The following is a 54813-nucleotide window of genomic DNA, read 5'->3' as shown; positions in this document are numbered from 1 at the left end:
GCTTTTTTGGCCTGCAACTAGGGTGGTAACGCGATAATCAAAATCGTCCCTTATTTGAAGGGGCGATTTTTTTATGTTTTCAACCTTCACGCCAGTAATGAACTTAAAGGAGAGTATGTAGGATATGGGTATTTTACAAGATCTTGAATTTCGCGGTCTAATTAATCAGCAAACAGATGCTGAGGGACTTGAGCAATTATTAGAAAAAGAAAGCGTTAAATTATACTGTGGTTTCGATCCGACAGCGGATAGCTTACACATCGGTCATATGTTACCAGTATTAATGTTACGTCGTTTCCAATTAGCTGGTCACCAACCAATCGCCCTTGTTGGCGGTGGTACTGGTATGATCGGTGACCCAAGTGGTAAAAAAGCAGAGCGTACATTAAATACGAAAGATACAGTTGCTTACTACACAGAAAGCATTAAAAACCAACTTTCAAACTTCTTAGAGTTCGAAAACGTGGACAACCCAGCAACAATGGCTAATAACTATGATTGGCTTGGTAACTTAGATGTAATTTCATTCTTACGCGATATCGGTAAAAACTTCGGTTTAAACTATATGTTAGCAAAAGATACAGTAGCATCTCGTTTAGATACTGGTATTTCATTCACTGAGTTTAGTTATATGATTTTACAATCATACGACTTCTTAAACTTATACCAAAACCATAATTGCCGCTTGCAAATCGGTGGTAGTGACCAATGGGGTAACATTACAGCTGGTCTTGAATTAATCCGTAAATCAGAAGAAGATGCGAAAGCATTCGGTTTAACAATTCCACTAGTTACTAAATCAGACGGTACGAAGTTTGGTAAAACAGAAGGCGGCGCAATTTGGTTAGACCCAGAGAAAACAACTCCTTACGAGTTCTACCAATTTTGGATCAACACAGATGACCGCGACGTTGTTAAATACTTAAAATACTTCACATTCTTATCTCATGAAGAAATTCTTGAGCTTGAGAAGCAAGTAGCTGAAGCACCAGAAAAACGCGCAGCACAAAAAGCATTAGGTTCTGAAATGACAAAACTTGTTCACGGCGAAGAAGCATTAGAGCAAGCGATTAAAATTTCAGCTGCATTATTCAGCGGTTCTGTAGCAGAACTGACTGCAAGCGAAATCGAGCAAGGATTCAAGGACGTACCATCTGTAGAACGTACTGCAGAAGATACAGTATTAATCGACTTACTAGTAGAAAGCAAAATCTCTCCATCAAAACGCCAAGCACGTGAAGATGTAACGAACGGCGCAATCTACGTAAACGGTGAGCGTACACAAGCATTAGACTACGTTGTAACAGAAAACGATCGCATCGAAGGTAAATTCACAATCATTCGCCGCGGTAAAAAGAAATACTTCTTAATTCGCTACTAATCAGAAACGAATATAAAACAAATAGTACTCCGAATTGTAGGATGAAAAGTCTATGATTCGGGGTTTTTTATGTATGAATTTAGATTGCCTTACGAGTTCTTGTAAATAGAATATGAAGAATTAATACGATCATATAAAGTAAGCTAATGAGCATAACAATAAATGCAGTTGGATAAAATTTTGCCGCATATATAAAGAAATCGATTTGATAAATATCTTGGTAATTTGAAACGCTGCCTTTAAAGTAATTCGTAAACTTAGCACTATATTTCCATTCATCAGGATCATCTATTAAATTACTCCCCTGATACCAACTCATAAGTGCTGAAGTAATAAACAACATAAATGAACTTCCGAGTTGAACCATTTGGTTTATTGTCAAAAAGAATCCACCTCCTATTTTATGGTTATTATAGCGTGCATTCATATTTCTGTAACCTTTTTGTTGTAATCTCCTTTTCGAGTTCATACGGAAATCACATGTAAGCGGTATGATAAATGTATAACAACTAGAAAGGAGTGGTAAAACAAAATGTCACTAGAAGCGCTCATTATTTTTTCTTTGCTAAACGCGGGTCAGCTTGCAGAGAATTCGAAGGTGGATGTACATAAAGAGCAGAAAGATGCTTATGTATATGTTCAGAAAGAGGAAAATAAATAATTTTATTTTATATATAAAAATGAAGACTGTTTGAAGTAACTGTTTAGTTGCTTTAAACAGTCTTTTTTAGCTAGAAAAATAAATCTGTCATAGATCAAAGAGAAAATGTTGTTATTATATGCGTAGTTTTAACTGTAATTATTAGATGTAAATTTAAAAATTCTCTTTTAAAAATAAAAAGAAGGTGTTTAATTATTTTCCGTAAATAGAAAAGGGCAGCAAAAATTTATTTATGGAAAGGGAGTAATTACATGAGAAATTTATTAGTAGGATTTAACATGATTATGTGGACAGGAGCATTTGTTATTGGAGTGGTACTAGTTTTGTGGTGGTATGGACGTTGTCAGAAAGCAGGTGTTAAATTTCGAGAATATATGGATGTCATGGGAAGCATGTTGACTTGTTGTGGTGGAATACTTACTGTAATCATTTCAGTAGTGGAAAACAAAACTGTTGTGTTGATTTATGTCGGTTTGATTGGAATTGTTGTGGGTGGAATTAATGTGGTTAAGAAAGTAATGGATCTGTACGATAGAGTATCAACCGTAAAAACGGAACAGGAAGAGAAAAGAGGAGGAATCGGGGGAACAAGAAAGACAAGAAGAGTGTAAATGTGAATCGGAAAATACCTATAGTGGTATTTAGATGTTAAGCTACTATAATAGTAGTGATTTTTGAGAGAAAAGGAAAATGTATGGATTCTAATAGAGAAAAAGAAATGTGAAAGAAGTATATAGGCATATATACTTCTTTTGGTGATGATAACCGTAGAAATTTAAAGTTGAAAAAGAACGTATGTTCTTATATAATGGAATTAAAATTAAAACTTGTAAAATAATATGAAGATTTTTTAGTTACAATCAGAATTGAAGATGGATATATAACTGAGTTAAAAAAGAACAGTTATGAATGCTTTATTCCAGATTCATTTTTAAAAAATCTATCTAGTGTTGAAACTCTACCTCCAAGATTAAATCGATATAAGAATTTAGGATTTGTTCGATTTAGAAATGAAATTAAAGACTCGTTAAAGCATGGAAAAATAGTAACAAATAATAATGATGTGTTATGGAAAGATTACAATATCACGTTGAAGATTGATCAAAATATAACCCTTGCAGATGTAGTTAATTAAAATATATAATATGAATAGACACTAGCAATGCTTTAGCCGTACCCCATTAGAGGTACGGCTTTTTTGTTTTAGTTATTCGTGTTACATAATAAAAGCCACAGCTCGTAAGAGTGTGACTTAAATGTTTTTATTCTGCTAAATTGTCCCCTTCTTCATGGGGCTTATGTATATATTGGAAACCGTATCCAGCTTTCATAACTATTTCCTCAGTCTTTTCAAAAAACTCTTCACCGTACTCAGTACAACGATATTTTCCGTGTATGCTAATAACAAATTGTCGTCCCTTAGCATCAGGATACATTTCATATATCGCTCCACTTTCAATAACTCCTAAGTAAGCATAAATCTTCTCTATCAATAAAGATACGTGTTCTTCTTCGTCTGACCAATCCTCTTCATCAGCAATAATAAGATGAACATATCCTGTTTCTTTTTCAACGGCTAATAAGTCTATTTGTTCTAATTCTCTTAAAGACATATATACCAACTCCTTCTCTATTGTTTACGTACTATTTCTATTTTAGTAGGTGGTATTTCCGTACCTCCAGTTAATGGCGGTTTGCCTTTTCCTTTCACAACGGCCCCAAATTCTTCAATTTCAGGAAAAGCGGCTTTTTGATTTTTGGTTAAAGGGGCGGTCAATGAAGCTTTTGCTTCGTATAAATCAATTTTCCCTTTCACTTTATCAATTGCCGCCAAATCAACTCTAGTTTTTATACCACTAGGCGTTTCTAAAGTTAGTTGCTTCACCACTGTTTCATAGTTCCCCGCGCTTTCTAAGTTTGATTTCAATTCTGTTTCAAACTTGTCTCCTGACGTTCTATTAATAGCGGCTTGTTTCTGTCTTTTAGCTTTCAATAGTGCCTCAGCTTCTTGCATTTCTTTTTTAGCTGTTTCAGCTTTATCTAAGGCTTTTGCAACTTTAGGTATTTTCCCTAACTTCCCTACTTGAAGCATACTTCCTACAACCATGACACCAGCAATTGATCTATCAAACCAGCCTACTTTTTCACCCGTGGAAGGGTCAATACCGTCAACTGCACGGGTAGCATCGTACGCTCCTGAAAGTTCCCCTACTATGTCCATTCTCATTTTAGCATTAATGCGGTCTTCCATTGCTTTTTGTTCTTCTTCATCAGCTTTACGGAATTTTTTAGCCACTTTTTCAAGTTCATCAGCAATTTTATCAAATTCCATTAAGATGGTGAATATTTTTGGTTTAGCTTCGTTAAAATTTTGGTAGAAATGCTCACTAGTTGCTCCACTCCACATTGAAGCTATATATTCAGTTTGAGTGTATAAATCTTGATGTAATTGATCTAAGTAGTTTCGTGAATTTCTCACAGTTTTTGCCACCTGTTCTAATTCTTCAGGTGTCACCTTTATTTGCGCCATGTCATTCCTTCTTTTTCCGATATTTCACAAGAAAATTATACCATATTGATATTTTTCTGCTAAAGGGATTTTCGGATGGTTAATTACATATAAACTCAATATCAAAGTAAAACTTGTTTATTAAATTGTTTAAGTAACTTATTATTTTGTAAAGGTATTAACATACCTCAAAAGCGAACTTATCTATACTCCAACTGAAAGGGCGATTAAATGATAATTAGAGAAGGTATTGAAGTCACTAAAATAACTTTAGATGGTTATGAATTACCGATTCCAGAAGGATATTCTGAGTTCTTACTTCGTGCTGGATGCTGGTGAGTTGGTGAAAAAGTAGAAAAAATCAATCCTGAGGAAATTCTAGCAGATTATGATAGAAAGGTTTTTCTGGAAGATGGTAAGTTGTATACAATACTCACTTACAAAGGGGATAAAAAGAAAAGAGATAGAAATCCATGAATGAAAGGGATGATCTTATGGAAAGGAAAGAACGTACTATATACGATAACTCACCAAGTAAAAAGTGAACGCATAGGGGGAATATTTGTTCACTTTTATTTCATTCTTTACGTTAAATATAATTCATAATCCCCATCAATACTGCTTGGATCTCCGAATGTTTCCTCGTATAGATTACCCGCTTTTGTAAACCTATTTTTTAATGCAAAGTGGTAACCTTCTTCGGTTATAACTTCTTGTAATACTAAACGCTTGAAGCCCTTTTCTTTTGCGAATGTTTTAAACCATTCAAGAATAATGCTTCCTTTTCCTTGATTACTTGGTGTAATGCTTATAGCGACAATTGCTAAATATGGTTTTGGGAAATACTCACTTCTAAGGTTAATTGTGACCATAGATTTTTTGGATGAAATATGTAAAGTATATTTAGAAAAACCTTCAAACAATTCTATTTCGTCTTGTACTAGTTCTTCTAATAACAATTTTAAGGTTTGAAAGTCATGTATATGAAGAGGAATTTTGATGAAGTTTTCTTTCAAAATAAGTAGCTCCTTTTAGCATCTGCTTTTTTTGTACTTACCCATTTCTATACACACGCCAGCTTTTTTTGTGGCCCCAAACTGGCCCCAATTACATTCTTTTTTATGCCTTATCTTGCATTGTTAAATAAAATAAAAAAAGCCCAGGCCCCTTGATAAACAAGGTTCCTAAGACTTTTAATACGACTCTTTGCAGAGTACCGAGATTAACGAGAGTAGAACTCTACGATTAATGCTTCGTTGATTTCAGCTGCTAACTCAGAACGCTCAGCGTGACGAGTGTAAGTAGCTTCTAATTTATCAGCATCGAAAGTTAAGTATTCTGGTACGAAGTTGTTAACTTCGATCGCTTCTTTAACAACAACAAGGTTGTTAGATTTTTCGCGAACGCTGATTGTTTGACCAGGTTTTACACGGTAAGATGGGATATCTACGCGAGCTCCATCAACCATGATGTGACCGTGGTTTACTAATTGGCGAGCTGCGCGACGAGTGCGAGCTAAGCCCATACGGTAAACTAAGTTGTCAAGACGAGCTTCAAGAAGGATCATGAAGTTTTCGCCGTGCTTACCAGGCATTTTACCTGCTTGGTCAAATGTGCGACGGAATTGACGCTCAGTCATGCCGTACATGTGACGAAGTTTTTGTTTCTCTTGTAATTGTAAACCGTATTCTGAAAGTTTCTTACGTTGGTTAGGACCGTGGGGACCTGGTGCGTAAGGGCGTTTTTCTAATTCTTTTCCTGTGCCGCTTAGAGAGATTCCAAGACGACGAGACAGTTTCCAAGCTGGACCTGTATAACGAGCCATAGTTGACTCCTCCTTTAAAAATGTTTTTATTTACGTAAAATAAAAACAGACGTAATCGATATTTACGGGCATTTTGTTTTCATGTACCTTCGCTCCAGCAGCAGGGAGTTACGAGATACACCTCCGTAGAGGAACAAAATACAAACGATAAACTCACATTACAAGGCTGCCTTTTTATTTTACACAAACGCTATTATATCTTTTACCCAGAGTTTCGTCAAGCGAGTACGTTTTTGTTTTATGCATATAAATTTTGGAAATGAACAAGAAGGAATTTAAAACGATATAAAAGAAGTGATAGAAACACAAATAAAGCGTTTACATAAAATGTAGTAAAAATGTTCATTAATTTTTTGTTGATGAATATGCGGCAATAAAAACATAAAAGGGGATGTTTTTATGAAAAAGAAGCATATGGAGACAGCGTTAATTCATCACGGTTATACATCTGAGGAACATAAAGGAAGTTTAACACCACCTTTATTTCAAACGTCTACATTTACATTTGAGACTGCGCAGCAAGGGGAGGCGAGTTTTGCGGGAGTGGATCCGTCTTATATTTACTCAAGACTTGGAAATCCAACCGTAAAATTATTTGAAGAACGTATGGCGGTGTTAGAAGGAGGAGAAGAAGCTCTTGCTTTCGGATCCGGTATGGCAGCTATTTCCGCCACGTTAATTGGTTTTCTAAAAGCTGGAGATCATATTATTTGTTCAAATGGATTATATGGGTGCACGTACGGTTTTTTAGAAGTGTTAGAAGAGAAGTTCATGATTACGCATTCGTTTTGTGATATGGAGACAGAGGATGATGTCGAAAATAAAATCCGTCCAAATACAAAGGTTATTTTCGTTGAAACACCGATTAATCCAACGATGAAATTAATCGATTTAAAACAAGTGATTCGGGTTGCGAAGCGAAATGGCTTACTTGTCGTTGTTGATAATACGTTTTGTTCACCTTATTTACAAAGACCACTTGAGCTTGGGTGTGACGCAGTTGTGCATAGTGCGACAAAATATATTGGCGGTCATGGCGATGTGGTGGCGGGTGTAACGATTTGTAAAACGAAAGCGTTAGCTGAGAAAATTCGCCCGATGCGAAAAGATATCGGCGGTATTATGGCGCCGTTTGATGCGTGGTTATTGTTACGCGGATTAAAGACGTTGGCGGTAAGAATGGACCGTCATTGTGATAATGCAGAAAAAATTGTATCGTTCCTGAAAAATCATGATGCGGTAGAAGGTGTTTGGTATCCAGAAGGAGAGTTAGCATCTCTCCAAATGAAACGGGGCGGCGGCGTAATTTCTTTCTCAATTAAAGGCGGGAAAGAAGAGACACAAGCGTTTATCAATGACCTTCACTTTATTACAATTGCCGTAAGTTTAGGAGATACAGAAACATTAATTCAGCATCCGGCAACGATGACGCATGCTGCGATTCCAGCTGAGTTAAGACAAGAGATGGGTATTTACGATAATTTAATACGTTTATCTGTCGGTTTAGAATCATGGGAGGATATCGTTTCTGATTTAGAGCAGGCACTAAAGAAAATATCTACTGTTAGTAATCAATAAGAAAGAGTGAGCTATCGGTTTCGTACGTGATGTACGCAATCGATAACTCGCTCTTTTCTTTTTAAATATGTTTTAGGAGTGTTTCCACAAACTTTTCTAAATAGCGCTGATCTACTTCATCAAAACGATTTTTTTCAGGGCTATCAATATCAAGTACACCAATGACAGTTTCTTCTTTCACGATCGGTACAACGATTTCTGAATTCGAAGCACTATCGCAAGCGATATGTCCTGGGAATTGGTGAACGTCTGCTACAAGCTGCGTTGTTTTCGTTTCAGCTGCAACGCCACAAACGCCTCGTCCAAATGGAATGCGCACGCAAGCAGGCATTCCTTGGAATGGTCCAAGAACAAGCTGATTTCCTTCTGTTACGTAAAAGCCAACCCAATTCACACGATCTAAAAATTGGTTTAATAATGCGGACGCATTTGATAAGTTTGCGACTACGTTTGGTTCGCCAGTTAATAATGCATCCAGTTGTTTAATTACTGTCTCATATTGCTCTTCACGAGAACCTGCATAACTTTCTTTTGTAAACATGGAAACAGCTCCTTTTTTATCGAGATGTGTAAAATATTAGCAAAATACGATGTATTTCACATGACTTTGTCGATAGAAAATTAAAGGAATTTGTCTTAAAAGTCAAGAAATTTAAACTATAGCTGTTCAGTGAGAGGAAGTGAGCGCATGAAACAGACGAAACAAAAAGTAATTGATGCGGCAATATCGTTGTTTAACACGAAAGGTTATGATGGAACGTCGGTGCGAGACATTGCAAAGCGAGCGGATGTGAATGTAGCGAATATTTCATATTATTTTGCTGGAAAGCAAGGCCTATTAGAGCAGCTTATTACTGATTTTTTAGAAGGTTATATTCATGTGATTGAAACGTCCTTTGAACAGAGAGAATATTTGCCGGCTAAAGATGTGATGGTGCAAATGGTACACGAGATTTTACGATATCAATTTGAAAATAGGGAACTGACACGTTTCTTCTACCGAGAGCTTTCACTAGATACGACATTAATTCGCGAAGTGATGACTATTTATTTTTCTAAAGAAAGATATTATATAGAGCAAATCATAAAGCAAGGACAAATGAAACGAGAGTTTAAAAAGGTATCTTTTACAATGTTTATGACGCAATTAAAAGGCATGATAAATATGCCGTTTTTATATCCGCAATATATATCAGAAGTGCTGCACTCTTTTCCGTCTGAGACATTTTTCATAGAAATGTACACGAAGGAAATTGAACAATGGATGGAACAAACATTATGTATAACGAATATGTATCAAGAATGGCCAAGAGCTGTTCATATGTGAAAAATCCCCACCTAACGAACTGAGGTGGGGATTTTTGTGCTTTCTTTCCTTTGCCATACATTGTTGCATAATAGCGCGATAATTGTTAATGAGGCTCCGGCAATTTCAACTTTATCGACTGTATAGCCTCGAAAGATGGAACCGATAAGTGCAAGTACAGGAACTAAATTCATAAATAATATGCCGTTAATAGATGAAATATAGCGATTTCCTGTGTTCCAGCAAAATACAGCGATAACACCTGCAATAATCGACATATAAAGGAGTTCAAAACGAACGTTCATAATTGTACGAAGTGACGGCACAGTAACGATGTTTGTATAAGTGAAGAAAGTGACAATAACGATGAGTGAGATTGAGCCGAATAAACAAGTTAACGTCGTATATCGAAGTGGTGACCAAGATTGAAAACGAGCACCGCCGTTCGTGTAAATCACCCAGCAAGTAACGCCGCATAGCATAAGTATATTTGTTGAGAGGTGACTTGCAGCTCCAAATAATAAGTGAGTATTTCCCTTTGAAATGACAAGCATAACACCGAGCAATGCAACGAACATACAAAGGAATGTGTAGTTTTGTGGGCATTTGTTTTTCGATATCCACTGCAATAATAAAGCGATGAGTGGCATAAGAGATTGAATCATCGCGGCATGGATGGCTCCAGCAGGTCCGGCAAGTTGTTGACCGTAAAAAATGAGAAAACCGTATCCAGCGAAACCGACAGTGCCGTACAAGAATAAAGGAAGTGTTCTTTTCTCTAAGCGGAGTGAAGCTTTTCCTTCAGTAATGAATAGCAAAATAAGAAAAATAATAGCAGCTGATCCGTATCGGATAGTTGTGAAGAAGAACGGATCCATAAACTGCAGGGCATTTGCCATGACAGGAAACATAAACCCCCAAGCAGTGACGGCAAGTAGGCATAGGAGGGATCCAAGTAGCATTTGTTTTTTATCCAAGAGTATCTTTCCCCTTTACATTTCGTTATAGTAAGTTGATGAAATAAGTATAAAGAGTAATTGTTTATAGAAGGAAATATCGATTTTTTATGACAGTTATAACTTTTTGTTAGAGGTGTGTACGATGGATTTAGAGGCAGTACGATCGTTTATTGAAGTAAAGAATACGCGAAGCTTATCGAAGGCGAGTAAGCTTTTACATATTTCTCAACCGGCGCTTAGTAAGCAAATTCAAAGGTTAGAAGCAGATTTAGAGGTTATTTTACTGAAGCGTTCCGCGCAAGGAGTAGAGTTAACAAGTGCTGGAGAGTTATTCATAACAAGAATGTTACCGGTTTTGGAACACATATATGAAGTGAAAAACGAAATGAAGAATTTTCAAGAAAAGCGGAAGATTTCTATAGGCATATTGCCAAGTTTAGCAGCGCATTATATATCAAAATGTAAAGATGTATTAGGTGACGGGTTCGAAGTAGAATGGAAAATTGAGCATACGAAAGTATTAATGGGACTCTTTAAAGAACGAAAGATTGAAGCGATGTTCATCGATTCGGTAGTAGAAGACGCTGCGTGTATAAAAGAAATACGAGAAGAAAAAATTGTTTGTGTCGTTTCAAATGATCATCTTTATAAAGAGAAAATAGTAATTCGAATGGAAGATTTGCAATATGAAAAGTTAATCGTATATCCAGAAATCTGTGATGTAAGAAAAATGATTACGAATATGTTTCATGGGATGGGTGCGAAACCGATCATTGCATTTGAAACTTCTTATGCAGAACCGATGCTTGCGATGGTCGGTGCTGGACTTGGTATTACGTTACTTCCAGAAATGTCAGTAGAGCAAGCGGTAAGGCAAGGGAATGTGCATGCGATTTCTATTGAGCCACCACTTTTGCGCAAAATTTATTTCGCATCTCATATGGAAGAGTACCTATTATTACAATCATTTGACGATGAGAGGTAATCCAAACGGAATATTGAGAAAGATTACAATTGCATTGAAAGAAACATGAAATTTTAAAAAAAACTAGGTCAAAAACAAGCCATTACATGGTATGATTAGTACATTGTTAGTTGTTAAATATAGGGGAATTCCCTTTTTATACATAATGCCTTCCATTTCATAAACGGAACGGACAAAAAAAGAGATATAACTAGGAGGCTTTTTTGCATGGATTCTATCCTGACGATCGTTATCATTGTAGTAAGCTCTATTCTAGTGCTGCTCATGATAGAGCTTGTGATAAGAAATCGTTCATATAAAGATATTGAAGCACTGGAGCAGTGGAAACAAGAGATAAAAGATAAACCCGTGGCAGATGAACTAAAACGGGTAAAAGATTTAAATATGACGGGTCAAACAGAAGAACTGTTTGGTAAATGGCGTGAAGAATGGGATGAAATTGTATCAACAACCCTTCCGAAAGCTGACAAAGATTTAGCGCAAGCGCGAAAATTCGCCTCGCAATTCTCCTTCCGAAAAGCAAAGCATGCGATGAATGAATCCATAAGTGGTTTAGATGACGCTGATAATCGTATTACAGACATTTTAAATGAATTACAGCAATTGTTAGAAAGCCATGAAAAGAATAGCTCGGAAATTGAAGGGTTACGTGATACATATCGTAGTATGAAGAAGAGTGTTCTTGCTCATAGACATATGTATGGAGCAGCAGAGCAGAAAATTGAAGAGATGCTAGACGCTGAATCTGAGAAATTTAAAAGCTTTGAAGAAGCAACAAATAATGGTGACTATTTAAAAGCAAGAGAAATTGTTATTAGTTTGGAAGAAGGTTTAGCAGGTTTAGAAATCATTATTCACCAAATTCCAGATTTATTGGTAGAGTGTCAAGCGACGTTACCAGTTCAGCTGGAAGATTTATTACACGGACATAATGATATGGTAAGACAAGGTTATGTATTAGAGTATTTGGAAATCCCTAAAGAATATCGCGATATGACGAAACAACTACAAACATGTTTAATGGATATACAGGAGCTTCACATAACGGAAGCGGCTGAAAAAGTAGAAAACTTAAAAACTCGTTTAGATGGCTTCTACGATCAACTGGAACAAGAAGTACATGCGAGACATTATGTGGAGCAAAAAACACTTTCTGTTTATGAAGACTTAGAAGAAATTCGTAACGAAACGATTGAAACGAAAGCAGAAACGCAACTTGTGAAACAAAGTTATCAGTTACAAGATAAGGACATTGAGTCTCAAAAAGTAATTGAAAAGCAAATGCACATTTTAATGAAACGTTTTGAAATGCTGCAATTACGCGTTGCTGAACAAGATATTGCCTTCTCTATCATTCGTGAGGAACTAGAAGAGGTTTATGAGCAATGTGAAACATTAAAAGTACTTCATGCAGAATATAAAGAAATGCTGCAAACGATGCGTAAAGAAGAATTTGAAGCGCGCGAGAAGTTACAAGAAATGCGAAATACTATTTTCGAAACGAAACGCTTTATGCAAAAGTCGAATTTGCCAGGTCTTCCAGAAAGTATTATGGAAGATTTAAAAAGAGGACAAATGGCAATGCAAGCTGTATATGAGCAATTAGAAGTGAAGCCGTTAAATATGAATGCTGTAAATAGCAGTTTAGAAGAAGCGTACACAACTGTTAATGGTGTAGCTGAAATGACAGAAGAGTTAATTGGACAAGCGTATTTAGTTGAAAAATTAATTCAATATGGTAATCGTTACCGTAGTCATGATGAGAACCTTGCAGAGAGCTTAAATTATGCGGAGAAATTATTCCGTGAATATCAGTACGATGCAGCTTTAGAACAAGCGGCTTCTGTACTAGAGCAACTTGAGCCTGGCGTTGTTCAAAAAATAGCGGAATATGTAGACAATGAACAAACCCTTTCATAAGGGTTTGTTTTTTTGTGTAAATTTGAGGGCGATGTTGCTATAATGAATAGCGGAATACAGTAAGGTTATTCGTTTTAAAATATAACGGAACCTTTTAGTAGTCTTAGCGTAATGACACGTATTTGTGATATGATTATATGATGTGACAGCGCTGAAAGGGGAAGAACGATGATCTATTTTGATAATAGTGCGACGACAAAGCCATATCCAGAAGCTCTTCAATCGTACGTAACGGTTGCAGGGAAATATTTTGGGAATCCTTCTTCTATTCATTCGCTTGGAGGAGAGGCAGAGCGTCTATTAACACAATCAAGAACAATTGCAGCGCAGCTTCTTCACGTTAAACCTTCTGAGATTATTTTCACATCAGGTGGAACAGAAGGGAATAACCTTGCGATTAAAGGGATAGCGATGAGGAATCGTTCGCGCGGTAAACATATCATTACAACAAATATTGAACACGCGTCTGTGTTTGAAGCATATAAACAATTAGAAGATCTCGGTTTTGATGTAACATATTTACCGGTTAATGAGCATGGTGTTGTATCGGTAGAGGATGTAAAACGAGCACTTCGTGAAGATACGATTCTTGTGTCAATTATTCACGTGAACAACGAGACTGGAGCAATTCAGCCTGTTGCTGAAATTGGAACGTTATTATCGAATTATCCGAAAATAAGATTCCATGTGGACCATGTACAAGGGATAGGAAAAGTACCGCTTAATTTATATGCTTCTCATATTGATCTTTGCTCAATATCTGGACATAAATTCCACAGTGTAAAAGGGACAGGTCTTCTTTATGTACGTGATGGAGTAAGGTTAGATCCAATTTTATCAGGTGGTCAACAAGAGCTGAAGTATCGCTCTGGTACAGAAAATTTACCTGGCATTGTAGCGATGGTGAAAGCACTTCGCATGACAATGGAACAAGTGAAAGAAAAGGTAGCTCATTTGCAAAGTTTACAAGCAGAGCTTGTCCGTTTCTTTAAAGAGATGGAAGACGTAACGATTAATACGTCGCTTGCATACGCAGCACCGCACATTTTAAATGTATCATTTGTAGGTTTAAAACCAGAAGTGGTCGTTCATGCTTTAGAAGAACACGGTGTATATGTATCAACGAAGTCTGCTTGTTCTTCAAAAGCAAATGAAGTGAGCAGAGTGTTAGTGTCAATGGGAGTACCGCATGCCGCTGCTGCAAGTGCTATTCGCATTAGTTTGGCACCAGAAAACACGATGGAAGAAGTTAAACAATTTGAAGGTATTGTGAAAGAAACAATGCCAAAATTATATGAAGTGATGAGGTAAAGGAATATGATGACATATGAATATATTTTAGTTCGTTATGGAGAAATGACGACTAAAGGTAAGAACCGTTCTAAGTTTGTAAGCACATTAAAAGATAACGTGAAATTCAAACTGAAAAAATTCCCAAATATTAAAATCGATGCAACGCATGACCGTATGTACATCCAATTAAATGGTGAAGATCATGAAGCGATTTCTGAAAGATTGAAAGATGTATTCGGTATTCATAAGTTTAACTTAGCGATGAAAGTACCGTCAGAATTAGAAGATATTAAAAAAGGTGCATTAGCAGCTTTCTTACAAGTAAAAGGCGATGTGAAAACATTTAAAATTACTGTACACCGTTCTTATAAGCATTTCCCAATGAGAACGATGGAATTATTACCTGAGATTGGTGGACACATTCTAGAAAATACTGAAGATATTACAGTAGATGTTCATAATCCAGATGTAAATGTACGTGTAGAAATTCGCAGTGGTTATAGCTACATCATGTGCGATGAGCGTATGGGAGCTGGTGGTTTACCAGTTGGCGTTGGCGGAAAAGTAATGGTACTTCTTTCTGGTGGTATCGATAGCCCAGTAGCAGCGTACTTAACGATGAAACGCGGCGTATCAGTGGAAGCAGTTCACTTCCATAGCCCACCTTTCACAAGCGAGCGCGCGAAACAAAAAGTAATCGATTTAGCACAAGAACTAACGAAATACTGTAAACGTGTGACACTTCACCTTGTTCCATTTACAGAAGTGCAAAAAACAATTAATAAAGAAATTCCATCTAGCTATTCAATGACAGTTATGCGCCGTATGATGATGCGTATTACAGAGCGTATCGCAGAGGAGCGTAATGCACTTGCAATTACGACTGGTGAAAGTCTTGGACAAGTAGCAAGCCAAACGTTAGATAGTATGCATACGATTAACGAAGTAACAAACTATCCAGTTATTCGTCCACTTATTACGATGGATAAATTAGAAATTATTAAAATCGCTGAAGAAATCGGCACATATGATATTTCAATTCGTCCATACGAAGATTGCTGTACAGTATTCACACCAGCAAGCCCAGCGACGAAGCCGAAGCGTGAAAAAGCAAATCGTTTTGAAGCGAAATATGATTTCACACCATTAATCGATGAAGCTGTAGCGAACAAAGAAACAATGGTATTACAAACGGTAGAAGTAGTGGCGGAAGAAGAAAAATTCGAAGAACTTTTTTAAAACCATAAATTACCATATCTAAATCGTGTATGAAGTCATGTTATTTATCACACTCTATACTCACAAGGAGGTGATATAACATGTCACGTAGCACAAATAAATTAGCGGTTCCTGGTGCTGAATCAGCATTAGACCAAATGAAATACGAAATCGCTCAAGAGTTTGGTGTTCAACTTGGAGCAGATGCAACAGCTCGCGCTAACGGTTCTGTTGGTGGTGAAATCACTAAACGTCTAGTTTCACTAGCTGAGCAACAATTAGGCGGTTACCAAAAATAATCCCATATAAGATGGCTTAGAAAGAGCGGGTTCCCCCGCTCTTTCTTTTTGTTGTTTGCATCGTTATACATTCATTTCGACATAGATATAAAAAATTTGTCAAAAGAAGAGGGTTTAAAATAGACAGAAAATTCTTTATTATATAAGGGAGGCATAAAGAAAAAAGGAGGATGTTTATGAAGAGAGAAGAATTGTTGGCACCGCCGTCTTATAATTTAGTTTCTGAAATAGAGAAATATACAGGTGATAAAGAGAAGCTTGCTTTAATTTGGCAAGATGATAAAGGGAATAGACGAGAAGTTACATACGCTGAGCTTATGCAAGGTGCGAACAAAATTGGAAACGCTTTTATAAAGAGTGGTCTGCAAAAAGGGGACAAGCTTCTCATTATGATACCACGTTTAATTGAAGCGTACATGACGTATATCGCTGCGATTAAAGCAGGATTTGTCGTAATTCCGAGTTCGGAAATGTTGCGCAAAAAGGATATCGAATATCGCATCGAGCACGGGGAAGTAAAAGCAATTGTAAGTTATGAGCCGTACATTGGACAGTTTGATGATATAGAAGCGATGGAATCTCTTCAAAAATTCGTTCTGAGCGAGCAGTCAGTAGATGGATGGATTAATTTAAAAACAGCGTTAGAAACAGAAAGTGATATGTTAGAAATGGCGAAGACAGATAAAGAAGATATGGTCTTTTTATCTTATACGTCAGGAACGACAGGAAATCCAAAAGGTGTTGTTCATACGCATGCGTGGGCATACGCTCATTTACGTACGAGCGCTCCAAATTGGCTCGGAATTGAAGAGAATGATGTTGTGTGGGCAACGGCTAGTCCAGGCTGGCAAAAGTGGATTTGGAGCCCGTTTTTAGCAACTCTCGGATCAGGAGCGACAGGATTTGTATACCACGGTAAATTTGAACCGAAAACGTATTTAAATTTATTAGACGATAATAAGGTGAATGTGCTTTGTTGTACGCCGACTGAGTATAGATTAATGGCAAAAGTAGAAAATTTAAGTGAGTACAATTTAGAAGCGTTACATAGCGCTGTATCCGCAGGTGAGCCGTTAAATAGAGAAGTCATTGAAACGTTCCAAAAACACTTTAATATTACAGTAAGAGACGGCTATGGGCAAACGGAGAATACATTGCTCGTTGGTGTAATGAAAGGGATGGATATTAGACCAGGATCAATGGGGAAACCAACGCCAGGCAACCACGTTGATATTGTAAATGAGGAAGGTATTCCGGTACAGGTAGGAGAAGTTGGTGATATCGCAGTTCACATGGAAACGCCAGCCCTCTTTAAACAATATTATAAAGACGATGAGCGCACAGTGATGCAATTCCGTGGTGATTATTATATTACAGGTGATAAAGCGAAGAAAGATGAAGATGGATATTTCTGGTTTGAAGGGCGCGGTGATGATATTATTATTAGCTCTGGTTATACAATCGGACCGTTTGAAGTAGAAGATGCGCTTGTAAAACATCCTTACGTAAGAGAGTGCGCAGTTGTCGCCAGCCCTGATGAAATTCGCGGAAGTGTCGTGAAGGCATTTATCGTATTAAGAGAGAATATAGAAAAGAACGAAGAAACATTAATTCCAATACTCCAACAACACGTCAAAGAACTCACTGCACCATATAAATACCCTCGTAAAATTGAATTTGTAGATGAACTACCAAAAACGATTTCTGGAAAAATTCGTCGTATTGAACTTAGAAAACAAGAGATGGAGATTCCTTCAAAATAATTCCGAAAATAGTTGAATGAACTGTAAACTATGTGATACTATAAAAGCGAACACAAGTTCGATTTTATAAACTAAAAAAAGAGGTGTCCGTATGATTTTAGGTATTAATCCGTACTTAGTTTTAGATGGTAGTGGACAAGAAGCTGTACAGTTTTATAAAGAGGCGTTAGATGCAAAAGTAGAAGTCATGCAAACTTTTGGTGACATGCCTGAAAATCCAGAATATCCGATTCCAGCTGAAGCAAAAGAGCGCGTTTTACATGCTACTTTAAAAGTTGGTAATACGGACCTTATGATTTCTGATACATTTCCAGGTCAAGGGCATGCAATCGGATCTCAAGTAACAATTGCAATTCAAATTAGTAATGCAGAAAAAGCAAAAGAAGTATTCGATAAGTTACAAGAAGGTGGCGAAGTTATTATGCCACTTCAAGAAACGTTCTGGAGCCCAGCATACGGACAACTAAAAGATAAATTTAGCATTGAATGGCAAATTACAACGTCTACTACTGAACAAAAATAATTTTTGGAAAAGCACCATTTTTAATCGAAATGGTGCTTTTTATATACGAACGAATTTCGTAGACTAAAGAGAAAAGGGGGATAAGCATATGGGAGAAATTTGGTATGGCGGCACCATTTACACGATGCGAGAAGAGAATGAAAAAGTAGAAGCAATTTATGTTGAAAAGGGTATGATCGTTGATGCCGGGAGTAAGGAAGAGTTAGAAGACCGATATGCTACGGTTAAATTGCACGATTTAGAAGGCAAAACGATGATTCCAGGTCTCGTTGATAGTCATATGCATCTTATTGGGCATGGAGAGAGGTTACTTCGTCTAGATTTATCAAACTGTACATCTTATAGCGAAGTGCTGACTCTCGTGCGGAAGCGAGTAGAAGAAGCACCAAAAGGTTCTTGGATTATTGGAGAAGGATGGAATGAAAATAATTTTACAGATACAAGGCAAGTTCATGTACGTGATCTAGATGAAATCTCTACAGAACACCCTATTTTATTAAAGCGTGTTTGTCGTCACGTTACATGGGTGAACTCCTACATACTGCAAGAAGCGAACATAACAGAAGCGACGCAAGATCCGAAAGGCGGGAAAATTGGCTGTGATTCATCAAATATGTTAACAGGGCTTTTATATGAACAAGGGCAAGAGTTAATTAAACATGTACAGCCAGAAATTGATGAAGCTTATTTACAAAGAGCTCTGCAAACAGCAATTAAAGACTGCTGGCAATATGGTCTCGTTGGTGGGCATACGGAAGATTTAAATTATTACGGTGGTTTTAGAAAAACGTACAATGCGTTTTCTCATGTTATAAAGGAAATGCCATTTAAAGCACATTTACTCGTTCACCATGAAGTAGCACAGGAACGAAAAGAATATGAAAATGAACACTATGTTGAGTTTGGTGCAATGAAAATTTTTTCAGACGGTTCTTTTGGCGGAAGAACAGCTTTATTAAGTGAACCGTATGAAGATGCGCAAGAAACAAATGGAGTTGCAATCTTTTCACGCAAAGAGCTTGCAGAGTTAGTGAAAAAAGCACGAGCTTTACATATGCCAGTAGCAATTCATACAATCGGTGATTTATCTCTTGAATATGTCATTGATGCACTTGAATTATATCCACCAGCAGAAGGATTACGCGACCGCATTATTCATTGTCAGCTCGCTCGTGAAGAGTTGATTGAGAGAATGAGAAACTTACAAGCCATTGTTGATATACAGCCAGTTTTTGTTTCATCAGATTTTCCATCAGTCATTGAAAAACTAGGCGAGCATCGTCTTCGTTATGCATACGCGTGGAAGACGTTACTAGAAGCGGGATTATACTGCAGCGGTGGATCTGACGCACCAATTGAACAAGTGAATCCGTTTTTAGGCATATATAGCGCTGTTACACGTAGAAGTTTTATTGATGGTATATGTTATATGCCGGAGGAAAGATTAACAGTATACGAGGCTATCTCTCTGTTTACAACAGGAAGTGCCTATGCAATTGGAAAAGAAGCGAAGCGAGGACAAATCGCGAAAGGATATGAAGCGGACTTTACGATATTAGATCGCAATATTTTTGAAATAGAGGCAGAAGAAATAAAAGAGGTGCAAGCAGAATTGACCGTAATTGATGGGGAGATTGTGTATAGGAAAGACGAGTGAAAATATATCGACTTACCGACAACAACTAACAAGAATATTGGCCAATAGCGAGAGAAATAAATAACCGCCGAATTATGGAATCCCATAATTCGGCGGTTATTTTCATACTATAAAAACGTTCTCTGTACTTTTTCCCAGAAGGAATTGTTTTTCAATTTAACTGTTTTAATTTGTTTATCGCTTAAGCGTACAACAGCTTTTTCCACTTGTTTAATGCTAAGCGCTTCATTATCCATACCGATAACAGGATAGTCGTTACCGTCTGGTCTTAGTTTTAAAGTTAATGTACGCTTATGATTTAAGATAAATGGTGAACCGAGCGTACGGTATGTGTTGTTATTTAATGATGCTAATTCGCTTACTTGGAAGCATGGGATAAGCGGGTCAACAACTGCACCATGTAATGATTTATTGTAAGCTGTGCTTCCTGTTGGGGTAGAAACGACTAAACCGTCCCCTCTAAATGTTTCGAAATATAGATCATCAACGTGAACATCTACAACGAATGTTTTAATGATGCTAGAACGTAATGAGAACTCATTTAAACAATGGAAAGATGTACCGTGATCTACATCTACCTGAATTGTTGGGTATTTTCGCACTTCAATTTCATTTTTTGTAATTTCTTGAAGGGCTGTATCAACGTGATCAATATGGAAATCGCAGTAGAAAGAAGTTTCATCTTTCGTAGAAATCCCTGCGTATAAGCAATCTTCTCTAAAACCAGTTTTACGAACGGCTTGTAAGAAAGTTGCATCATCTCCAACACTGACGATAGCGTTTGCATTTTTTGGATGGTCTAATATGGTAAATCCATTCTCTTCTAAAATACGATAGATTGGTTTCATTTTTTCAACGAGCGTTGCTTTGTCATCACCATAAAAGAAAAATAAATTGCGACGATCTGCCATTATGTATCCCTCCACTGCAGTTAAATTTGCTGTTCTTCGTGCTACATACCTTCTTGAAGATATGTTCAAATAATATATTTCGATATAAAATGTCAAAATACCTTTTTATTTTTAGAAAAATTTTTATATTCAATCTTATGGGATCCTGTTTAATGATGAATAAACTTGTCGATAATGGGTACGGAGTGAAAGGATGATACGTATGAAGTGGTTCGTAATTGGAATAATAATTCTTCTCCTTTTTATTTTGCTTATACTATTGTCGAAAATAAAGCTTAAAGTGACATTTTTATATTCAGAAATGGAAAAGCAATGTTTGTTTCAAGTGAAAATATGGATGATTCGATATACATTCGATGTGTTGGAAAGAATTGAAAAGCAACAGAAAAAGACGGGACAAAAGATTAAAAAAGCTGAAGAGGATGGCGGATTAGATAATAAAATTATAGCGCAACTGGATAGTATGGGGGAGCTGATAAAAAAGCTGCAAGAAGTTCATACTATTGTTAAAGATTTTCTCAAACGAGTGAAAATCAATGGTTGGAGATGGCACACGCAAATTGGTGCAGGTGATGCAGCTAGCACTGGAATTGTCACTGGATATGCATGGGGGACAAAAGGAATGGCTGCTGGAGTTGTAGGACAATATATGCATATTGTAGACGTACCAGAATTTGAAATTACTCCTGTTTTTCAAGGGAAAGGATTTGCGTCAAGATGTGAGTTAACGGCATCCTTTCGCATATTTCGTGCTATAAAAACAGGAATTAAATTACTTGTATTTATGAGAAGACAAAGATCTGGTGCGACTGAAAAATCTGTTCAAGCATAGGGGGGATATAGAATGGACCATCCAATTCAAGGTTTAATGACAACCGCAATGCAGCATTTAAAACAAATGACTGATGTAAATACAATTGTTGGTGATCCGATTAAAGCGGCAGATGGAAGTGTAATTCTTACCGTTTCGAAAGTTAGTTTCGGCTTTGCCGCTGGTGGAAGTGAATTTGGTAAAGTAGAACATTCAGGCCGTCATCCATTTGGCGGGGGAAGTGGTGGAGGAGTTTCTATTAATCCTGTTGCTTTTCTTGTTATAAATGGAGAAGGTGTAAAAGTGTTGCATTTAGATAAGCAAACACACGTCATTGATAAAATAATTGAATTAGCACCACAAGCTGTTGATAAAGTGAAAGAAATGATGGATAAACGAAAAGAAGACGATCCTGAATTTCAAATTTAATGAATAAAGAAGCTGATCAATGGATTGGCTTCTTTAATTTTTTTGTAAATAAAGCGATTTTATTTGCATTATCGATAGGGACAAACTATCATTTACATTGTACATATTTTGTTTAAATAAGGGAGGATTTTCAAGTGGCAAACGTAACTTTTAAAGGTAACCCAATGACTTTAGTTGGAACAGAAGTTAAAGTTGGCGATCAAGCGCCAAACTTCCAAGTGTTAGCAAATGACTTATCTCCAGTAAGTTTAGAAACATACAAAGGCGAAGTAAAATTAATTAGTGTTGTACCTTCAATCGACACAGGTGTGTGTGATGCACAAACACGTCGTTTTAACCAAGATGCAGCAGGTATTGAAAACGCGAAAGTATTAACAATTAGCGCTGATTTACCATTCGCTCAAAAACGCTGGTGTGCAGCAAACGGTTTAGAAAATGTTGTAACACTTTCTGACCACCGTGACCTTTCATTCGGTGAAGCTTACGGCTTAGTAATGAAAGAGCTTCGTTTACTTGCTCGTGCGGTATTCGTAGTAGATAGCAATGACAAAGTAGTTTACGTAGAATACGTAAGCGAAGGTACAAGCCATCCAAACTATGAAGCAGCATTAGAAGCAGCTAAATCGGCAAAGTAATGCGAAGGAAATGACCTCTTATAAAGAGGTCGTTTTTTCTCATATATTGCTTCGTAAAGGTACCGATATATGAGAAAAAACGTTATATCATATATAACTTGAAGGGGAGCTCTTTGCAGGAGGTCGCTTTTTCTTTTTGGAAAAAAACACTTTGTGGTATGATATAAGTTATGTGTAAAAGAGAGAAGGAGGAATGTACGTGAGTCAGACAGTAGAAACATTATTTTCTATTTTTGATTCTTCTGCGGTAGTTTTACGTAAAGAATTAGATGTAACATATTTAGAGGCGCTTGTAGAAACAGGTGATAACTTGTTTGAAGGAGCGATTTTGCAAGAGGAATTATCTGAATCAGCAATTGAAAGGCTGAATCGTGAATATAGTACGTTTAATGAAGAAACATATAAAGGTGAAGAAATTCGTAAAGCATTTCAGTTAGCCATCTTAAAAGGAATGAAAGAAGGCGTACAAGCGAATCACGAAATGACGCCTGATGCAGTTGGCATGTTTATGAGCTACTTATTCCACAAATTTATGCAAGGTCAAAACGAAATTACTGTGTTAGATCCTGCAATTGGAACAGGTAACTTAATGACTACAGTGTTTAATAGCGCCAAAGAAGGACTAACAATGAGTGGATTTGGTGTAGAAGTGGATGAAGTGCTAATTAAGCTTGCTTTAGTAAATGCGAATTTACAAAAGCATGCAATCGAATTCTTCCATCAAGATGGACTAGCACCACTTTATATCGATCCGGTTGATGCAGTCGTTTCAGATTTACCGATTGGTTACTATCCAAATGAAATTGGTGCAAGCGAATATAAGTTAAAAGCAGATGAAGGAATGTCGTATGCCCATCACCTATTTATTGAACAAAGTGTGAAACATACGAAAGAAGGCGGGTACTTATTCTTCTTAGTACCGAACTTCATTTTTGAAAGTGATCAAGCACCAAAATTACATGCATTTATTAAAGAAACGTGCTTTATTCAGGGGTTATTACAGCTACCTGTTTCCATGTTTAAAAACGAGAAAAATGCAAAAAGTATATTTGTTCTCCAAAAGAAAGGTCCTAGTGTAACGATGCCAAAACAGGCGTTATTAGTGGAGTTACCTAAATTCTCCAACATGAAGGCGATGGAGAACATTATGGATCAATTAAATACTTGGTTTGCAACGCATAAATAAGGCTAGGTATATGTAACAGGGTTAGTAATTCATGTAATACAGTTTTATATGATATGTCATATTTTTAAATATATACTAGATTAAACTGAATTTTTTTGAAATCTGTAATATATATTTTTTCTTGGTGTTACAATTTTTTCACTTGAAATATATGTCGGACGATGTTTAAATTAAAATCGTGAGTATAAAATTTACTAATGATGAAACGTTTTCATATGTGGTAAATTTGATCAGATAAAATCGAGCGGTTTGTGGACATATCCACACAACTACCAAGAGAAAAAGGGGCGAAAGACTAGATGTCAAAAATCATCGCGATTAACGCAGGAAGCTCTTCCTTAAAATTCCAATTATTTGAAATGCCAAGTGAAACAGTATTAACAAAAGGTTTAGTAGAACGTATCGGTTTAGAAGATAGTATCTTCACTATTACTGTAGATGGCGAAAAGCAAAAAGAAATTACAAACATTCCAGATCACGCAGTAGCAGTTAATATGCTTCTTAAAAAATTAACTGAAAACGGAATCGTTAAGTCTCTAGATGAGATCGGCGGTATCGGTCACCGTGTTGTTCACGGCGGCGAAAAATTTGCTGACTCTGTTTTAATTACTGATGAAGTATTAGCTGATATCGAAGAATTAAGCGATTTAGCACCACTTCATAACCCAGCAAACGTTGTTGGTATTAAAGCATTCCAAGAAGTATTACCAAACGTACCAGCAGTAGCAGTATTCGATACAGCATTCCACCAAACAATGCCGGAATCTGCATTCCTATACAGCTTACCATATGAGTACTACGAAAAGTTCGGTATCCGTAAATACGGTTTCCACGGAACTTCTCATAAATACGTAACTGAGCGTGCGGCTGAATTATTAGGTCGTCCACTTGAAAGCTTAAGCTTACTTTCTTGTCACTTAGGTAACGGTGCAAGTATTGCAGCAGTAGAAGGCGGTAAATCTATCGATACTTCTATGGGCTTCACTCCACTTGCTGGTGTAACAATGGGTACACGTTCTGGTAACCTTGACCCTGCGTTAATTCCATACATCATGGAAAAAACAGGCCAAACAGTAGAAGAAGTAGTTAACGTATTAAACAAGAAGAGTGGTATGTTAGGTCTTACTGGTTACTCTAGTGACCTACGTGACATTATTGCGAAAGAAGAAGAAGGCGATCACCGTGCGAAAGTAGCACTTGATGTATTCGTAAGCCGTATCCACAAATACATCGGTTCTTACACTGCTCGTATGAAAGGTGTAGATGCAATCATCTTCACAGCTGGTGTAGGGGAAAACAGTGCAATTATTCGTGAGCGCGTATTAGAAGGCCTTGAGTACATGGGCGTATACTTCGACGTAAAACGTAATAACGTATTTGGTGAAGAAGCATTTATCAGCTTCCCACACTCTCCAGTAAAAATTATCGTAATTCCAACTGACGAAGAAGTTATGATCGCTCGTGACGTACTACGTCTTGGAGATATTGGTTAATATACTATATGAAAAGAAAGACGAGATCCTATAGGATTTCGTCTTTTTTCTTTTGGATATAGTTTAAAATTCCATCTGGATATAGTACTTGTTTCTCTTGAATGAATGCTGTAATGGGAATCCATTTCGCATACGATACTGTCTGTTCATCTTGTATATTCAGTGTTTCCATTTCATATAGTGACGTGTCTAATAAACGTAAAGAATATAGCTGAATGATTTCATGACCAATTTCTCCATTAAGATGAAAGATGTTTTCTAAGCAGCCTAAATAACTGGTGATTTCCACTTCTGTATGAAGCTCTTCTCTAAATTCACGAATAACGGTATGTGCTGATTTTTCACCAAGTTCAATTGAACCGCCAAGAGGTCGGTAATATGTTTCATCGACTGTATGATATTCTTGTACGAGAAGGCGACCGTGATGTGTGGCAAGACCGAATGCTTTTGCACGTGGATACATATACAATCACTCCTTATTTGTTTTGTATAAGGAAGATTATAATGTGTTTTGTAATAAAAGGTGTCGTGTATTTAAGAATGTGGTCTAATTGTGATTCCATCAAATAAGTCATTCCAAAATCCTTCATTGTACTGGTATACATCCATAATAGGGCATTTTATAACGCAAATATTTTGTAATCCCCAATCTTCTTGGGTGATGGTTGGTACATCTTCAGGAATGAGTAATAGGACAGAAAAATTATGTTTGACTATTTGAGATAAAATGTGTTCCAAGGAACGTGCTTCTTCGTATGTTCCTCCAGTTCGAATAAACAATATGGATTTTTCTATTTCAATTGTAGTTAGAAAACGAGTAATTCGATGCTCATAATTTAGCTTGATTTCTGAATAAGAAGGCCAAGAAGCTGGTGTGTTTACATCTGTTTTAAAGTCGTGGCAAGAGTCGATTTCATATAGATTATCACGGAGTCTTAATTTTGCACCATCATCCCAAAATGAGATGAAGGATAAGTTTTCGAACTTTAAAAAACTTTCAAATCGATTTTGTAATAATACATTCACTTTTTCTAATGAAGGGCTTAGCATAAAATCGATAACACCAAAAAATGGTGATAATTCGAATTGATATAAAGCCCAAGCAGGCCAGCAGTTTTGTCCTAAGCTGAATACTGCATTATATTCTTTTTTTATATTGGATAGATTCATGTGGTTCATCTCATCCTTTTTGTTAATATTTTATGTCATGAAAAAATGGTGTGTGAATAAAGATAGACAAGCATATTTGCAAAGAATAAGCAGAAATATGTTACAATAGAAAAAAATCGAACGAGGTGGTTGTTACGATGCGATCGAAGCGAGAACAAGCCATTTTAGATAATATAAAAGAATGGGAATCGCAATTAGTTGAACAAGAAGCGACTGATTTTCAAAAAATGTTTGATAAATGGGTGCATACTACAATTGCGAAATTACCTGAGAAAAAACGAAAAGATTTCTTTACGAAAGCAGATGGATGGCTCTTTCATTTGCATGCATTGATTCAAAGTTCACAATCACAGTTAGATGCGCGTAATCGTATTTTAGGAACGTCGAGATTATTTGATGAATCGATTGAGCAACTAGAGGACTTAAAAGAATTATCTATTGATCAATTAACATACATAGCAGAACAGCAAACAGCTCGACATCGTTTATATTCATTCGTACAAGGCGGAGCGACGGGTGCTGGAGGTTTATTATTATTAACAGCTGATTTCCCGGTTATGATTGCGTTAAATGTGAAGGCTGTCCAACTTATTGCAACATCATTTGGGCATGATGTGAACAAGCCTTATGAAATGATGCTTGCGTTAAAGGTATTTCATGCGTCCTTACTACCAGGAAGACTTCAGCAATACGCATGGTACAATTTACTGCAAGAGCTAGAGCAAGAAGATTCGTTCTTCTATGAAGGAGACGAAGCGGTGTTGCAACCAGCTTCTACTGAAGTTGTGTTAAAACAAATTTTAAAAACATTTTCGATTTATGCTCTTCGTCGTAAATTGTTCCAAGGTATTCCGGTAATTGGAATGGCAATCGGGTCTACAGTAAATTATCGTTTAACAAGAAACGTTACTGAATTTGCAAATAGATTTTATCAAGTGCGCCACATAGTTGAGAAGGAAAAAAGAGCGTAAAAAAAGCGAGAGGCCGAAGCCTTTCGCTTTTTAATTTGTTGCATGCTTTTTGGACATTGGAATAGATACGGGTTGCTTTTCTTCTGCTTTTTCTGTTTTTGGATAATAAATTAAATCCAATGTTTTTGCCTGTACAGCAATTGAAAGAATAGTAAAAGCAATTTCTGTCCAATTTAAATAATATAATGAAAGCGCAAGAACAATCGCGTCAAAGACGAAGAAAATTTGCCCAATTGTAAAACGAGTTCGTTTACTTAATACAATTGTTAAAATATCGTCTCCGCCGGTTGCACCGCCAAATCGCAATATAAAACCGAGTCCAATACCAGCTAACGCACCGCCAACTACTGCAGCTATAAATAAATTGTTTGATAAATCGACCGTAAATGGAGAATAATTTTCCATAAGAGAATAAAATACTCCGAATGAAATCGAACCTAGGAATGAATAGCCAACCATTTTTCTGCCTAAAAATGAAGCACATAGTAAAATAATTGGGATATCCATAATTACAGTTGAAATAGATGGTGAAATATCATAAAAATTTTGGATGAATAGTGCGATACCTACAAAGCCACCTTCTGTTAAGTGGTTTTGGAAGTGAATGTGATATAGCGCTGCTGCTAAAATAAATGAACCGATTAAAACCATAAAAATTTCTTTAATAATTTGTCGACTTTGGATGTTCCTCATCGTTATTCCTTCTTTCCGTAGTTAGTAGTCCTTTTTGTGTTGTAAACTAACTACGAGCTCACATGTAGCTTCAGTTAGTTTACGAAAAAAACTAACCACGCTATATGTCGCTGAAGAAATAACGAATAATCCTCTCGTCCATCAATTCTCCCTACCTTCGTTTTAGTTTAAGTCTTAAAACGACTAAACAAAACGTGGAGTAGGATTCTTCATTTAGCAATCCTGCTCTTCTTGGTTTTGTTTAGCTAGTAACAATTAAGCTCTAAACAAAACGCTATGTGTAAGAAGAGTCTTTTTTTTGCCAAATTATCCTTCGGGCAATCATAATTTCCCCACTCTCGTATTTTTTTCGCTAGACTAAAGTATCTGAGCTGAAAAATACGCTACGTGTATGATTCGTCAATACGATGCCACATGCTCCTTCGAGCGATCATGATATCAAAATCCCTTCCTTCAAGATTTATATTATTATATCATACTTTCAAAAAATGTATGCGGATGGAAACCGACAATAAACGGAGAAAATCTACAAAAATTGTTATGTTTAAATATTTTTGTAGAAAAGCCTAAGTTATTTTGAAGAATTGGACAGTTTTTTAGTTTGTCCAATAAGTAAGAAAAGAAGAGTTTTTATTCAGTTGTATTCTTATCATCACTTTTATCTTTAAAAAACGCATCCCAGCTAATCACACTTAAAAAAGTTAAAGCGATAATAACGAAAGCACGCATAAGTTTGAACCTCCTTTTGTACATAGTATATGAATCATTCGTTTTGGAATGTGTCATTTTTTTACAAGTCTTAACTATTATGAGAGTATATTAATATAGATAGATAAAAAAGGGGGAGGAAATATGCTAAAAGACATGTTTAAAAGAAAAGAATTAATATGCGTTTCATGTCAGAAAAAGATGCAATATGAAGAGGAGCTCGTCGCTTTTGTAAAGTTGCCGAAAGAAAGAAGTATATTAGTTGGTCCGTTTGATGTGTGTTTGGCAAAAACAGCACAAGAAATATATTGTAAATCGTGTTACGACAAAAAAAGCATGACCCAAAGTAATTGAGGGCATGCTTTTTTCATTGGTGTGCCTTTCCCTCAGATACAGTTTGAGTGAGTCGATACCAAAGCCAAAGGTCATTAATGATGGAAGCGAGATCGGCAATTTCTGAATTCAGTTTGCAAGAAATTTCGAAGTCTTCCTCGTTATTTAAATGATGCTGTTTTGTATTAATAGAGTGCTCGAGTTCTTTTATGCGATCAGGAATCTTTCCGCGAATTTGTTCCCATTTTAATAAAATAGCATGCTGCATCTTTTCGGGGATATCTTCCCAATCTTCTTGTAAATGCGGAATTTCAATTCCTAGATGATCATCGTATAAGAAATACTTTTCCATAAGTTCACCCCCGTTTTCCTGCGTTTATTGTACATGAAAACAGAAAGAAGTTCGACGAAATTGTTTGAAAAAAATTGAAAATGACTCTTGATACATTTTGTAAAAGGTGTTAAAGTGTGAATTATTATAAAAGAAAATGAATATTTATTCTTTAGGGGGATGCAAAATGGAGAAGAAAAAAGTTGTATTAGCATATTCCGGAGGTCTTGATACTTCCGTTGCAATTAAATGGTTACAAGAGAAGAATTATGATATTATCGCGCTTTGTTTAGACTTAGGGGAAGGTAAAGACTTAGCATTTGTAAAAGAAAAAGCACTTTCAGTAGGTGCAATTAAATCATATATGATTGATGTTCAAGAAGAATTTGCAAATGAATATGCATTGATGGCGATGCAAGCGCACACGTTATACGAAGGGAAATACCCTCTCGTTTCAGCGTTATCACGTCCGCTTATTGCGAAGAAATTAGTAGAAATTGCAGAACAAGAAGGGGCGACTGCAGTTGCACATGGATGTACAGGGAAAGGGAATGATCAAGTTCGTTTTGAAGTTTCTATTCAAGCGTTAAATCCTTACCTAGAAGTAATTGCACCTGTACGTGAATGGAAATGGTCACGTGAAGAAGAAATTGCTTATGCAAAAGAAAACAACGTACCAATTCCGATTAATTTAGATAGTCCATTTTCAATCGATCAAAACTTATGGGGACGCAGTAATGAATGTGGAATTTTAGAAGATCCATGGGCAGCACCGCCAGAAGATGCATATGAGATGACATTGGCATTAGAAGATACACCGAATAAACCAGAGTTTGTAGAAATCGGCTTTGAAGCAGGTGTGCCAACTACTTTAAATGGCACTGTATATCCACTTTCAGAACTTATTAAAACGTTAAATGCGCTTGCTGGAAAACATGGCGTTGGACGTATCGATCACGTAGAAAATCGTCTTATTGGTATTAAATCACGTGAAGTATACGAATGCCCAGCAGCGATGACATTAATTACGGCGCATAAGGAACTTGAAGATTTAACACTCGTAAAAGAAGTAGCGCATTTTAAACCGGTGATTGAGCAGAAAATAACAGAACTTATTTATAACGGTTTATGGTTCTCACCTTTAAAACAAGCGCTTCATGCTTTCTTACAAGAAACGCAAAAGAATGTAACAGGTACAGTGCGTGTGAAATTATTTAAAGGCCATGCGATTGTAGAAGGACGTAAATCTGAGTACTCTTTATACGATGAAAAACTAGCAACATATACTGCTCAGGACGAATTCAATCATGATGCAGCAGTTGGATTCATTTCATTATTCGGTTTACCGACGAAAGTATACAGCCAAGTGAATCAAAAGAAGGTGGAAGCGTGAGCAAACTTTGGGGCGGACGTTTTACAGAAGAAGCGGAAGCGTGGGTTGAAGAGTTCGGAGCATCCATCTCTTTTGATCAACAATTAGTAAATCAAGATATAAACGGAAGTATTGCACACGTAACGATGCTAGCAAAGCAAGGCATCGTTACGAAAGAAGAAGCCGATAAAATAAAGGTAGGTCTTCAATATTTATTAGAAGAAGCGAAACAAAATAAATTGCATTTTTCGGTTGAAGCGGAAGACATTCATTTAAATATCGAAAAGATGTTAATTGAAAAAATCGGTGAAGTGGGAGGGAAACTTCATACTGGCCGAAGCCGTAATGATCAAGTAGCGACAGATATGCACTTATATTTAAAAGAAAAAGTAGAACATATTATAAAAGCTACAAAACAATTGCAAACTGTTCTTGTTCATCAAGCAGAAAATAATATTGAAACCATTATGCCTGGTTATACGCACTTGCAACGTGCCCAGCCAATTTCATTTGCTCATCATATTCTCGCTTACTTTTGGATGTTAGAGCGTGATGTGAATCGTTATGAGGACTCATTAAAGCGCATTAACATTTCGCCATTAGGAGCAGGAGCGTTAGCTGGGACAACATTCCCGATTGATCGAGAATATAGTGCGGAGCTTCTTGGATTTAATGGAATCTATGAAAATAGTTTAGATGCAGTGAGCGATCGTGATTTCATACTGGAGTTCTTAAGTAACTCATCTATGCTCATGATGCACTTATCACGCTTTTGCGAAGAACTTATTTTATGGAGTAGCCAAGAGTTTCAATTTATTGAAATGAGCGATCAATACGCAACGGGTAGTAGCATTATGCCGCAAAAGAAAAATCCAGATATGGCGGAACTTATTCGTGGTAAAACAGGCAGAGTATACGGTAATTTATTTAGTTTACTTACAGTCATGAAAGGATTACCGCTCGCTTACAATAAAGACTTGCAAGAAGATAAAGAAGGAATGTTTGATACAGTAAAAACAGTAGAAGGGTGCCTTCATATTATGGCAGGCATGTTAGAGACGATGACTGTAAACAAAGAAAAAATGGGGCAAGCTGTGACGCAAGATTTCTCTAACGCAACAGAAATTGCTGACTACTTAGCAAGTAAAGGACTACCGTTCCGTCAAGCTCATGAAATTGTTGGGAAGCTAGTGCTACACTGCACACAAAAAGGAATTTATTTAGTAGATGTACCACTTGAAACGTATAAAGAAATGAGCTTGTTATTTGAAGAAGATTTGTATGAAGTTCTTTCACCATATGCCGCTGTAAAGCGCCGTAATAGTGCTGGCGGGACAGGGTTTGAACAGATTGAAAAAGCTTTGGAGAAGGCGAAAGGGTTAGTTGGAGAGTTTGTTGGAATTAAATGATGCATAACATAGAAGGTAAGGTGCTTTTTTAGAAAGCACCTTACCTTTTTGTATTTAGACTTTTAGCCGAGTATCTATCATTTCATAATTATTTTTCATAATCATAAAATGATGTTTTTCATGTATAGCTAATAGTTGAATAGATTGAATGAGATTAGGATAGTGAGCAATTGGATCGAAAAATACGATATGTCCTGCAATATTTTCTTCTATATTTTGAACTAACTTTTTTATTTCATCTGTTTCACGTGCAAGTAATTCTTCTAATTCAATTACATTCATAGAGCGATAGACTTTTTTTGAGGGGATTAAAATCCAAGGTGCTTTCATTCCTTTACCATGCTTTTCTTTATATGCGGCATAAATGTCATGTATGTCAGTTGCAAATGGGGCATTTTTTCTTAGTTTTGCATAAGGGATAAGAGTGAGAGAGAATTTAATCGCTACTTTGAGCATTTTTGCAATTAAATATAAGTGATAAAAGTGTTCACCAATAGACCATTTTTTGTCCTCTTTCCTATACCATAGTTGTTCTTGTGATAATGAATGGAGATGAGGAAGGAACCCGTTTCTTTGTTCATGTAATGTATGAAAATGTATTGAGATATTTTCAGATTTCATATTTTCTTATCCTCCACGATTTTTCCTAATTATAACATTTTTCGTGTGGATGTAAGTAAGCCTAGAGCAATCTGTTCTAGGCTTACAATGTATCAATTAATCATACTTATGTCGATCTTCCGTAATTCGAATATATTCAATATCCATTAAATCTCGTAGTAATGCACCGTTACTTAGTTCAATTCCATGTGTCTCTTTAAAATGTGCACGAATCGCCTCTAACATTTCGATTTCTTTTCCATTCACATCTAAAATAATGCGTTCAGAATCATCCATGTAGCACCCTCCTTTTTTAAACATACATATTTTGCCCGTCTATTTCTAAAAAATGTATGTTAACCTAAAGTTAGGAAATAAGAAAGGAATGGAAAATGAGACGTATTTATGTTGTAGGATTAATTTTGTACACGCTAATTGTATTACACGTTGCATTCCCAAATATCTTTTCATTTGAGGGTGTAGAAACAGTACACGTTGGGATATTGATCTTTATTCTATTTGTAGTAGATTGCTGTATTTCAATATGGCTTTCGAAAAGAAAACATGTACAAGATAAAAAAGAAATGGAACGCAAAAAGAGAAAACGTTCATTTTGGATGAAGACGTATTGCTTTTCTTTAGCAATTGCTGCTGCTTTTTTTAGTGAGCATATTCCGTTAGAAAGATTAAATATTGGATTTGGAGCGTTCGTATTTGCATACTATTTTTTCATGCACTTTCTTCCTTATATGAAAGAAAAGCGAGGAGAAGAGGAAGATCCGCTTGTAGAAGAAGCGAGAGAACAAGAGCATAAGAGAATAGAAGAAGATATAAAGAAACTTGGAAAACAAAAATGGTATTTGAAATCAAAAATCATATACGTTCTTTGCTTTATTACGCCGCCAATTGGTTATTTGTATGTATTCTGCCTTCGTAAAAAAATGACAGAAGATGCAAAGCAATCTTATTTAACGGTAGCTACGATCATGATGGCACTGTGGTCCTTAAAATTTCTTCCGCCTTATGTGTTGGCGATCGTTATTGTTGTTGTGGTTTGTTTTGTGTTTATAGTGAAATATGTAAAATGAAAAACACCAAGCCGATGTGGACTTGGTGTTTTATTTATAAATTAAAGATCACCTTGCTCCTCATCACCACGAACAACAAGGACATCGCATTTCGCATAGCGAATAATATGTTCAGAGACGCTACCAATTAGGAAACGTTCAACAGCATTTAAACCAGTTGCACCACACATAATTAAATCTACTTTATGATTTGGAGCAATTTCTTTTGAAATTTTAGATTTAGGATTACCAAATTCTAATACAGTCTCAATTTTTTCAAGGCCAGCTTCAAGTGCAGTTTTTTTGTAGTCTTCTAATAAGTCTTCTGCAAATAGATTTGCACGTTCAGCAATTGCGCGGCTATAAGCTTCTACTGCTGAGTATGCTTTCACATCAACGATATGAGCAATTGTTAATGTTGCATTGTTGCGTTTTGCGACTTGAATTGCTTTTTTAAAGGCTTTTTCTGCTTCTTTAGAACCGTCCACCGCGATTAAAATATTTGTATATGTATTATTCATAGTAAATTCCTCCCAATCATTTTTATTACCGTTTACAACTTTATTATAAAACAAATTTTGGTAATGTGCTTGCCAGAAACGTTACAGAATTTTGAAAACTTTATTTTAATTCATTTTAGTTGTAATTGGTGCGAGAACTTGTTACATATGAACTATAGCAATTTAAAAGAAGGAAACAACAGTAAGTAAAAACATAGGTAAACCTCGACATGCGTAGTAAAATCTAGGCTTGATGACTGTATAAAGAGAAATATTTCAAACATCGTCATCGTACACAAAGATAGTTTTTTGGTTTTGGTTACGACTGGTTTAAGGGATTTCTTCATAAGAGGGGACTCAAAGTTATCATTGTTACTAATGAAAAGTTGTCTTCACAAGAAGAAATTGTTCAAAATTTAATATCTATCATTCATATATGTAGTTGTAGAATATATGGATTGAGAAAATATCGAGGGATGAAGAGCTATGAAAAAAGCCTATCTAATAGAGATTAAACCGACAAATGAACAAATAACCAAGATCCATCAAACGATTGGGGTGTGCAGATATGTTTACAATCTATATCTATCTAAAAATAAAGAGATATATGAATCCGAGGGGAAATTTCTTAGTGGCTATGAATTTTCTAAATGGCTAAATAACATTCATACAAAAGAGTGCGACCAGTGGATTAAAGAAGTGTCGAGCAAAGCGGTAAAACAAGCGATTATGAATGGAGATAAAGCTTTTAAGCGATTTTTTAAAGGTTTATCTAAGTTTCCGCAATATAAAAAAAGAAGAAGCAAGATGTGAAGTGCTACTTCCCTAAAAACAACAAAACAGATTGGACAGTAGAAAGGCATAGAGTAAAAATCCCCACAATTGGTTGGGTAAGGTTAAAAGAATATGGATATATCCCTAAAAATGCAACTGTAAAAAGTGGCACAGTATATCAAAGAGCAGGAAGATATTTTGTATCTGTACTTTGTGAAAGAGCAGAAATAAGGGTAAAACCAATGCTGAATAAAGTAGGTTTAGGGATTGATTTAGGGCTGAAGGATTTCGCTGTACGTAGCGATGGAAAAACTCATAAAAATATAAATAAAACAGTAAAAGTAAAAAAGATAGAAAAACGGTTAAAACGTGAACAACGCTCTTTATCACGCAAATTTGAAAATATAAGAAAGAGAGGTGAACAACCTGTTGCTAATAAGAGAGCGAATATAGATAAAAACATTCTTAGGGTGCAAAAACTACATGCCAGGCTAGCGAATATTCGATTAGCGTATGTAAAGTCTATTGTAAATGATGTGGTGAAAACCAAGCCAACGTTTATTACAGTAGAAGATTTGAATGTGAAAGGTATGATGAAGAATAAGCATCTATCTAAAGTAATTGCGAAGCAGTGCTTTTACACATTTAAAACATGGTTGTTAACGAAATGTGAGGAATATGGAATCGAACTACGCCAAGTAGATACATTCTATCCCTCATCAAAGTTATGCTCATGTTGTGGTCAAAAGAAAGCAGACTTAAAGCTATCCGACCGAGTATATGAATGTGACTGTGGTAATGTAATGGATAGAGATTTGAACGCGTCAATCAACCTTTTTCAAGCAAAAATATATACAATACTAACGTAAATAGCTTGTATATATGTACGGTGGGCTACATCGGAATTTACGCCTGTGGAGTGTCAAAGCAAACTGTAGTAGCGAGTTAGTGGCGAGACAGGACACAGAGAAGCAGGAATACTCTAAGAATGTATATTTGTCTATATTTTTAGTAGCAGGCATGTTTGTGAGACACGCGCTCATTACAGCCGGTACGAAAGGTTTAGGAAAGCAAGTAACAGAAAAGTTATTGGCTAAAGGTTATTCAGTAACAGTAACATATCATAGTGATATAGCAGCTATGGAAACGATGAAAGAAACATATAAAAATATGGAAGAGCGTCTACAATTCGTGCAAGCGGATGTCACGAAAAAGGAAGATTTACATAAAATAGTAGAAGAAGCGATAAGCCGTTTTGGCAAAATTGACTTTTTAATTAATAATGCTGGTCCATATGTATTTGAACGAAAAAAGTTAGTCGATTATGAAGAAGACGAATGGAATGAAATGATTCAGGGGAATTTAACAGCGGTATTTCATTTATTGAAACTTGTCGTTCCGGTTATGAGAAAACAGAACTTTGGGCGTATTATTAATTACGGATTCCAAGGGGCAGATAGCGCGCCGGGGTGGATCTATCGTTCAGCTTTTGCAGCAGCGAAAGTAGGACTTGTTTCATTAACGAAAACTGTTGCTTACGAAGAAGCAGAATATGGAATTACTGCAAATATGGTATGTCCTGGTGATATTATTGGTGAAATGAAAGAAGCGACAATTCAAGAAGCACGTCAGTTGAAAGAACGTAAAACACCAATTGGTAGATCTGGAACAGGCGAAGATATCGCAAGAACGATTTCGTTTTTATGTGAGGAAGATTCCGATATGATTACCGGTACAATTATTGAAGTAACTGGTGCAGTAGATGTTATTCATAGACATCGATAGAGTGAAATAAAGTGAAGTTTCGAATGATTGGACAGTTTATCCTTTATGCTGATAGGTGCGGATAATACTGTCCTTTAATGTAAAATTAAATCTATCGGAAAACTTGTATTATTTTTTGTCAAATATTGAGATATTATGTTAAAATATAAGAGTGTAGAAAGCGCTTTAAAAAATGATTCAGGGGTCATTTCATAACTCAAGGGGGAACTAATAATGCGTATCGGTATTCCAACAGAAATTAAAAACAATGAAAACCGCGTGGCAATGACGCCAGCGGGAGCAGTACATTTAGTACAAAATGGTCATGAAGTTTTTGTTCAAAAAGGAGCAGGTTTAGGGTCTGGCTTTACGGATGAAGAATACGTACAAGCTGGTGCAAAACTTGTTGAAACTGCTGAAGAAGCATGGAATCAAGATATGGTTATGAAGGTAAAAGAGCCAGTTGCAAGTGAATACGGTTATTTCCGCGAAGGTTTAATTTTATTCACATACTTACACTTAGCTCCAGAACCAGAATTAACGAAAGCATTAATTGATAACAAAGTGGTATCAATTGCATACGAAACAGTACAATTAGACAATCGTTCATTACCATTACTTGCACCTATGAGTGAAGTAGCAGGTCGTATGTCTGCACAAATCGGTGCACAATTCCTTGAGAAAAACAAAGGCGGTAAAGGTATTTTACTTGCAGGCGTTCCAGGGGTAAAACGCGGCAAAGTAACAATTATCGGCGGTGGTCAAGCTGGTACAAACGCAGCGAAGATTGCAGTAGGTTTAGGTGCAGATGTAACAATCATCGACTTAAGTGCAGAACGTCTTCGTCAATTAGATGACATTTTCGGTAACCAAGTAAAAACGTTAATGTCTAATCCATACAACATTGCAGAAGCTGTAAAAGAATCTGACCTTGTTATTGGTGCGGTATTAATTCCAGGTGCAAAAGCGCCAAAACTTGTAACAGAAGAAATGATTCAATCAATGGAACCAGGTTCTGTCGTTGTAGATATCGCAATTGACCAAGGTGGTATTTTCGAAACAACTGACCGTATTACAACTCATGACAACCCAACTTACGAAAAACATGGAGTTGTTCATTATGCAGTTGCTAATATGCCAGGTGCGGTTCCACGTACATCAACTCTTGCCTTAACAAACGTAACAGTACCATATGCAGTACAAATTGCTAACAAAGGCTACAAAGAAGCTTGCCTAGGCAATACTGCATTATTAAAAGGTATTAACACATTAGATGGATATGTAACATTCGAAGCAGTTGCAGAAGCGCACGGCTTACAATACGCTGATGCGAAAGAGCTTCTTGAGAAAGCTCCTGCTTTATCATAATAGAAATACATGTAAGCCCCTCCTTTTGTAAGGAGGGGCTTTTTATTTAGGCTAATTGTCTAGTTTCTTTACAATTTTCAATCCGAACATCATTGTAAAGAAAAGAATGCCGAACAAGTAATATAAGGCATACTCAACTCGTATCATCGAGTTTTTGTCAGTGATATATAAAATAAATAGTATCGCAGAGCCGACTAAATGAGAGAGACCGAAAATTTGCGCTATAAGTTTTAAACTCATCTTCTCAATTCTTTCATCCATCTCAGGTAATGGATATTTCTCGGAAACGCTCTCTTTTTTCTTAAAGAACATTCGTTTCACTACTAATAGTATCAAGGAGAAGAGTATGTATACGCCAGCGAATAGAAGGACAGAACTAATCTTTTCTTCGTCATTACTATTGAAATAAAGAAAAGATGATCCTAACAATAAAATGGTAAGATGTGAAATGAACTTTTGATTAGAAGTATTTTTCATTCTTTTTCCTCCCCAGTTTTATCTAATTGAAATAAATCTTCTACTTTACAGTTGAAAAACTCACATAATTTCAATGCTAATTCTAAACTCGGGTTGTATTTATTCTTCTCGATAGCGATGAGGGATTGTCTAGTGATTTGAACAGAGGAAGCTAATTGTTCTTGGGTGATGTCTCTAACGACGCGGAATTGTTTCACCTTATTTTTAATCAAATATACAAATTCTCCTTTTTGTAAATTTGTTACAATTATTATATCCATTTTTAGGAAATAAGTAAATAAAACTTTACAAAAAGTAAACAAAACTTTACGTAAAATATAGCTTGTTAAAATGTTATTTTTTGTGATAATTTGGAATTAAATGAAAAAAGAAGTCGGAAGAGGAGATTCAATGGGGAGCAAAAAGAGAAAGAAAAAGCAAGCTAAAAGACAAAAGTATATAAAGAAAAAACAGGAACAGAACATACCTCTTTCACAAAAAATAGTCATTATGATAGAAAAAACATTTCGGTATATTTGTATGGCTCTGTATGTGATTTTGTGTATGTATTCATTTGGAGTGTTTTACAGTTTTGAGATAACCCCCAATATTATTGAGAGCATTCTAGAATTTACACTTGTCGTAATAGAACTAGCCTTATTCGTTATACTCTTTGCTACAATATGGCCTAGTCATGAAAGTAAGAAAGATAAGCAAAGAAAAATGAGCAAAAAATCTTCATATGCTTCAAGCTCATCAAGTGGATTCGGTGAATACAGTAGCAACGATTGTAGCAGCTCAAGTGATGGTGGAGGAGACTAAGCTAGTTTTTCAGAAAAATGATTAATGAAAGGGTGAGACGAAAAATGGAGACTGTGAATTTATTAGAATTAACAAGGGATATTCAAGATCAACATAAAAACTTCGTCGTTTCAAATGTAAATAGTCATTGCTTACGAATCGCTGTATTTACTGGCGAATATGATTGGCACTATCATTCTAATTCGGATGAATTATTTATTGTACTAGAGGGAGAATTACTTATCGATTTTGAAGATGGAGAAACGGCGGTTTTAAAGCCGAATGATTCTATTTTAATTCCAGCGTGTACGATTCATAGAACGAGAGCATTAAAGAGAACGGTAAATCTTTGTTTTGAAAATATAGAGATTGATACGATTAAAGTGGAGCAGTTATGAAAAAATTATCTGTAGCTGAGTATAGAAAAATCCTTCCGATTTTAGAAAGTCATACAAAAACGACGACGTTTGCTTATGCGGTATGTGACCAAATGATAGATGGTGAGATTTTTGCCAACGAGGAGTTAACAGCAGGATTAATTCGTACAGCTAACGGTATCTATTATTTATTTGGTGATACGGATGATCAAAATTATAACGGAAATTTATTTTTGTATTTAAAAATGGCTATTGAAAAAACAAAGAAGAGATTTACACTCTTCACTTCGAATGACGAGTGGGAAATGATGATTGAAGAGCGTTTTAGTAATGTGCTTCGTAACATCCCGCGAATGAAATTTCAAAGCGTAACCTTTGAAGAGAAAAAACGAGATTGTAACAAAAATATATATGAAGTGAAGCGTATTGATAGAAGAGATATAGAACGAAGCAGTGAATTTACCGAGGAGTACTACAAAGAATATTGGGGATCAAAAGAAACGTTTTTAAACGGTGGTTTTGGATTTTGTATAGAACAAGAGGGAATGATTGTAGCGGAATGTGTTTCAATATTTAGTGGGAATGGATTTGCTGAAATTGATATTGTGACGCATAAAGCATATCAAGGAAAAGGATTAGCCCAAGCTGTTGCAACACGGTTCATTGAACATTGCATGCAAAATGATATTACACCGTGCTGGGATTGTTATGTAGACAATATTCCTTCGCAACAATTAGCTAGTAAATTAAGTTTTAATAATCCAATAGAATATAGATTGTTTGTACGTAAGAAAGCGGGGGAATAAAAATGAATGTGGAGTTAACGAGATTTAAAGTGAAACAAGGTAAAAGTCATCGGGTAGATGAATGGATGCAGCTTCTTAATGACAATATGAAAGAAGTACTTTTGACACTAAACGACGAAAAGATGTACGTTGAGACAATTTTCCGGGAAATAAGAGATGGAGAAGAGTACTTATATTGGTATTCTGTGCAAGGAGAAGGCGGGGCTCTTGTCGAAAGTTCTCATCATGAAATTGATAAAAAGCACTTAGCATTTTGGTATGAATGTATTGATGCGGCAGTACCGTCTGTTGATATGAAAACAGAAGTTGTTATGATTCAAGATGTTGTGAAGGAAGCGATGAAATAATAGAATAGTATGTCGGAGAGAAGCGCATCAAAATAGATGTGCTTTTTTATTTTGAAAAAAATTAAAGAAAAGCTGTATACATTTTACGCTCTCAAACGTTGAGTATATAGAGAGGAGAGCTAGATGAGCCATGATACGTTTGAATCGTTATTAATAGAGAAGTCAAAAGCAGTGTTTGGATACTTAATTAAGATTGGAGCAAACCGAAAAGAAGCAGAAGATATTGTACAAGATACGTTGTATAAAGCTTTATTGCTTATGGAGGAAATACCGTTAGAGTATTTAACACCGTGGCTCTTTAGAGTTGCGATCAATCAGCATCGAGATTTATATCGAAAAGAAAAAAGACTAAATCCCATTGCGATTGAATCGGTTGTTCTTATTGGCCAAAAGTCATTAGATGAAGTGCTTTTAACAAGTGAGTTGCAAGGAGAAGTACAAGAAATATTAGAGACGATGACGGAGGATTATCGTCATATTTTACTGTTGAAATATGAATATGAACTATCTTATAAGGAAATTGCCATTTTATTAAGTATGAAAGAAGATACAGTAAAAACAAGTTTGTACCGTGCAAGAAATCAATTTAAAAAATTGTATAGGAGGAGAAATGATGAGTCGGAAGGACTTTGATTTGAATATGAATGATAAGCAGATGAAGACTTTGATGAAGAGAGCGAAGAGGAAGCAGTTTTGGAGAAATTGGCTTATTTCTATTTGTGCGTGCATTATTGTTATAGTAACTTTGTTTTTGGGTGCAGCTTACTTCTCACAGCAAACGTTTAGAAAAATGGAAAGAGAAATGAATGCACTACATATGGTTCAAGGGCCTAATATACGTTTCAGCGGAAGCATGTATTTAAGTCTTGGTATGACAGGAAGTACAGTAATATATAACTCTTATAAAAATATAGCTGGTCAACCAGTGAAATGGGTAAATGATATATACGAATCTGGTATATGGGATTATAGTATGAAGCACTACAATGGTGAGCTTGTTAGTTTGGATGAGGAAAAAAGAGGTGAAGAGGCTGTTACGATACCAGATTATAATGTGCAAACAATGCAAAGGGAAATGAGGTTTTATTTACCTTTCGTTACTTATAAAAATTATGTGAATGACCTGAAAAATATTGGCGATTTGCAAAACAAAGTTGCAGAAGTAGCCTTATCTTTTGATAAATCGTATACAGCTGAACAAATTACTGAAATGCTTCCGAAAAGTGTACAGCCAGTTTGGTTTTGGGTAGATACATATAATGAAAAGAAAAGTGATTCTTATGTAGGGTTAAAAGATCCTAAAAATGGCGCAATATTAAATGCGGAAATGGCTAGCAATGTTTTTGGATTTGAAGGGAGTTATGCAAAAGTAAAAGAAGATGTGAAAAACGATTTAACAATAAACTCAAAAGAGTTTCTATACCAAATGAAGTATTTAGCAAAAAATAGTGAAGGTATACCAAGTGATTATTTTGAACAATATTATAAAGAAATAAAAAACACAAAACCAAAAGACCTACCAATATACGGTGTAGTTGTAACAGGTAAAACAGAGGATTTACAAAGTTTACAAGGAGCACCATATATTAAGGCTTCTGTTAGAGGTGTAACAGTTGAGAAATATTAATTACAAGAGATTAATGAGAATAATCAGAAAACTTATGTTATAATATGGGAAAAGGAGGTTCATATGAGGCAAATACATGGAGCAATTTATATTTATATAACAATGTTTTTCGTGGCGATATCCTATGGATTAGGGCACGTGTATTCGCATCCTATACTAACTTTTTTAAGCGGAGCATGTATGGCGTTTGCGCTTCTTGTCCACCTTTTCTCAGTTTGGATCGTGAAATTTCAATTAAATATTAGTGAAATAGAAGAAGGCACTTTCTAAGTGGCCTTCTTTTTTTAATAATATTTTCGAAGTTCTTGTAGCAATTTTTCAATTTCATATTCAGTTTCTTTACACATAGACATTGTACGTAATCTGAAAAATAAGCTACGTAAGAAAGATTTTATATTTCCGTATAGAAATTCGTATGATTCAATATGTAGCGTTGATTTTTGAACTTGTAATTGAGCTACTAAATCATGCAGGGCTAATAGGAGCACCTCTTCCTTTAGACCATTTTGTAGCATTGCGACAATCGGATAAACGAGGCGCTCGTCTTCTTCATATTTGTAGTAAATAGAATGGACACAAACTTTGTTTAATAAAGTTTTTAATATCTCTTCGTAATGTAAAGTTTCTAGTTTAGGACTATGAACAAGTGCTTCAAATGTATCGGAAGCATGAGCGATACTATGTGCCCAGCCGTGGTCTTGCACATATCCGCGGAAATCATGCTCGTTGTTCATATATAGAATTAATTGATCTTTTACAGTTAAAATATCATTCTGCGATAAGAAATTATATTTTGTATCAGCATCAATAATGAGCGCGATTAATAATGTTGTAAATGCGCGGGTAAATACCGCATCTTCGTCATCCGAATGAATTTTATACAATAAATATTTTTCACTAATGCTTTCTAATAATAGTTTCTGTAAGTGTTTGTGTGAAATGTAGTCTTTTTTGATGAGATGATAAAAAGTAGAGTAAATGAGCTTGTCTCTTAAATAGCTATCAGTAACACCGATATGTTTAAGCATATTGGAACTTAAAGAATCCATGTTAATTGTGTTATCCAGTATGTAATTATTATTACGAATTTCTTCTAACTGTTGTTGTAACATATAAACCCCCTATTTTAGAAAATTCTGTATTTTTATAATATAATAAGGGGAAGAAATAGACAATAAATAAGTACTTTTGAATGGAGGGGCATGATGAAGAGAGCATTATTCTTTTTCATTAGTATTTTCTTTTTAGGGAGTTGTTCGATTTGGTATGTTACTTTTTCTAGCGAGAGCAAAAGTTGGACGGGACAATATAAAGGCTATATTAAGGACGACAGTGAAGATGGAGTGTTTACGTTTCAGTATAAGGGCGGAGATGGGAATACAGAATTTAAAAATTTAGAGATTGCTATTAATGGAGCCTTTAGCACAATGACACAAACGTCAGAAAATCATAAAGGAGCAAAGATTGAAATGAAATCATCTTGTGTAAGTTGTGCGCCTTTATCTAAAGATGAACCGATAGAGGTTGTGATTAAATGGGATGATAAGTATGAGGAAAAGATGGTGTTAAATTTGAAATAGCCTAGAGTAAGGAGTTAAAAATGAATAGGCATATGAAAAAATTAATGTTTATAAGTGTATTTCTAATCATATTATCAGCGTGTACTACAAAACGAGTAGAGCAAGTAGCAGTAAAAAAAGTACCTGAAGAAGGGTATGTCATACTAAGAAATGGTACGGTGTTTTTTATCGGTGGTAAAACGTTTGAAACGAAAGTAGAGCTGCAAAATTATATAGAACAACAAATGAATACAGATTATCCATCACATATAGTCCTAAGTTTTAAGGTTAAAGATGCATATAATAAACTAAAAACAGGGGATAAAATAAAATTATGGTCTTCTCAAACGCTTGAAAGCTATCCAGCAAAAATGATTGTAGAGAAGTTTGAAATAATAGAGAAATAGAAAAAAGGCAGCAATCACGCTGCCTTTTTTCTTATTTCACAAATTGTAATTCTTTCGGGAATTTTGTTAAAATTTCTGATCCGTCTTTTGTGATGTAAATATCATCTTCAATACGAACGCCACCTACGTTCGGTACGTAAATACCTGGCTCGATTGTGAAGACCATACCTTCTTTTAATGGAGACTCGTTACCAGCTTTTACATCTGGATATTCGTGTACGCTAATTCCAAGTCCGTGACCAAGGCGGTGCGGGAAGAAGTCACCGTAACCTGCATCTGCGATAACAGAACGAGCAGCGTTGTCGATTGCGCCAAGTGTAACACCTGGTTTACATGCTTCAACTGCTTGTAGTTGTCCAGCAAGTACAGTGTTATAAATGCGAGTTTGTTCTTCAGAGATGTCACCAAATGCCACTGTACGTGTAATGTCAGAGCAATAACCATCAATGATTACGCCTAAATCAAATAGTACGAAATCGCCGCGTTTCATTTTGTTTGCACCTGGAATACCGTGTGGAAGAGCAGAGTTTGCACCTGCTAATACCATCGTATCAAATGACATTTTATGTATACCTTTTGTTTTTAATTCGTGTTCAATAATTGCTAATACTTCTAGTTCGCTACGATCTTCTTTAATTGCATTTACACCAACCTCAACAGCATAGTCCGCCATTTTAGCTGCTTCGCGTAAAATAGAAAGTTCTTTTTCATCTTTAATTAAACGAAGTTCACGAACTTTTTCTTCAGCTGATTTGAAAGATGCATTTGGGAATAGTTTTGTTAATTCTTCGTAGCGCTCTACGTTTAAATGTTCTTTTTCTATTGCAACTGCGTTTGCATTGATGCCGCGGTCTTTAATTGCTTTTGCAATCATATCCCATGGTCTGTCAGTATCGGTAAATCCGATAATCTCATGTGCCCAGCCAGCGTTACGCGCTTGACCTTCTTCCATTTTAGGGCAAATTAAAATAGGCTCTTTTTCTTGGAATACAAACATACCAAGGAGTCTTTCGTGTGGTTCACAGTGGAAGTTTGTCATGTAGAAGACGTTTGGTGTAGAAGTTAAGAACGCAGCTTCTACGTTTTTTTCTTTTAGCCATTGCATTAAATTTTCTAATCTAGCATTCATCGATTGGCACCCCCGAGATATTTAATTACAAATATAACTTTACATCGTAGGAAAGCGTTATGACAAGTAAATCGATGTTAGAAAAGACAGGGAATTGAAAAATCATGTAGAATAAAAAGTGAGAATGTGAATAGGGGAGGAATGTAATAATGAAAGTATCTTATCATGGGCATTCAGTTGTAAAGATTGAAACGAATGGAAAGGTGATTTTAATTGATCCGTTTTTAACGGGAAATCCCAAAACAGATTTAAAGGCTGAAGATGTAAAAGTAGATGCGATTCTTTTATCGCATGGACATGGTGATCATGTTGGAGATACAGTAGAGCTTGCGAAGAAAAATAATGCAGTTGTTGTGGCACCATTTGAACTAGCGACATTTTTAAGTTGGCAAGGTGTAAATACACATCCGATGCATATTGGTGGTTCGCATGAATTTGACTTCGGAAAAGTGAAGTTTACACAAGCATTCCACGGTTCTAGTTATATTGATGAAGAAAATAAGACGATTACATATACAGGTATGCCAGCGGGTATTTTATTTACAGCAGAAGAAAAAACTGTGTACCATGCAGGAGATACTGCTCTATTCTCTGATATGAAATTAATTGGAGAATTAAATAACATTGATGTAGCATTTTTACCAATTGGTGATAATTTCACAATGGGGCCAGAAGATGCTGTTTTAGCAGCAAAATGGATTCAGGCAAAAACTGTTGTGCCGATGCATTACAATACGTTCCCAGTAATTGAACAAGATCCATATCAATTTGTAGAAAAGCTACAAAATTGTACAGGGAAAGTATTAGAAGCTGGAGAAAGTATTACACTATAGAAAAGAAACCCTTCATTTGAAAAGACAAGTGAAGGGTTTTTACGTGTGTAGGATAGCTTTTAAAGGTTGTACTTGTTTTGATGATTCTTTTCTTTTTGGAAGTGGCTGTTCAGGTGTTTCATTCAATTCCATTGCAACTTTCTTCCCGTCTACGAAAGCTAAAAATACAGCACCTACAACTTCTAATAATTTTTTCATCATGTATTCGCTCCTTTGTTTCATTTCTTGTCTTCATTGTATATGGAAGCGGCTGGACAAACTATCGAACGAGATGACAATACCATTACATTGTTGTAATGGAAGCAGCGGTGTAATGTAAGGCGCATTTTGTTATAAAAAAAATAGTACAGATATATAAAGAGAGAGTGTAACAGTTTTGAAAATATAGTATACTGAAAATACAACACATGAAGAATTTAGGGAAAAGAAAGTATGGTGAAACCATTTGGCTACCAAGCATAACCAAATTTTAGAACATATTAATAGCCTGCCAGTAGGGCATAAAATTTCTGTAAGGCAAATTGCAAAAGATTTGAGTGTAAGTGAAGGTACAGCTTACCGTGCAATTAAAGATGCAGAAAATAAAGGATATGTTAGTACGATTGAACGTGTCGGAACAATTCGAATTGAACAAAAGAAGAAAGAGAATATTGAAAAGCTGACATACGCTGAGGTCGTTAACATTGTCGATGGTCAAGTACTTGGGGGCAGAGAAGGACTACATAAAACGTTAAATAAATTCGTAATCGGGGCAATGAAATTAGAAGCGATGATGCGCTATACAGAAGCAGGAAACTTACTGATTATCGGTAATCGTACGAATGCACATCAATTAGCGCTAGAAGCTGGAGCTGCGGTGTTAATTACGGGCGGATTTGATACGGAAGATCATGTGAAGAAATTAGCAGATGAATTAAAACTGCCGATTATTTCAAGTAGTTACGATACATTTACAGTTGCAACGTTAATTAACCGTGCGATTTACGATCAGCTTATTAAGAAAGAAATTGTACTCGTTGAAGATATTTTAACGCCAATTGAAGAGACACTATATTTAAAACCAAATGATACAGTGCAACAATGGCATGCGTATAACGAAGAGACGATGCACGGAAGATATCCGATTGTTGATGAAAATAAAAAGGTATTAGGTATTGTAACTTCTAAGGATATGATTGGTGTTGCGAAAGAAACACCAATTGATAAAGTAATGACAAAGCATCCAATTACGGTAAATGGAAAAATGTCTGTCGCAGCTGCGGCACGTATGATGGTGTGGGAAGGTATTGAGTTACTTCCTGTTGTTGATGGAGGAAATAAACTGCAAGGTATTATTAGCCGTCAAGATGTACTTCAGGCGTTGCAAATGATTCAGCGTCAACCACAAGTCGGCGAAACAATTGATGATATTGTTACGAATCAATTCATGACGCCGAAAGAAGCGAAAAATGAACATTTATATCAATTTTCAGTGACGCCACAAATGACGAATTCAATCGGAACGTTATCGTACGGTGTATTCGCAACAATTGTGACGGAAGCAACGAATCGCGTTATTCGTGCGCAAAAGAAGAGTGATTTAATTGTTGAGAACTTAACAATTTATTTCGTAAAACCAGTTCAAATTGACAATGTTGTATCGGTTCATCCGAAAGTATTAGAAATTGGACGTAAATTTGGTAAGGTGGATGTAGAAGTGCATCATGAGGGTAATGTTGTTGGGAAAGCATTACTTATGGTGCAGTTGATCGATAAATAAAAAGATGGAGCAAGCCGCTTTGGTTTGTTCCATCTTTTTTTTAGAACGCTACAGTAGGGAGTTTTTAAATTTAGTTAGCAACTGAATCTACCAAGTTCTGTTTCATATTTATAAATATGGGCATGCAATCACTTGAAGATGCTTGAACAATAATTGTGGAGGTGTCGAATGGGAGTAATAGTTCTCTTTTTAGGGGTAGTATTTGCAATAACTTTTCATGTGTTAACACATAGAAGAATGGATGCAAAGAAAAAGAAATTGTATGTAGTAAGTTTGATTTTCGCTATTATTTGTTCCTTTATTCCTATAACTGGAGAAAATAAGAGCGATTTTCTTTACTTTGGTATACCAGTAGAAAATTTCATTTATTATGGCGGATGGGAGATTTCTTTTAATCCATTAGGCTTTTTTGTTAACTTTATTTTGTTTTATTTGGTTTTGAAATTAATAATTAAGCTACGTAAGAGTTCGGAGAGAGAAGTGAAAAAATAGAAGGATATGTATCAATGTGGATAGAAAATTGTTTGTTAGTCGATTACGCTTCTAATCGTTAAGAGATAACAATCGTGTAATGGGATAGGGAAACGATGCTTCACTATATGAACTAGGGGGAAAAGAATGGATTTTCACATTAAAAAGCAGTTATGTAAGCAATATAATTTAAATCGTCTTACGGAAGTTTCATTGTTGCATGGGGGAGAAAATCAAACATATATATTCGAATCGGACAAAAATAAATTTGTAGTGAGGCAGTATAGAGAAGGACGTTATACAGCCGAGCAAATAGAAGCTGAAATACATTGGTTAATAGCGATGCAAAAACAAATATCAGTACCAGAAGTAGTTGCAAATAAAAATGGTGACTGGATCACATCGGTTATGAAAGATGTGGGGCGTATCCAGTATTTTGTTATCTTTAGGTTTATAAACGGAAGTGAAATTTTAGAACCAAGGGATAGGGATTATGAAAAACTTGGGTTACTAATGCGGATGTTTCATGAAAAAACAAATGAAGTGCTCAAAAGAGTACCGCAAACTTGGATAGGATATGAAAGGCCTATATATAGTGAGCAAAAGATAATCCACGAGCCTTTACAACGATTACTACATGCTTCATTTCTATCACATGCGGATAAGTATGCGTGCATGAGAATTGCAGAAAGAATACAAGAACTCACAAATTCAACTCAACTAGGAGACAAACAATTTGTTCATGGTGATATGCATTTTGGCAATGTTCTTGTAGACAAAGAGGATTGGTATTTACTCGATTTTGATGAATGTGGATTTGGGTATAAAGAGTTTGATATTGGTGTTCCGAGATTGCATTTAATTGCTTCGGGACAGTTAGAAGACGTATGGGGGAATTTCATGATGGGATATGGGAAAAATATTTCAGAACCAGCCATTCGACTTGGGACTGCTTCAAGAATTTTTTATATGGCTGGAAAGATACCATTAAGGCTTGATATTGAACCTATTAGAAAAGATCCTGGCGCTTTTATTCGCCGATATATTCAGTATGCGGAAGAGGAATTATGCGGAGAGACAATTGTTTGATAAAAAAACAGAATATTAATTCATTTAGATTCTAGACTATGTTATAATTGAATTGTAAGAAAATGGATTCACGGAAGGTGGTATGCATTATGTCATCAACAGTACTCTTTTTTGGTAGTATCGCACTATTTTACTTTCTTATAATGATACCGATTCAATATTTATACTTACAAGGTTTACATGAAATAAAGAAAAAAACAGGATTATCTCAGCGAGAGCTATATGAAAGAATGTCTTTTGGAGAAGAACAATTACATCTTCATGTGCAAGGCAACCCATTTAATATACCATCTGCGTTTGTCGCATATATGATTTTAAAAGTTAGAGGACGTAAAAAAGCATCACAGTGTTGATGCTTTTTTACGTTGTTTCATAGACTTCTGCTTCTTTAACTGCTAATGGTAAGAAATGTTTATATTGGCGAAATCCATTAAATACACTTGCACTACCAAATAGAACAAATAAAACACCAACGATAATACGAGCGGTTGAAAGTTCTAAAAAGAATTGGTTTATCCCGAAGAATAAGACGAATGAACCGAGTGCCATTGCGGATTTTCCAGAGAGCCAACCTTTCTCCATTGGGCGGTTTGTACGAAAGTATTTTGTTTTGTAGAAGAGATACAACATAAATGAGACGATAATACAGAAGACTAATACTGGCATAATGCACACTCCCATCGTTTTATGAAAAATAATAGTGGGGAAAAATAAATATCTAAACTTTCTAACTTTTATTATAAAGCAATTGTTCGCATGTATGAAATACTTTCCGTTATAATGAAAGATAAAGTGAAGAAGTTGAGTAAAAAGGAGATTATACATATGCATGAGCAAATTTTAGGAGCAATTAAAGAGTTTGATACAATTATTATTCACCGTCATGTACGTCCAGATCCAGATGCGTTAGGTTCACAGGGCGGTCTTAGTACCATTCTACAAGAATCGTTTCCAGAGAAAAATATTTATACGGTTGGGTACAATGAACCGTCACTAGCATACTTACGAGTAATGGATGATATTGAAGATAGTGTATATGAAAATGCACTTGTTATCGTATGTGATACTGCGAACCAAGAACGTGTTGACGATCAACGCTATGCAAAAGGGAAGATGTTAATTAAAATTGACCATCATCCAAATGAAGATCCGTACGGAGATATTACGTGGGTAGATACGACAGCAAGTTCTACAAGTGAAATGATTTATGAGTTTTACAGTTATGGAAAAGATAAAGGATTACAGATAACGAAAGAAGCAGCTCGTCTTATTTTAGCAGGTATTGTTGGGGATACAGGTCGTTTCTTATTCCCGAATACAACAGCAAAAACACTTCGTTACGTGAGTGAGCTTGTTGATATGGATGTGAAATTCACAGATTTATACAACGAAATGTATAAGACGAAAGAAAAGATTGCTCGTTTAAACGGCTATATTTTACAAAACTTTACGATGGTAGAAGAAGGAGTAGCTTACATTAAATTAACGAAAGAAGTATTAGAAAAGTTTGATGTACTTCCTTCTGAGGCATCTGGCGTTGTTGGAGCACTTGGTAATATTGATGGATTAAAGGCGTGGGTTCTATTTTTAGAGGAAGATGACGTGATTCGTGTTCGTCTTCGCTCAAAAGGACCAGTGATAAATAAATTAGCAATGCAATATAATGGCGGAGGGCATCCGATGGCTTCTGGTGCAAAAGCATCTTCTTGGGAAGAAGCGGATCGTCTTTTTGCTGATTTACGTGAGCTGTGTAGATAAGAGATTATATATGAAAACGAAAAGAAGGAGCGGCGCTAAAGCCCTCCTTCTTTATTTTTCTTTCTCTATCGTAATGCTAATTTCAAGCACTGTATCAAAAGATATCGTATCGACTTTGAAACGGTATAGCCGATCGTAATGTTTGTACGTTTTGTTTTCGATTACCTTTTTGAGTAGGTCTTTATTTTTTGCTATACTTTGAATGTTTTTCGTTAAAAGATGTTGGAGGTCATTATGGATAGAGGTGGTCATATTTTCGAGTGTAAGATTGTCTAAATCGTATTTTTCTCGATTTATAAGTTTTATTTTAATCTCTTGAATAGTTAAGAGCCGTTTATTTTCAGTATTCAATTTTTCTTGATCTTCGAGAAGGACGTGGAGCTTTGCTTCTTGTTTTTCTATAATTTCTCTTTGTTCTGCTATTTTACTAGCTTGTTCTTCTTGAAAAACACCGTATATGTACAAAAAAATAAACCAGCTCAACACGCCTCCAACAGCAGCACCAGCTAAAACTAAATACCATCTTTTTGCTGTATTGGCACTTGGTACTCTCATACATGTTCCTGCGTTAGCCATTTAATAATAATAAGACCGGTTTGCATACCACCCGTTGCGAAAAAAATAAGGAGAATTTGTTTTACGATATCTTTCATATCCCCGCCAAAGAAACTTCTTTCAAAGCTATAAAAAGTATCAAATGTTCCACCAATCGCTGCAACGAGTGCCCAAATTCTTAAATTTTGGGCGAATTGATTAATGTAAGTTAGAGTTGGTTTTCCGATAAGAAATGCACCAAAGCCGCCAATTAATGAACCACCGAGTATAACCCCAAAGGCAATAAAATAACTAATAATAAGCAGAGAGAAAAAAGTGTGTTCTCTTACATCCATCGTCATTCCCCTTTCTTCTTCATATATATGGACAAAGTATAAGAAGTATGTTTTGATTTCCGCTTTCCTCATCACCTATAATAAAAGTAGTCAAATTGGTAAAGAGAGGGTACAACAGTGAAGTTTGTGCATTTACAATGTCAAACCGTTTTTAGTTTATTAAAAAGTGCTTGTAAAATTGATGAGCTTGTAGTCAGGGCGAAAGAACTTGGTTTTTCATCACTCGCTATTACGGATGAAAATGTTATGTATGGCGTTATTCCGTTTTATAAAGCATGTAAGAAACATGGTATACAGCCTATTATCGGCTTAACAGCTTCTATTTTTAGTGAAGAAGACGAAAAATCTTATCCGCTTGTTTTACTTGCTGAAAATGAAATAGGCTATCAAAATTTATTAAAGATTTCTAGTAGCATTATGACGAAGTCAAAAGAAGGTATTCCGAAAAAGTGGCTTGCCCATTATGCGAAAGGATTAATTGCTATTTCACCAGGTAAAGATGGGGAAATTGAACAATTATTATTAGAAGACAAAGAGAGTGAAGCTGAAGAAGTAGCTCGCATGTATCAAAGTATGTTCGGCAATTTTTATATGAGTTTGCAGCATCATGCGATTCAAGATGAACTGCTTTTACAAGAAAAGCTGCCTGAATTTATTAATAAGGTAAATGTTCCAGTCGTTGCAACGAACGATGTACGCTACATCAATCAAAGTGACGCACTTGTTCATGAATGCTTATTATCTGTTGAAAGTGGAACGAAAATGACTGATCCAGATAGGCCGAGAATGAAAACGGATCAGTATTATTTAAAGTCAACGGATGAAATGGAAGCACTATTTTCGCATGTTGAGGAAGCGATTCAAAATACAATAAAAATCGCAGAAAGTTGCCAAGTAGAAATTCCTTTCCATGTAAATCAATTACCGAAATTTCCTGTTCCAGCTAACGAGACGAATGATATGTATTTACGCCGCGTTTGTAAAGAAGGATTGCAGAAACGTTATGGTACGCCGAAAGAAGTACATATAAAGCGTTTGAACCATGAATTAAACGTGATTTCTAGCATGGGATTTAGTGATTATTTCCTCATCGTATGGGATTTTATGAAGTATGCGCATGAAAATCACATTTTAACAGGACCAGGCCGTGGATCGGCGGCTGGCTCACTCGTTTCTTATGTATTAGAAATTACAGATATTGATCCAATTGAATACGATCTATTATTTGAACGATTTTTAAACCCTGAACGTGTGACACTTCCAGATATTGATATCGATTTTCCAGATATAAGACGTGATGAGATGATTCGATATGTGAAAGATAAATATGGTCAGCTTCGTGTTGCTCAAATTGTAACGTTCGGGACGCTGGCAGCAAAAGCGGCAATTAGAGATATTGCGCGTGTAATGGGGCTTCCGCCGCGAGATATTGACATATTCTCGAAACTTATCCCATCAAAGCTTGGTATAACGTTAAAAGATGCATATGAGGAATCGCAATCACTCCGTGAGTTTATACAAGGAAACCTTCTGCATGAGCGTGTGTTTGAAATTGCAAAACGTGTAGAAGGCTTACCACGTCATACGTCTATTCATGCAGCTGGCGTTATTATGAGCCAAGAGCCATTAACCGGAAGTGTTGCGATTCAAGAAGGGCATAACGATGTGTATGTTACGCAATACCCAGCTGATGCATTAGAAGAACTTGGGTTGCTCAAGATGGACTTTTTAGGATTACGTAATTTAACGTTACTTGAAAATATTATAAAGTTTATCGTGAAAAAAACGGGAACACAAATTGATATAAGAAATTTACCACTTCAAGATGAAAAGACATTCCAATTGTTAGGTAGAGGGGATACAACAGGTGTATTCCAGCTTGAATCAGGTGGTATGCGAAATGTACTTCGCGGGTTAAAGCCGAATGAATTTGAAGATATTGTCGCTGTTAACTCGTTATATAGACCAGGACCGATGGAACAAATTCCGACCTTTATTGAATCAAAGCATGGAAAAAGAAAAATTGAATATTTACATCCGGACTTAAAGCCGATTTTAGAAAGAACGTACGGTGTCATTGTATACCAAGAACAAATTATGCA

Annotated in this window: 64 protein-coding genes, 2 pseudogenes and 1 other annotated feature (2 of these 67 only partly in view); of the genes and pseudogenes, 43 read left to right on the top strand and 23 right to left on the bottom strand. The window is 35.9% G+C overall.

What is annotated here, in order from left to right:
• Positions 1-54 (top strand) — a binding site (T-box leader); it begins 175 nt to the left of the window's first position.
• A gap of 70 nt (positions 55-124) precedes the next feature.
• Positions 125-1381 (top strand): tyrosine--tRNA ligase, encoded by a 1257-nt coding sequence (gene tyrS, locus ACUXEY_RS07625; RefSeq protein ID WP_000512075.1) that lies wholly within the window; start codon positions 125-127, stop codon positions 1379-1381.
• 79 nt (positions 1382-1460) lie between these two features.
• Here the strand turns inward: tyrS and ACUXEY_RS07620 are convergent, their stop codons facing one another.
• A complete protein-coding gene (locus ACUXEY_RS07620; protein WP_166703353.1) occupies positions 1461-1763 on the bottom strand; it encodes a DUF4306 domain-containing protein in 303 nt (100 codons plus the stop codon).
• Between the two features lie 150 nt (positions 1764-1913).
• On the opposite strand from ACUXEY_RS07620, the gene ACUXEY_RS07615 reads away from it, so the two are divergent.
• Together ACUXEY_RS07615 and ACUXEY_RS07610 are read left to right on the top strand one after the other, a co-directional pair.
• The gene (locus ACUXEY_RS07615) at positions 1914-2042 is read left to right on the top strand and encodes a hypothetical protein (protein WP_000050944.1); all 129 of its coding nucleotides are present in this window, start codon (positions 1914-1916) and stop codon (positions 2040-2042) included.
• A 251-nt stretch (positions 2043-2293) separates the two neighbouring features.
• A complete protein-coding gene (locus ACUXEY_RS07610) occupies positions 2294-2653 on the top strand; it encodes a hypothetical protein (protein ID WP_166703352.1) in 360 nt (119 codons plus the stop codon).
• 651 nt (positions 2654-3304) lie between these two features.
• Here ACUXEY_RS07610 and ACUXEY_RS07605 read toward each other — a convergent pair.
• Together ACUXEY_RS07605 and ACUXEY_RS07600 are read right to left on the bottom strand one after the other, a co-directional pair.
• On the bottom strand, positions 3305-3655 hold the full coding sequence (locus ACUXEY_RS07605) for a DUF6572 domain-containing protein (RefSeq protein WP_029440132.1): 351 nt from the start codon (positions 3653-3655) through the stop codon (positions 3305-3307).
• Between the two features lie 17 nt (positions 3656-3672).
• Entirely contained in the window at positions 3673-4572 is a 900-nt protein-coding gene (locus ACUXEY_RS07600; protein WP_461300402.1) for a WXG100 family type VII secretion target, read from the bottom strand.
• A gap of 210 nt (positions 4573-4782) precedes the next feature.
• Here ACUXEY_RS07600 and ACUXEY_RS07595 point away from each other — a divergent pair.
• A pseudogene (locus ACUXEY_RS07595) lies at positions 4783-5028 on the top strand (hypothetical protein).
• A 107-nt stretch (positions 5029-5135) separates the two neighbouring features.
• Here ACUXEY_RS07595 and ACUXEY_RS07590 read toward each other — a convergent pair.
• Both ACUXEY_RS07590 and rpsD read right to left on the bottom strand, forming a co-directional pair.
• Positions 5136-5567 carry a GNAT family N-acetyltransferase gene (locus tag ACUXEY_RS07590; RefSeq protein WP_461300401.1) on the bottom strand — a complete coding sequence of 144 codons (432 nt, stop codon included), beginning with the start codon at positions 5565-5567 and terminating at the stop codon, positions 5136-5138.
• A gap of 206 nt (positions 5568-5773) precedes the next feature.
• Positions 5774-6376: a 30S ribosomal protein S4 gene (gene rpsD, locus ACUXEY_RS07585; RefSeq protein WP_001970982.1), complete on the bottom strand. Its 603-nt coding sequence runs from the start codon at positions 6374-6376 to the stop codon at positions 5774-5776.
• A 399-nt stretch (positions 6377-6775) separates the two neighbouring features.
• Between rpsD and megL the strand changes: the two genes are divergently transcribed.
• On the top strand, positions 6776-7954 hold the full coding sequence (megL, locus tag ACUXEY_RS07580; RefSeq protein WP_166703027.1) for a methionine gamma-lyase: 1179 nt from the start codon (positions 6776-6778) through the stop codon (positions 7952-7954).
• A gap of 61 nt (positions 7955-8015) precedes the next feature.
• Here megL and ACUXEY_RS07575 read toward each other — a convergent pair whose 3' ends face one another.
• On the bottom strand, positions 8016-8495 hold the full coding sequence (locus ACUXEY_RS07575) for a GAF domain-containing protein (protein WP_087982424.1): 480 nt from the start codon (positions 8493-8495) through the stop codon (positions 8016-8018).
• A 147-nt stretch (positions 8496-8642) separates the two neighbouring features.
• Here ACUXEY_RS07575 and refZ point away from each other — a divergent pair, with 147 nt between their 5' ends.
• A complete protein-coding gene (gene refZ, locus ACUXEY_RS07570) occupies positions 8643-9281 on the top strand; it encodes a forespore capture DNA-binding protein RefZ (protein ID WP_429600636.1) in 639 nt (212 codons plus the stop codon).
• 11 nt (positions 9282-9292) lie between these two features.
• Here refZ and ACUXEY_RS07565 read toward each other — a convergent pair whose 3' ends face one another.
• Positions 9293-10237, bottom strand: coding sequence for a DMT family transporter (locus ACUXEY_RS07565; RefSeq protein ID WP_461300400.1), 945 nt, complete (start codon positions 10235-10237; stop codon positions 9293-9295).
• A 124-nt stretch (positions 10238-10361) separates the two neighbouring features.
• On the opposite strand from ACUXEY_RS07565, the gene ACUXEY_RS07560 reads away from it, so the two are divergent.
• The 8 genes from ACUXEY_RS07560 to ACUXEY_RS07525 all read left to right on the top strand — a co-directional run bounded on the left by ACUXEY_RS07560 (position 10362) and on the right by ACUXEY_RS07525 (position 19877).
• The gene (locus ACUXEY_RS07560; protein ID WP_461300399.1) at positions 10362-11204 is read left to right on the top strand and encodes a LysR family transcriptional regulator; all 843 of its coding nucleotides are present in this window, start codon (positions 10362-10364) and stop codon (positions 11202-11204) included.
• Positions 11205-11411: 207 nt separating this feature from the next.
• Positions 11412-13124: a septation ring formation regulator EzrA gene (gene ezrA / locus ACUXEY_RS07555; RefSeq protein WP_166703023.1), complete on the top strand. Its 1713-nt coding sequence runs from the start codon at positions 11412-11414 to the stop codon at positions 13122-13124.
• A gap of 168 nt (positions 13125-13292) precedes the next feature.
• On the top strand, positions 13293-14435 hold the full coding sequence (locus tag ACUXEY_RS07550) for a cysteine desulfurase family protein (RefSeq protein WP_000638965.1): 1143 nt from the start codon (positions 13293-13295) through the stop codon (positions 14433-14435).
• Between the two features lie 6 nt (positions 14436-14441).
• The gene (gene thiI / locus ACUXEY_RS07545; protein ID WP_048531737.1) at positions 14442-15656 is read left to right on the top strand and encodes a tRNA uracil 4-sulfurtransferase ThiI; all 1215 of its coding nucleotides are present in this window, start codon (positions 14442-14444) and stop codon (positions 15654-15656) included.
• An 80-nt stretch (positions 15657-15736) separates the two neighbouring features.
• On the top strand, positions 15737-15934 hold the full coding sequence (locus ACUXEY_RS07540) for an alpha/beta-type small acid-soluble spore protein (RefSeq protein WP_000091640.1): 198 nt from the start codon (positions 15737-15739) through the stop codon (positions 15932-15934).
• A gap of 176 nt (positions 15935-16110) precedes the next feature.
• Positions 16111-17697, top strand: a complete 1587-nt coding sequence (gene mbcS, locus ACUXEY_RS07535) for an acyl-CoA synthetase MbcS (protein WP_461300398.1) — start codon at positions 16111-16113, stop codon at positions 17695-17697.
• 91 nt (positions 17698-17788) lie between these two features.
• Positions 17789-18220: a VOC family protein gene (locus ACUXEY_RS07530; protein WP_166703021.1), complete on the top strand. Its 432-nt coding sequence runs from the start codon at positions 17789-17791 to the stop codon at positions 18218-18220.
• Between the two features lie 88 nt (positions 18221-18308).
• Complete coding sequence (locus tag ACUXEY_RS07525; protein WP_461300397.1) at positions 18309-19877, top strand: amidohydrolase; 1569 nt, start codon at positions 18309-18311, stop codon at positions 19875-19877.
• 107 nt (positions 19878-19984) lie between these two features.
• Here the strand turns inward: ACUXEY_RS07525 and ACUXEY_RS07520 are convergent, their stop codons facing one another.
• A complete protein-coding gene (locus tag ACUXEY_RS07520) occupies positions 19985-20788 on the bottom strand; it encodes an NAD kinase (protein ID WP_166703019.1) in 804 nt (267 codons plus the stop codon).
• Positions 20789-20981: 193 nt separating this feature from the next.
• Between ACUXEY_RS07520 and ACUXEY_RS07515 the strand changes: the two genes are divergently transcribed.
• From ACUXEY_RS07515 to ackA, 5 genes are all read left to right on the top strand, one after another.
• Entirely contained in the window at positions 20982-21620 is a 639-nt protein-coding gene (locus ACUXEY_RS07515; protein WP_429600624.1) for a DUF2953 domain-containing protein, read from the top strand.
• A gap of 12 nt (positions 21621-21632) precedes the next feature.
• On the top strand, positions 21633-22028 hold the full coding sequence (gene ytfJ, locus ACUXEY_RS07510; RefSeq protein WP_000350005.1) for a GerW family sporulation protein: 396 nt from the start codon (positions 21633-21635) through the stop codon (positions 22026-22028).
• A 134-nt stretch (positions 22029-22162) separates the two neighbouring features.
• Complete coding sequence (gene tpx / locus ACUXEY_RS07505) at positions 22163-22663, top strand: thiol peroxidase (RefSeq protein ID WP_000024529.1); 501 nt, start codon at positions 22163-22165, stop codon at positions 22661-22663.
• Positions 22664-22862: 199 nt separating this feature from the next.
• Complete coding sequence (locus ACUXEY_RS07500; RefSeq protein ID WP_144612252.1) at positions 22863-23849, top strand: class I SAM-dependent methyltransferase; 987 nt, start codon at positions 22863-22865, stop codon at positions 23847-23849.
• A gap of 299 nt (positions 23850-24148) precedes the next feature.
• The gene (gene ackA / locus ACUXEY_RS07495; protein ID WP_098288802.1) at positions 24149-25342 is read left to right on the top strand and encodes an acetate kinase; all 1194 of its coding nucleotides are present in this window, start codon (positions 24149-24151) and stop codon (positions 25340-25342) included.
• A gap of 28 nt (positions 25343-25370) precedes the next feature.
• Here the strand turns inward: ackA and ACUXEY_RS07490 are convergent, their stop codons facing one another.
• Positions 25371-25805, bottom strand: a complete 435-nt coding sequence (locus tag ACUXEY_RS07490) for an NUDIX hydrolase (RefSeq protein ID WP_461300396.1) — start codon at positions 25803-25805, stop codon at positions 25371-25373.
• Positions 25806-25876: 71 nt separating this feature from the next.
• Entirely contained in the window at positions 25877-26512 is a 636-nt protein-coding gene (locus ACUXEY_RS07485; protein ID WP_461300395.1) for a DUF1796 family putative cysteine peptidase, read from the bottom strand.
• Between the two features lie 137 nt (positions 26513-26649).
• Here ACUXEY_RS07485 and ACUXEY_RS07480 point away from each other — a divergent pair, with 137 nt between their 5' ends.
• The gene (locus tag ACUXEY_RS07480; protein ID WP_166703015.1) at positions 26650-27483 is read left to right on the top strand and encodes an EcsC family protein; all 834 of its coding nucleotides are present in this window, start codon (positions 26650-26652) and stop codon (positions 27481-27483) included.
• A gap of 30 nt (positions 27484-27513) precedes the next feature.
• Here ACUXEY_RS07480 and ACUXEY_RS07475 read toward each other — a convergent pair whose 3' ends face one another.
• Positions 27514-28176, bottom strand: a complete 663-nt coding sequence (locus ACUXEY_RS07475) for a YitT family protein (RefSeq protein WP_063260715.1) — start codon at positions 28174-28176, stop codon at positions 27514-27516.
• Positions 28177-29028: 852 nt separating this feature from the next.
• Here ACUXEY_RS07475 and ACUXEY_RS07470 point away from each other — a divergent pair.
• On the top strand, positions 29029-29238 hold the full coding sequence (locus ACUXEY_RS07470) for a hypothetical protein (protein ID WP_166703014.1): 210 nt from the start codon (positions 29029-29031) through the stop codon (positions 29236-29238).
• Between the two features lie 13 nt (positions 29239-29251).
• Here the strand turns inward: ACUXEY_RS07470 and ACUXEY_RS07465 are convergent, their stop codons facing one another.
• A complete protein-coding gene (locus tag ACUXEY_RS07465; RefSeq protein WP_461300394.1) occupies positions 29252-29569 on the bottom strand; it encodes a radical SAM protein in 318 nt (105 codons plus the stop codon).
• Positions 29570-29735: 166 nt separating this feature from the next.
• Between ACUXEY_RS07465 and ACUXEY_RS07460 the strand changes: the two genes are divergently transcribed.
• Both ACUXEY_RS07460 and argH read left to right on the top strand, forming a co-directional pair.
• Positions 29736-30941: an argininosuccinate synthase gene (locus ACUXEY_RS07460; RefSeq protein WP_461300393.1), complete on the top strand. Its 1206-nt coding sequence runs from the start codon at positions 29736-29738 to the stop codon at positions 30939-30941.
• Positions 30938-32329, top strand: a complete 1392-nt coding sequence (gene argH / locus ACUXEY_RS07455; RefSeq protein WP_461300392.1) for an argininosuccinate lyase — start codon at positions 30938-30940, stop codon at positions 32327-32329. The genes ACUXEY_RS07460 and argH overlap by 4 nt, the downstream gene beginning before the upstream one ends.
• A gap of 54 nt (positions 32330-32383) precedes the next feature.
• On the opposite strand, the gene ACUXEY_RS07450 is transcribed toward argH, so the two are convergent.
• Positions 32384-32950: a DinB family protein gene (locus tag ACUXEY_RS07450; RefSeq protein ID WP_461300391.1), complete on the bottom strand. Its 567-nt coding sequence runs from the start codon at positions 32948-32950 to the stop codon at positions 32384-32386.
• 96 nt (positions 32951-33046) lie between these two features.
• On the bottom strand, positions 33047-33226 hold the full coding sequence (locus ACUXEY_RS07445; RefSeq protein ID WP_461300390.1) for a ProA domain protein: 180 nt from the start codon (positions 33224-33226) through the stop codon (positions 33047-33049).
• A 95-nt stretch (positions 33227-33321) separates the two neighbouring features.
• On the opposite strand from ACUXEY_RS07445, the gene ACUXEY_RS07440 reads away from it, so the two are divergent.
• Positions 33322-34017 carry a hypothetical protein gene (locus ACUXEY_RS07440; protein ID WP_461300389.1) on the top strand — a complete coding sequence of 232 codons (696 nt, stop codon included), beginning with the start codon at positions 33322-33324 and terminating at the stop codon, positions 34015-34017.
• Between the two features lie 41 nt (positions 34018-34058).
• On the opposite strand, the gene ACUXEY_RS07435 is transcribed toward ACUXEY_RS07440, so the two are convergent.
• Entirely contained in the window at positions 34059-34517 is a 459-nt protein-coding gene (locus ACUXEY_RS07435) for a universal stress protein (RefSeq protein WP_001066672.1), read from the bottom strand.
• Positions 34518-34982: 465 nt separating this feature from the next.
• On the opposite strand from ACUXEY_RS07435, the pseudogene ACUXEY_RS07430 reads away from it, so the two are divergent.
• The 3 genes and pseudogenes from ACUXEY_RS07430 to ald all read left to right on the top strand — a co-directional run bounded on the left by ACUXEY_RS07430 (position 34983) and on the right by ald (position 38402).
• Positions 34983-36139 (top strand): annotated as a pseudogene (locus ACUXEY_RS07430) (RNA-guided endonuclease InsQ/TnpB family protein).
• Between the two features lie 151 nt (positions 36140-36290).
• Entirely contained in the window at positions 36291-37055 is a 765-nt protein-coding gene (locus ACUXEY_RS07425) for an SDR family oxidoreductase (RefSeq protein ID WP_429600661.1), read from the top strand.
• A 213-nt stretch (positions 37056-37268) separates the two neighbouring features.
• Positions 37269-38402, top strand: a complete 1134-nt coding sequence (gene ald / locus ACUXEY_RS07420) for an alanine dehydrogenase (protein WP_016718657.1) — start codon at positions 37269-37271, stop codon at positions 38400-38402.
• Between the two features lie 51 nt (positions 38403-38453).
• Here the strand turns inward: ald and ACUXEY_RS07415 are convergent, their stop codons facing one another.
• Complete coding sequence (locus ACUXEY_RS07415; RefSeq protein WP_166703006.1) at positions 38454-38879, bottom strand: hypothetical protein; 426 nt, start codon at positions 38877-38879, stop codon at positions 38454-38456.
• Positions 38876-39139 carry a helix-turn-helix transcriptional regulator gene (locus ACUXEY_RS07410; RefSeq protein WP_166703005.1) on the bottom strand — a complete coding sequence of 88 codons (264 nt, stop codon included), beginning with the start codon at positions 39137-39139 and terminating at the stop codon, positions 38876-38878. The genes ACUXEY_RS07415 and ACUXEY_RS07410 overlap by 4 nt, the downstream gene beginning before the upstream one ends.
• A 130-nt stretch (positions 39140-39269) precedes the next feature.
• Between ACUXEY_RS07410 and ACUXEY_RS07405 the strand changes: the two genes are divergently transcribed.
• From ACUXEY_RS07405 to ACUXEY_RS07375, 7 genes are all read left to right on the top strand, one after another.
• Positions 39270-39680 (top strand): hypothetical protein, encoded by a 411-nt coding sequence (locus ACUXEY_RS07405; protein ID WP_078417767.1) that lies wholly within the window; start codon positions 39270-39272, stop codon positions 39678-39680.
• Positions 39681-39724: 44 nt separating this feature from the next.
• Positions 39725-40057, top strand: coding sequence for a cupin domain-containing protein (locus tag ACUXEY_RS07400; RefSeq protein WP_166703004.1), 333 nt, complete (start codon positions 39725-39727; stop codon positions 40055-40057).
• Complete coding sequence (locus ACUXEY_RS07395; protein WP_461300388.1) at positions 40054-40842, top strand: GNAT family N-acetyltransferase; 789 nt, start codon at positions 40054-40056, stop codon at positions 40840-40842. Before ACUXEY_RS07400 ends, ACUXEY_RS07395 begins: the two co-directional genes overlap by 4 nt.
• A 2-nt stretch (positions 40843-40844) precedes the next feature.
• Positions 40845-41189 carry a DUF6176 family protein gene (locus ACUXEY_RS07390; protein ID WP_461300387.1) on the top strand — a complete coding sequence of 115 codons (345 nt, stop codon included), beginning with the start codon at positions 40845-40847 and terminating at the stop codon, positions 41187-41189.
• Between the two features lie 123 nt (positions 41190-41312).
• Positions 41313-41822: an RNA polymerase sigma factor gene (locus tag ACUXEY_RS07385; RefSeq protein WP_461300386.1), complete on the top strand. Its 510-nt coding sequence runs from the start codon at positions 41313-41315 to the stop codon at positions 41820-41822.
• A complete protein-coding gene (locus ACUXEY_RS07380; protein ID WP_429600593.1) occupies positions 41803-42816 on the top strand; it encodes an anti sigma factor C-terminal domain-containing protein in 1014 nt (337 codons plus the stop codon). The genes ACUXEY_RS07385 and ACUXEY_RS07380 overlap by 20 nt, the downstream gene beginning before the upstream one ends.
• 63 nt (positions 42817-42879) lie before the next feature.
• The gene (locus tag ACUXEY_RS07375) at positions 42880-43086 is read left to right on the top strand and encodes a hypothetical protein (protein ID WP_001248905.1); all 207 of its coding nucleotides are present in this window, start codon (positions 42880-42882) and stop codon (positions 43084-43086) included.
• A gap of 14 nt (positions 43087-43100) precedes the next feature.
• On the opposite strand, the gene ACUXEY_RS07370 is transcribed toward ACUXEY_RS07375, so the two are convergent.
• Positions 43101-43928, bottom strand: coding sequence for a DUF2785 domain-containing protein (locus ACUXEY_RS07370; RefSeq protein ID WP_461300385.1), 828 nt, complete (start codon positions 43926-43928; stop codon positions 43101-43103).
• Between the two features lie 93 nt (positions 43929-44021).
• Between ACUXEY_RS07370 and ACUXEY_RS07365 the strand changes: the two genes are divergently transcribed.
• Together ACUXEY_RS07365 and ACUXEY_RS07360 are read left to right on the top strand one after the other, a co-directional pair.
• The gene (locus ACUXEY_RS07365; RefSeq protein WP_166702999.1) at positions 44022-44396 is read left to right on the top strand and encodes a hypothetical protein; all 375 of its coding nucleotides are present in this window, start codon (positions 44022-44024) and stop codon (positions 44394-44396) included.
• Positions 44397-44416: 20 nt separating this feature from the next.
• Positions 44417-44782 (top strand): DUF3221 domain-containing protein, encoded by a 366-nt coding sequence (locus ACUXEY_RS07360; RefSeq protein WP_461300384.1) that lies wholly within the window; start codon positions 44417-44419, stop codon positions 44780-44782.
• Between the two features lie 31 nt (positions 44783-44813).
• On the opposite strand, the gene pepQ is transcribed toward ACUXEY_RS07360, so the two are convergent.
• Positions 44814-45911, bottom strand: a complete 1098-nt coding sequence (gene pepQ, locus ACUXEY_RS07355) for a Xaa-Pro dipeptidase (protein WP_461300383.1) — start codon at positions 45909-45911, stop codon at positions 44814-44816.
• Positions 45912-46060: 149 nt separating this feature from the next.
• Here pepQ and ACUXEY_RS07350 point away from each other — a divergent pair, with 149 nt between their 5' ends.
• On the top strand, positions 46061-46744 hold the full coding sequence (locus ACUXEY_RS07350) for a metal-dependent hydrolase (protein ID WP_097832120.1): 684 nt from the start codon (positions 46061-46063) through the stop codon (positions 46742-46744).
• Between the two features lie 39 nt (positions 46745-46783).
• Here the strand turns inward: ACUXEY_RS07350 and ACUXEY_RS07345 are convergent, their stop codons facing one another.
• Positions 46784-46945, bottom strand: a complete 162-nt coding sequence (locus tag ACUXEY_RS07345; RefSeq protein ID WP_000976300.1) for a hypothetical protein — start codon at positions 46943-46945, stop codon at positions 46784-46786.
• Between the two features lie 244 nt (positions 46946-47189).
• On the opposite strand from ACUXEY_RS07345, the gene ACUXEY_RS07340 reads away from it, so the two are divergent.
• The 4 genes from ACUXEY_RS07340 to ACUXEY_RS07325 all read left to right on the top strand — a co-directional run bounded on the left by ACUXEY_RS07340 (position 47190) and on the right by ACUXEY_RS07325 (position 50416).
• Complete coding sequence (locus tag ACUXEY_RS07340; protein WP_461300382.1) at positions 47190-48503, top strand: DRTGG domain-containing protein; 1314 nt, start codon at positions 47190-47192, stop codon at positions 48501-48503.
• A 168-nt stretch (positions 48504-48671) separates the two neighbouring features.
• On the top strand, positions 48672-48995 hold the full coding sequence (locus tag ACUXEY_RS07335) for a hypothetical protein (RefSeq protein ID WP_142313131.1): 324 nt from the start codon (positions 48672-48674) through the stop codon (positions 48993-48995).
• Between the two features lie 126 nt (positions 48996-49121).
• Entirely contained in the window at positions 49122-50063 is a 942-nt protein-coding gene (locus ACUXEY_RS07330) for a phosphotransferase enzyme family protein (protein ID WP_461300381.1), read from the top strand.
• Between the two features lie 89 nt (positions 50064-50152).
• On the top strand, positions 50153-50416 hold the full coding sequence (locus ACUXEY_RS07325; RefSeq protein WP_461300380.1) for a DUF3949 domain-containing protein: 264 nt from the start codon (positions 50153-50155) through the stop codon (positions 50414-50416).
• 7 nt (positions 50417-50423) lie between these two features.
• Here the strand turns inward: ACUXEY_RS07325 and ACUXEY_RS07320 are convergent, their stop codons facing one another.
• Entirely contained in the window at positions 50424-50729 is a 306-nt protein-coding gene (locus tag ACUXEY_RS07320; protein WP_001144777.1) for a YtpI family protein, read from the bottom strand.
• Positions 50730-50888: 159 nt separating this feature from the next.
• On the opposite strand from ACUXEY_RS07320, the gene ACUXEY_RS07315 reads away from it, so the two are divergent.
• Positions 50889-51821: a DHH family phosphoesterase gene (locus ACUXEY_RS07315; protein ID WP_429600579.1), complete on the top strand. Its 933-nt coding sequence runs from the start codon at positions 50889-50891 to the stop codon at positions 51819-51821.
• Positions 51822-51872: 51 nt separating this feature from the next.
• On the opposite strand, the gene ytrI is transcribed toward ACUXEY_RS07315, so the two are convergent.
• Together ytrI and ACUXEY_RS07305 are read right to left on the bottom strand one after the other, a co-directional pair.
• Positions 51873-52376, bottom strand: a complete 504-nt coding sequence (gene ytrI / locus ACUXEY_RS07310; RefSeq protein ID WP_001265736.1) for a sporulation membrane protein YtrI — start codon at positions 52374-52376, stop codon at positions 51873-51875.
• Positions 52373-52786, bottom strand: a complete 414-nt coding sequence (locus ACUXEY_RS07305) for a YtrH family sporulation protein (protein ID WP_002008713.1) — start codon at positions 52784-52786, stop codon at positions 52373-52375. Before ACUXEY_RS07305 ends, ytrI begins: the two co-directional genes overlap by 4 nt.
• A 42-nt stretch (positions 52787-52828) precedes the next feature.
• Here ACUXEY_RS07305 and dnaE point away from each other — a divergent pair, with 42 nt between their 5' ends.
• Positions 52829-54813, top strand: partial view of a DNA polymerase III subunit alpha gene (gene dnaE, locus ACUXEY_RS07300; protein WP_461300379.1) — the 5' portion only. It continues 1342 nt past the right edge of the window; the window shows 1985 of its 3327 coding nt (coding positions 1-1985); the start codon lies at positions 52829-52831; the stop codon falls past the right edge of the window.

It is taken from the genome of Bacillus sp. F9_6S_D1_P_5 (assembly GCF_054823925.1).
Note: the sequence above shows the minus strand (reverse complement) of the source record. Positions and strands in the feature narration are given on the sequence as shown.

Excerpts from the sequence above, each read along its gene's own strand:
- ACUXEY_RS07470 (WP_166703014.1), top strand. The coding sequence starts at position 29,029 with ATGCTAAAAGACATGTTTAAAAGAAAAGAATTAATATGCGTTTCATGT.
- ACUXEY_RS07315 (WP_429600579.1), top strand. The coding sequence starts at position 50,889 with ATGCATGAGCAAATTTTAGGAGCAATTAAAGAGTTTGATACAATTATT.
- ACUXEY_RS07330 (WP_461300381.1), top strand. The coding sequence starts at position 49,122 with ATGGATTTTCACATTAAAAAGCAGTTATGTAAGCAATATAATTTAAAT.
- ACUXEY_RS07465 (WP_461300394.1), bottom strand. The coding sequence starts at position 29,569 with ATGGAAAAGTATTTCTTATACGATGATCATCTAGGAATTGAAATTCCG.
- ACUXEY_RS07400 (WP_166703004.1), top strand. The coding sequence starts at position 39,725 with ATGGAGACTGTGAATTTATTAGAATTAACAAGGGATATTCAAGATCAA.
- ACUXEY_RS07450 (WP_461300391.1), bottom strand. The coding sequence starts at position 32,950 with ATGAAATCTGAAAATATCTCAATACATTTTCATACATTACATGAACAA.
- thiI (WP_048531737.1), top strand. The coding sequence starts at position 14,442 with ATGATGACATATGAATATATTTTAGTTCGTTATGGAGAAATGACGACT.
- ACUXEY_RS07335 (WP_142313131.1), top strand. The coding sequence starts at position 48,672 with ATGGGAGTAATAGTTCTCTTTTTAGGGGTAGTATTTGCAATAACTTTT.
- ACUXEY_RS07370 (WP_461300385.1), bottom strand. The coding sequence starts at position 43,928 with ATGTTACAACAACAGTTAGAAGAAATTCGTAATAATAATTACATACTG.
- ACUXEY_RS07350 (WP_097832120.1), top strand. The coding sequence starts at position 46,061 with ATGAAAGTATCTTATCATGGGCATTCAGTTGTAAAGATTGAAACGAAT.
- ACUXEY_RS07325 (WP_461300380.1), top strand. The coding sequence starts at position 50,153 with ATGTCATCAACAGTACTCTTTTTTGGTAGTATCGCACTATTTTACTTT.
- ACUXEY_RS07515 (WP_429600624.1), top strand. The coding sequence starts at position 20,982 with ATGATACGTATGAAGTGGTTCGTAATTGGAATAATAATTCTTCTCCTT.
- ACUXEY_RS07445 (WP_461300390.1), bottom strand. The coding sequence starts at position 33,226 with ATGGATGATTCTGAACGCATTATTTTAGATGTGAATGGAAAAGAAATC.
- pepQ (WP_461300383.1), bottom strand. The coding sequence starts at position 45,911 with ATGAATGCTAGATTAGAAAATTTAATGCAATGGCTAAAAGAAAAAAAC.
- tyrS (WP_000512075.1), top strand. The coding sequence starts at position 125 with ATGGGTATTTTACAAGATCTTGAATTTCGCGGTCTAATTAATCAGCAA.
- ACUXEY_RS07390 (WP_461300387.1), top strand. The coding sequence starts at position 40,845 with ATGAATGTGGAGTTAACGAGATTTAAAGTGAAACAAGGTAAAAGTCAT.
- ACUXEY_RS07415 (WP_166703006.1), bottom strand. The coding sequence starts at position 38,879 with ATGAAAAATACTTCTAATCAAAAGTTCATTTCACATCTTACCATTTTA.
- refZ (WP_429600636.1), top strand. The coding sequence starts at position 8,643 with ATGAAACAGACGAAACAAAAAGTAATTGATGCGGCAATATCGTTGTTT.
- mbcS (WP_461300398.1), top strand. The coding sequence starts at position 16,111 with ATGAAGAGAGAAGAATTGTTGGCACCGCCGTCTTATAATTTAGTTTCT.
- ACUXEY_RS07490 (WP_461300396.1), bottom strand. The coding sequence starts at position 25,805 with ATGTATCCACGTGCAAAAGCATTCGGTCTTGCCACACATCACGGTCGC.
- ACUXEY_RS07410 (WP_166703005.1), bottom strand. The coding sequence starts at position 39,139 with ATGGATATAATAATTGTAACAAATTTACAAAAAGGAGAATTTGTATAT.
- rpsD (WP_001970982.1), bottom strand. The coding sequence starts at position 6,376 with ATGGCTCGTTATACAGGTCCAGCTTGGAAACTGTCTCGTCGTCTTGGA.
- ACUXEY_RS07425 (WP_429600661.1), top strand. The coding sequence starts at position 36,291 with ATGTTTGTGAGACACGCGCTCATTACAGCCGGTACGAAAGGTTTAGGA.
- ACUXEY_RS07520 (WP_166703019.1), bottom strand. The coding sequence starts at position 20,788 with ATGGCAGATCGTCGCAATTTATTTTTCTTTTATGGTGATGACAAAGCA.
- ACUXEY_RS07615 (WP_000050944.1), top strand. The coding sequence starts at position 1,914 with ATGTCACTAGAAGCGCTCATTATTTTTTCTTTGCTAAACGCGGGTCAG.
- ACUXEY_RS07525 (WP_461300397.1), top strand. The coding sequence starts at position 18,309 with ATGGGAGAAATTTGGTATGGCGGCACCATTTACACGATGCGAGAAGAG.
- ACUXEY_RS07460 (WP_461300393.1), top strand. The coding sequence starts at position 29,736 with ATGGAGAAGAAAAAAGTTGTATTAGCATATTCCGGAGGTCTTGATACT.
- ACUXEY_RS07560 (WP_461300399.1), top strand. The coding sequence starts at position 10,362 with ATGGATTTAGAGGCAGTACGATCGTTTATTGAAGTAAAGAATACGCGA.
- ackA (WP_098288802.1), top strand. The coding sequence starts at position 24,149 with ATGTCAAAAATCATCGCGATTAACGCAGGAAGCTCTTCCTTAAAATTC.
- ACUXEY_RS07600 (WP_461300402.1), bottom strand. The coding sequence starts at position 4,572 with ATGGCGCAAATAAAGGTGACACCTGAAGAATTAGAACAGGTGGCAAAA.
- ACUXEY_RS07365 (WP_166702999.1), top strand. The coding sequence starts at position 44,022 with ATGAAGAGAGCATTATTCTTTTTCATTAGTATTTTCTTTTTAGGGAGT.
- ACUXEY_RS07610 (WP_166703352.1), top strand. The coding sequence starts at position 2,294 with ATGAGAAATTTATTAGTAGGATTTAACATGATTATGTGGACAGGAGCA.
- ACUXEY_RS07345 (WP_000976300.1), bottom strand. The coding sequence starts at position 46,945 with ATGATGAAAAAATTATTAGAAGTTGTAGGTGCTGTATTTTTAGCTTTC.
- ACUXEY_RS07395 (WP_461300388.1), top strand. The coding sequence starts at position 40,054 with ATGAAAAAATTATCTGTAGCTGAGTATAGAAAAATCCTTCCGATTTTA.
- ACUXEY_RS07375 (WP_001248905.1), top strand. The coding sequence starts at position 42,880 with ATGAGGCAAATACATGGAGCAATTTATATTTATATAACAATGTTTTTC.
- ACUXEY_RS07435 (WP_001066672.1), bottom strand. The coding sequence starts at position 34,517 with ATGAATAATACATATACAAATATTTTAATCGCGGTGGACGGTTCTAAA.
- ACUXEY_RS07405 (WP_078417767.1), top strand. The coding sequence starts at position 39,270 with ATGGGGAGCAAAAAGAGAAAGAAAAAGCAAGCTAAAAGACAAAAGTAT.
- ACUXEY_RS07575 (WP_087982424.1), bottom strand. The coding sequence starts at position 8,495 with ATGTTTACAAAAGAAAGTTATGCAGGTTCTCGTGAAGAGCAATATGAG.
- ACUXEY_RS07605 (WP_029440132.1), bottom strand. The coding sequence starts at position 3,655 with ATGTCTTTAAGAGAATTAGAACAAATAGACTTATTAGCCGTTGAAAAA.
- ytfJ (WP_000350005.1), top strand. The coding sequence starts at position 21,633 with ATGGACCATCCAATTCAAGGTTTAATGACAACCGCAATGCAGCATTTA.
- megL (WP_166703027.1), top strand. The coding sequence starts at position 6,776 with ATGAAAAAGAAGCATATGGAGACAGCGTTAATTCATCACGGTTATACA.
- ACUXEY_RS07485 (WP_461300395.1), bottom strand. The coding sequence starts at position 26,512 with ATGAATCTATCCAATATAAAAAAAGAATATAATGCAGTATTCAGCTTA.
- ACUXEY_RS07440 (WP_461300389.1), top strand. The coding sequence starts at position 33,322 with ATGAGACGTATTTATGTTGTAGGATTAATTTTGTACACGCTAATTGTA.
- ACUXEY_RS07475 (WP_063260715.1), bottom strand. The coding sequence starts at position 28,176 with ATGAGGAACATCCAAAGTCGACAAATTATTAAAGAAATTTTTATGGTT.
- ezrA (WP_166703023.1), top strand. The coding sequence starts at position 11,412 with ATGGATTCTATCCTGACGATCGTTATCATTGTAGTAAGCTCTATTCTA.
- ytrI (WP_001265736.1), bottom strand. The coding sequence starts at position 52,376 with ATGAGAGTACCAAGTGCCAATACAGCAAAAAGATGGTATTTAGTTTTA.
- ACUXEY_RS07550 (WP_000638965.1), top strand. The coding sequence starts at position 13,293 with ATGATCTATTTTGATAATAGTGCGACGACAAAGCCATATCCAGAAGCT.
- ACUXEY_RS07360 (WP_461300384.1), top strand. The coding sequence starts at position 44,417 with ATGAATAGGCATATGAAAAAATTAATGTTTATAAGTGTATTTCTAATC.
- ACUXEY_RS07530 (WP_166703021.1), top strand. The coding sequence starts at position 17,789 with ATGATTTTAGGTATTAATCCGTACTTAGTTTTAGATGGTAGTGGACAA.
- ACUXEY_RS07380 (WP_429600593.1), top strand. The coding sequence starts at position 41,803 with ATGAGTCGGAAGGACTTTGATTTGAATATGAATGATAAGCAGATGAAG.
- ACUXEY_RS07480 (WP_166703015.1), top strand. The coding sequence starts at position 26,650 with ATGCGATCGAAGCGAGAACAAGCCATTTTAGATAATATAAAAGAATGG.
- ald (WP_016718657.1), top strand. The coding sequence starts at position 37,269 with ATGCGTATCGGTATTCCAACAGAAATTAAAAACAATGAAAACCGCGTG.
- ACUXEY_RS07540 (WP_000091640.1), top strand. The coding sequence starts at position 15,737 with ATGTCACGTAGCACAAATAAATTAGCGGTTCCTGGTGCTGAATCAGCA.
- ACUXEY_RS07385 (WP_461300386.1), top strand. The coding sequence starts at position 41,313 with ATGAGCCATGATACGTTTGAATCGTTATTAATAGAGAAGTCAAAAGCA.
- ACUXEY_RS07320 (WP_001144777.1), bottom strand. The coding sequence starts at position 50,729 with ATGCCAGTATTAGTCTTCTGTATTATCGTCTCATTTATGTTGTATCTC.